This is a genomic window from Chryseobacterium hilariae (assembly GCF_051400735.1).
Lineage (GTDB): Bacteria > Bacteroidota > Bacteroidia > Flavobacteriales > Weeksellaceae > Chryseobacterium.
Genome location: NZ_JBLFFJ010000001.1, coordinates 1089474 through 1140135, shown reverse-complemented (window position 1 = coordinate 1140135; position 50662 = coordinate 1089474). Strand labels below are relative to the sequence as shown.

Genomic DNA, 50662 nt, shown 5'->3' with positions numbered 1-50662 from the left:
GTCACTGGTCAATTTTGCTGCGCAAGTCAATAGTGAATTATAATTTACCAAAAAGTTCACTGTGAAGCAGATTTACTATTGAAGATTCACTTTTACAATTGAAGTCACTGGTCAATTTTGCTGCGCAAGTCAATAGTGAATTATAATTTACCAAAAAGTTCACTGTGAAGCAGATTTACTATTGAAGATTCACTTTTACAATTGAAGTCACTGGTCAATTTTGCTGCGCAAGTCAAATGTCAATAGTAACCTTCACTAATAATTCACTGTGAAACAGATTCACCATTGACAATTCACTTTTACAATTGAAGTCACTGTCAATTTTGCTGCGCAAGTCAAATGTCAATGCTAATACTATAAAAAATTCACGGTGAAGCAGATTCACTATTAAAAATTCACGCTTAAGCTGCTAATAGTCAATGATAATCTCCGTTGACAAGCAAATTCCAAATTCATAATTGACAAATCACTAAAAATGCCTAAATTTGTACGCTTTTAGAAAAATAAGAAATGCAATTATCAGAACAAGAAATCATTAGAAGAGAAAAGCTGAATAAGCTTACTGAAATGGGAATTAATGCATTCCCTGCGGAGGAGTATACGATTACAGATACTACAGAATCTATAAAACAGGATTTTTCTGAGAATAAACAGGTGAAGATCGCTGGTAGATTGATGTCCCGCAGAATTCAGGGGAAGGCTTCTTTTGCTGAATTGCAGGACTCTAAAGGTAAGATCCAGGTTTATTTTAACAGAGACGAGATCTGTCCGGGTGAAGATAAAGAGCTTTACAATGAAGTGTATAAGCATCTTTTGGATATCGGTGATATTATCGGTATTGAAGGAACCTTATTCACAACTCAGGTAGGTGAAATGACAATTTTGGTAAAGAACTTTACGCTTCTTACCAAAGCTTTACGCCCGCTTCCTCAGGCTAAAACTGATGAAAACGGAGTAGTGCACGACGGATTTACAGATCCTGAACTGAGATACAGACAACGTTATGTAGATTTAACGGTTAATCCGCAGGTAAAAGAGATCTTCGTAAAAAGAACAAAGATGTTCAATGCGATGAGAACTTTTTTCAATGATGCCGGATATTTTGAAGTGGAAACACCTATTTTGCAGTCGATTCCCGGAGGAGCAGCAGCAAAACCGTTTATCACGCATCACAATGCTTTAGATATTCCATTATATTTAAGAATCGCGAACGAATTATATCTGAAAAGACTGATCGTAGGAGGTTTTGACGGGGTTTATGAGTTCTCCAAAAACTTCAGAAATGAAGGAATGGATAGAACACACAATCCTGAATTTACAGCCATGGAAATCTATGTGGCTTACAAAGACTACAACTGGATGATGGATTTCACGGAAAAGCTTCTGGAATTCTGTGCAGTTCAGGTGAATGGAGGTGCGGAATCTACTTTCGGAGAGCATACCATCAATTGGAAAGCGCCTTATCCAAGAGTTTCCATGACGGAAGCGATCCAAAAATATACAGGTTTTGATATCACAGGTAAAACTGAACAGGAACTGTTTGATTTTGCTAAATCTATCGGAATTGATGTGAATGAGACGATGGGGAAAGGAAAATTAATCGATGAGATCTTCGGTGAAAAGTGTGAAGGAAACTTCATTCAGCCGACTTTCATTACAGATTATCCGATTGAAATGTCTCCATTAACGAAGAAACACAGAAGCAAAGAAGGCCTAACAGAGCGTTTTGAATTAATGGTTTGCGGAAAAGAAATTGCCAATGCCTATTCCGAGTTGAATGATCCTATTGATCAGAGAGAGCGTTTTGAATCCCAAATGGCTTTATCAGAAAGAGGGGATGATGAAGCAATGTTCATCGACCAGGATTTCCTAAGAGCATTGGAATACGGTATGCCTCCAACTTCCGGATTAGGAATTGGTATGGACAGACTGATTATGTTCCTTACAAACAATGCTTCTATCCAGGAAGTGTTATTCTTCCCTCAGATGAGACCGGAAAAAACGGTTCCTCAGATTGAATTGGGTGAAGATGAAAAAGTAATCCTTGAGATCCTTAATTCCCACGAAGAGCCGTTTACTTTAGCTGAAGTGAAAGAAAGAAGCCAGTTATCCGGTAAAAAGTGGGATAAAGCTTCTAAAACTTTGACTAAGAATAATCTGGTGAAAGTGGAGAAAATTGATGACCAACTTTTGATGAAATTGGTTTAATCACCAAATAAAGAAAAAAGCGAACTTTAAAAAGTTCGCTTTTTTCTTTTCCTTAAATTTGGAAAAAATTTAATTATGAAAAAAATATTTCTATTTCTTTGTTTCTCTATTATGTCTGTTGATGCACAATATAGTGTATCGCAAGATCCTAGCGCTGCGGAGGTGTATGTGACTACAGGTAATGAGCTTCATTCATATGCTATGTCTGATAATGGTAGCATTTATTTTTATGGTGATAGTCAAGGTACGGGTATCACCAAATATCTGCCCAATGGTAATATTGATCTTCAATTTGGTAATAATGGAAGATTAATACCTGCTCAGAATAATGACATTAGATATCCTATTATTGTTAAAGGAAATAACTTTTATTTATTAGATATTTTTCCTAAACAATTTCCTAATTATACTATTAATTATTTGAGATTAGGTAAATATGACCTTAATGGGCAATTGATTACAAGTTTTGGTGAGAATGGATTTTTTACCGCACCTCCTATGGGACAGTTACAATACTTTTCCGTTAGTAATTATGATAATGCAATTTATATTTCTAAAAAGGATACTGGTGTCGCTCCAGAAAAGCTAATAAGAATAAATGCTGATGGGAATATTGATAATGTATTTGGTGAAAAAAATTTTTCTACAATCGATAGTTCTAACCTACTGTTTACAAATGATAACGGTATATTAGTAGTTCAGAAAGAAAGCACTTCAGCATCTACTTTGAAAGTAACTAAATTTTTTCAGAACGGAAATTTAGATTTTTCCTTTGGTAATCAAGGCGTGATTAATATACCAGGAAACAATGTTAAGAATGTTTATGTCAATGCTCTGAACGAGTTTTTTTATCTTGCAACTAATGATTTAACCAAGTATACTTCTTTGGGTATTATAGATACTACTTTCGGTAATAACGGTACTGTTTCTATTATAAACTTTAATCCTCCGCAAACCTATACCTATAGTATTTACCAGATGGGCTTTGATTCTTTAAATAAAATGCTGCTTTTTGGCAGTGCTAAGAAACCTAATTTTAATAATTATTTTTCTTATAACTTTTTCATATCCAGATTAAACATAGATGGGAGTTATGATAATAGCTCTAATGATGGTTTAAGTTTTTATATTGGAGGGTATCCTTCTAGTACTCAGTATCATTATTTATTATCAGTAAGTGGAAAAGTTTTAAATGATAATGAATATTATTTACAGAGAAAGATTTCCTTTCAATCATCAAGTAATACAAAAATGAATATGTTTAATAAATTTATAAGGAAAAACAGTGTATTAGCGGTTGAAGATTATGAAAAAAACAATTTCCAAATTTATCCCAACCCTGTTTCAGATATTTTAAATATAGAATTTGCTTCCAATGAAAAAATCCAAGAAATAAATATTTATTCTACAGATGGTAAACTGGCTCTCACGGGTAATGAATCGAAAATAAATCTACAAACATTGTTGCCGGGTAATTATATAGCAAAAATTAAAACCAGTAAAAATGAGTATACTAAAAAAATTATAAAGAATTAGAAGAGGAATATTCTTCTAACATGAGTATAGCTTTTATAAAAACAAATAAAACCGGTACAAAATCATTTTGTACCGGTTTCTTTTTTCCATTTCCGCAGCTGAGTCCTGAAATTATTGAAAGGAGCTGCAGTATTGATATGTATCCATTTCCAGACAGGCCATTTTGCAGGTGTTGTAGCCCATTTTCTCTGTTCAGGAACAAATAAGGTTTCTTGATCAAGGGTTTCAATCCATTCTACAATCTCGTTTACCTGATTTTTCAGAATCTCTCTTTGTTGGTGAAGACTTAAAGCTCCATATTCTTTATAAAAAGATTCATATAATCCGCCTAAATTATTCCACTTATATCCCGGTGCCGGAGTCTGTACTTCTATTCCGTTTTTCTCATCTGCTTCCCATCGTAATAAAAGGCTGGTCCAACCCAGCTGATACGATATATTCTGTGAAGGACTTTTATTAATTCCGGGCTTCAAAAGGTCTTTTTTGTTTTCAGGTATATCATTAAATTCCTGATCATAAAGGAGATAATTCTTTTTTAACGCTTCAATCAGTTCAGTTTTATCTTTATACTGTACCATATTATTTTCTCTGCCTGCTGAACGAAGCCATCAGATAAAACAAAAATGGAAGGATAAACAAAGATCCTAGCATTAGTGCCCAGCCCAAAGCCGATATTGTTTTTGCTGGTGCCATATGTTCCAGAAGCGAAAGATGTTGCCCATTCCCCAGCAAAATAATATCAGGATTATGTTGATAAGTAGCTGCAACTAGAATCATTACCATCTGGAATCCTGCCAGTGCGCGAACAGGAAGCAGTTTCCGCTGATGCAGGGCACGGAGAATCAATCCTAAGGCCACTGTAGCAAAGGAAACTGCCATGATCCCTAATGGTTTTGAAAATATCCACATCATAAGAGGAATGTCGGAAATATAAGCTGTTAAAAATACCAACATTCCTGTGATCACTACAAAAACCATGGTCTGCCTGGATTTTTTGATCATCAGGGTAAGATCAGCTTTATCCCGGGTTTCTCTTAATGAAAAGATAGAGGCCAGATAAGCGCAAAGAGCTACTGTAAAAAGACCTACGGAAACCCCAAACCAGTTCAGCCAGCTGAAAATATATAAATCTAAAAATCCGACTGCATCAGGGTTGATAGAATGTGAAACGGTAGCCGCTGCAATCAGACCTAAGAAAAATGGAGTTAACAGGCTTGCGTAGTAAAAGATTTGGGTATATAAAATCTGCCAGTTATCTTTCACAGCATCATAATGTCTGAACGTAAAGGCTGTACCCCTTGCAATAATTCCTAAAAGCATCAAAACCAAAGGAATATGGAGATAGGTAGACATGGTGGTGTAAATTTCAGGGAACCCGACAAAAAGAATAACGATCGCAATGATCAGCCACATGTGATTGGCTTCCCATACAGGAGCAATGGACTGATACATGATCTCCTCCGTTTTGTGACGGGCTTTTTTATGGGTGAAAAGCTCAACAATCCCGGCACCGAAATCAGCACCGCCCAAAATAATATAAAGGCAGATAGAAAGCCACAGAAATCCTATAACAACGTAGATCATGATTTTTTGTTTTTATCGTTAAACTGAGCGTCTGTAGGGTCATAAAGTTTAGGAACCATCTGGATCTGTCTCCTCAAAAGGAAGATAATAATCAGTGATAATGATACAAAAATGGCCGTAAAAAAATAAAATGAATACTGTATTCCGGGCATAGGCGTTACGGCATCTGCAGTTTTCATAATACCATAGATGATCCATGGCTGTCTGCCGACTTCAGTTACTGTCCACCCTGCTTCCAGGGCGATGTATCCGAAAGGTGTTGCGATCAGGAATGTTTTTAAAAGCCAGTTTTTGTTAAGCCATTCCTTCTTGAAAAAGAAAGCGTACAGATAAATACTTCCGATGATGATCATCACCACACCGAAGAAGATCATAATTTGGAAAGCGTAATGGACAACAGCTACCGGAGGCCATTCATCACGAGGAAAATCATTTAATCCTTTCACTTCATGATTGAAATCATTGCTCACCAGGAAACTTAAAACTTTTGGAATTTTAACTGCATATTTCACCTCTCCTTTTTCTTCATCAGGAATTCCACCAATAACGAAAGGTGCGCCTTTTTCAGTTTCAAAGTGAGCTTCCATCGCAGCAAGTTTAATAGGCTGTCTTTCTGCAACAGATTTTGCAGCAACGTCACCGCTTAAAGGTGCTCCAAATGCTCCTATCAATGCAAATCCAGCGGCTATCCTGAATGCTTTTGTATGGAACTCCACATTCTTTTTCTTCATAATTAAAAAAGCATGAACTCCTGCCACTGCAAATCCTGTGGCACAGAATGCAGCAACCGTCATATGGAGAGCCTGGGGAAACCATGCATCATTGAACATGGCTTTTATAGGATCTATATTGGTATATTGTCCGTTGATATAATCAAAACCTGTCGGCGAATTCATCCACGCATTGGCTGCCACAACCAGAATTCCGGAAGCGAGTCCACTTAACCCTACCAGAAATCCACAGAACCAGTGGAACCATTTGTTGAATTTTTCCCATCCATAGAGAAAGAATCCTATGGCAATTGCTTCAATAAAAAATGCGGTTCCCTCAAGAGAAAACGGCATTCCGAAGATTGGTCCTGCGTGTTTCATGAATCCCGGCCACAGGAGCCCGAGCTCAAAAGAAAGCATGGTCCCCGAAACGGCACCGGTAGCAAAAAGAATCGCAACTCCTTTGCTCCAGGCTTTTGTAAGGCCTTTATATACTTCGTTATTGGTCTTGAGGTATTTCCAGTGGGCAAAGGCCATCAGAAAAGGCATTACCATTCCCACACAGGCGAAAATGATATGAAAACCCAGCGAGAGGGCCATCTGCGCGCGGGCTGCAATAAAATCATCCATACGATCAACTTTTGAGTAAATAAATTTAAGGATAAATTACGGATGTATAATATGATTTAATACAGTTGGCTTTTAAGAAATAGATAATAACTTTAATCTTTTTTTTGATGAAATGATTTTCTGTTTTTTTTCTAAAAACTCTGTCCTTTTTTGACATATTTTAACTTTCATAAGTCGAAAAAAATCACGATATTTGTAGGTCTTTGCATTACGCAAAATTATTAATTTTTATATGAGTCAAAAACAATATACAGCTAGCAGTATCCAGGCCTTAGAAGGTATGGAACACGTACGATTAAGACCATCAATGTACATTGGAGATGTAGGAGTAAGAGGTCTTCATCATTTGGTTTATGAGGTAGTAGATAACTCTATTGATGAGGCTTTGGCAGGGCATTGTGATACTATTTTAGTAAGAATTCATAAAGGAGAAGCAATCTCTGTAAAAGATAATGGTAGAGGGATTCCCGTAGATTTCCACGAAAAAGAGCAGAAATCTGCCCTTGAGGTTGTAATGACCAAAATTGGAGCAGGAGGAAAATTTGACAAAGATTCTTACAAGGTATCCGGAGGTCTGCATGGAGTTGGGGTTTCTTGTGTGAACGCATTGTCAACTTTATTAGTGGCTACCGTAAGCCTTGATGGAAAATTATATCAGCAAAAATATTCGGAAGGTAAAGCGCTTACAGAGGTCGATGTAATTGGAACAACGACCGAAAGAGGAACAGAAGTCTTCTTCCAGCCGGACGGTACAATCTTCCAGGAGCTTGTATATAACTACGATACCCTTGCTACAAGGTTACGTGAACTGGCTTTTCTTAACAAAGGAATTACAATAACTCTTGTTGATGAAAGAACAGAGAATGAAGACGGATCTTTCACGATGGAAGTTTTTCATTCAGAAGGAGGTTTAAAGGAGTTTGTTGAATTTATCGACGGCAACAGGGAATCTATCATGGAGAATGTGATCTTCATGGAAGCAGAAAGAGATGACATTCCTGTAGAAGTTGCTATGCGTTATAATACGTCATTCAGCGAAAACCTTCACTCTTATGTTAATAACATCAATACGCATGAAGGGGGAACTCACCTTGCAGGTTTCAGACGTGCTTTGACAAGAACGTTAAAAAAATATGCCGATGATTTGGGAATTCCTGCTAAAGAAAAAGTAGAAATTACAGGAGACGATTTCCGTGAAGGGCTGACGGCTGTAATTTCTGTAAAAGTAATGGAACCTCAGTTTGAAGGACAAACCAAAACAAAGCTAGGAAACTCCGAAGTTTCAGGTGCTGTAGATAAAATAGTAGGTGAAATGCTTACTAACTTCTTAGAAGAAAACCCTAATGAAGCGAAAATTATCGTTCAGAAAGTGGTTTTAGCTGCAAAAGCAAGACAAGCTGCTAAGAAGGCCCGTGAAATGGTTCAGAGAAAATCTCCGATGGGAGGCTCAGGACTTCCGGGAAAATTATCTGACTGTTCATCCAAAGATCCGGCAGAATCTGAACTATTCTTAGTAGAGGGAGATTCCGCAGGTGGAACTGCTAAGCAGGGTAGAGACAGACATTTCCAGGCTATCTTACCTTTGAGAGGTAAGATCCTGAACGTTGAAAAATCTATGCTTCATAAAGTATATGATAACGAGGAAATTAAGAATATTTACACCGCTCTTGGGGTTTCTGTAGGAACGGAAGAAGACAGTAAAGCTCTAAACATGGCTAAACTGAGATATCATAAAGTAGTGATTATGACCGATGCCGATATTGATGGGTCTCACATTTCTACCCTGATTCTTACCTTCTTCTTCAGATTTATGAAGGAACTTATTGAGAATGGATATATCTATATTGCTCAACCTCCTTTATACCTATTAAAGAAAGGAAACAAAAAAGTATATGCCTATAACGAGAAAGAGCGTGAAGAGTTTACCTTAGAAATGGCTCCGGACGGAAAAGGCGTTGAGGTTCAGCGTTATAAAGGTCTTGGGGAAATGAATCCTGAGCAGCTTTGGGAAACAACTCTTAACCCTGAGCACAGAATTTTAAAGCAGGTGACGATTGATAATGCAGTAGAGGCTGACAGTATATTCTCCATGTTGATGGGAGATGAGGTTCCGCCAAGAAGAGAATTTATCGAGAAAAATGCAAAATATGCTAAGATTGATGCATAATTGTTATTAAAATATATAAAAAAAGGCTTCTACTTAGAAGCTTTTTTTATTTGGTGAAAACCAATAAAAATAATGGGATCGATGTAATGTCGGGTGCAGCAGTTACAGGCAATAATCAAAAAGGTATTGAGGACTTCAGAAATGGAGTCTTTTTTTATGACTTTAATCAAAGTGAAAAATTTAAAAATATAATGTTGAAAAAAGAACTTTCACGAAAAAATGATAAAATAATCCTCATTTAGAGATATAAAATGTAAAATTATAATATGGGAAGGCTTTGAAAATGAAGTCTTTTCTATAGTATCGTTATTTATATTAAAATAAAAATTTAACATTTATTAAGATTTTATTATTTTTGTGCCAACTTTAATACCCATGATGAAAATTATAATTATTGGGGCCTTATCTACAGCCTCTTTATATTTTGCACAAACCTATCCTGTTTCTGCTATTCCTGAAAACCTGAAGAAAAATGCCAATGTTGTGATCAGAAAGGATTTTACAACAGCTCAGATTAATAAAATTGATGAAATAAAGTATCAGCATCATACAGTGATCACAGTTTTAAATAAAGATGGTGATTCTAAAGCGCAGGTTTATATTCCTTATCAAAAAGGAGACAATATTTCTGATGTGAAAGTTACCGTGTATGATGAATCCGGAAAGAAAGTAAAAAGCTTTTCCAAATCTGACTTTGGTGACTTTGCCAACAATACACAAGGTGTATTTTATTCAGATAGCAGGATCTTAGCATTGCCATATACTTCCGCTTACTATCCGTATACTATTGATTTTTCCTACCAGATCACAGATGAAAATACTATTTTTATCCCCGATTTTGTACCGTTTTCGTCCCCGAATATGTCTTTGGAAGAAGCTCAGTTCAAAATAGTCAATACATCCGGGATTGATCTTAGAACAAAGACTTATCCGTCAAAATATAACTACACTTCCGTTTCCCTAGCCGATAATGGCAATGAAAAGACCTACTCTTATAAGAATGTTCCGGCAATAGATGATGCCCTGATGCTGCCCCAGCCTGAAAAAATTCTGCCTAAAGTAAGTTTTGCTTTGGCGAAATTTAATCTCGAAGGCAAACAGGGAACATTGAGCAGCTGGACAGATTTTGGAACCTGGTATTATGCTAATCTGGTAGAGCCTGTTTCTGTATCTACTCCGGCCATTAAAGCTGAGGTGGCTGCTTTGAAACTGGAGGGCACAACAGAGGAAAAAGTGAAAAAGATTTATCAGCATATGCAGTCGAAAACCAGATACATATTTGTTGGACTGGGAATCGGAGGATGGCTGCCTATGTTTCCGGATGAAGTTCAGAAGAAAGGATACGGAGACTGTAAAGGCCTTACCAATTACATGAAAACCTTATTGAACGAGGCTGGAATTCCTTCCCATTACTGCGTGATCAATTCCAGTTCGTCACAAGTGTCCTTTGATCCGGATTTTCCATCCATGCGTGGAAATCATGCGATCCTGATGGTACCTACGGAAAAAGGAAATATCTGGCTGGAAAATACTTCCCAGCAGATTGCTTTTAACCATTTGAATTACAGTACCGTAGACAGAAATGTTCTTGCTGTCACCAAAAAGGGAATCGAACTTATTAATACACCTGCATATACAGCCGAACAAAACAGAGAAAAACAGATTTTAAAAATTAATCTTACAGAAGACAACAGCATCAATGGAGAAATCCAGTTTGCTTATACCGGAAGTCAGTATGATAATAATTTGCCTTATGCTTATTTATCGCCGAAGGAAAGAATTGAGGCGATGAAAGCGAGATTTGATGTTTTGAGTTTTGAAAAAGTTGAAATGAAAGACTTTGTCAATGATAAAGACAATGCAGTGATAAAATTCAATGTAGATTTTAAGGCGAATAATTACTCCAAAAATACAGGAACGAACTTAATTTTCAGAGCGGTGCCTATTTTTGCCAACAATTATTATAAATCAGATGAGAACAGGGAACTTCCATTTGAGATAAGGCAGTCGTTTCAGGATGAATATGAAATTGATTTTATTATTCCGAAAAATTATAAAATTGATGAAGTTCCGGAAAATATGACCATCAATTCTGAATTTGGAACTTATAAGCTGAATATTGTAAAAAACGGCGAATCGTTGAAAGTTACACGATTCATTAAAATTAACAAAGGGATATTTCCGAAAGAAAAATACAACGATTACGTGAGCTTCAGAAAAAAAACTCTCAATATTGATAATTCCAAAATTTTACTGACTAAAATCTAACCATGAAAAAAATAATACTAACAGCGTTCTGCTTTGGAACTTTGATCTATGTAAACGGCCAGAAGCATGAATTTCTTAATCCTCCGAAATTCGATAATGCTGATCTGTCCAAAACAAAATCAACGCTGGATGAAAATGCACCGGCAGAAATTTTATATAAATCAGTACATTTTGATATTGATACTTCTACAGGAGATCTTCGGAAAAAGGTTTTTTACAGAGTGAAGATCTATGATAAAGATAAAGCAGAAGACTGGTTGAATCTTGAAATTCCACTATACAAAAGCGCCGGTGGTCATGAAGAGATTTTAAACAAAATGAAAGCTTTCGTATACAATCTTGAAAACGGAGCTGCCGTCGCTACAAAAGTAGATAAAAGCTCAAAATATAAGAGTAAGGAAAGTAAATATACAACCATCACCAAATTTGCTTTTCCCAATGTAAAGAACGGATCGGTTATAGAATACCAGTATGAAGTCTCATCACCCTTTTTATATTCAGTTCCCCAGATCGTAATAGAGTCTGATGCGCCTTCACTGTATACCGAATATATCCTGGACAGCCCTTCGCATGTAGCTTATAATGTGAATTATACAGGCTCACTAACTCCAAAGTACAGGATGGTGGAAGAAAAGACAATGTACGGAATGCCATTTAAAACCTATAGATTCGGGTATGAAAATCTGAAAGGATTCAAAACTGAAAAATTTGTTAAAAATGACAGGAATTACCGTACAAAAGTAAGTGCAGAGCTTCATTCCACTAATTTTAGGGAACTTAAAATGCATTCCTCTTCCTGGGAAGAAATTAAAGAGAAGCTGTATAAAGATGAAGACTTTGGAGAAGAGCTGAAAAAAACAAAACTGGTTAAAGAAAATGTATCATCAATTATCTCAGGTCTCAATTCTGATGCTGAAAAAGCTGATGCCATTTTTAATTATGTGAAAAATACATTCACCTGGAACAAAGACAGAGGAATTTATACAGAAGACGGAATAAAGAAACTGATAGAAACCAAAACCGGAAATGCTGCAGAAATAAACCTTTTGCTTGTCATGATGCTTAGAGAGGCAGGACTGAAAGCAGATCCTCTTGTGATTTCTACTGTAGACAACGGCTTGATCAACCTGACATCTCCAAGCATAGTCGGGATGAATTTTGTTATTGCAACTGTGAAGATTAAAGACAATCTTAATCTCTATGATGCCACTTCAAAGCAGTCATCAATGAATAATCTTCCCCCTAGAGACTGGAATCAGTATGGTGTACTCATAGCTAAAGATAAAGCACTACTTATGCAGATGGGAAATACTACAACCAGTTTCAATTATCTTACCACAGAAGCAAAGATCAATGAAGACGGCAGTATCTCTGGAACATATTCCGACAAAGATACCGGTTCGTATGCCATGTTTGCGAAGGAAAGCTATGACGAAAATGCTGAGAAATATAAAAAACAGTATAAAGATAACTTCTCTATAGATTTTACGGGAATTGAAACCAAAACTCTGGAAAACGGGGATTTCGAAAGCACAATGAAATTTTCATCCGATAACCTGATCGATAAGATCGGGAAGAAAATGATCATTAACCCAATGCTTTTTTTGAGCAAGAATTCCAATGAATTTGACCAGGCCGACGAAAGAAAATATCCGATAGATTTTATCTCTTCAATTACTAAAGTGAAAAAAGTTATCCTGGAAATACCGGAAGGCTACGTCATAGAAGCAATGCCTAAAAGTAAAAAGATCGTTACACAAGATAAAGAAATTGAATACAGCTATATTGCTGAACAGAAAGGTAATAAGCTTGAAATAATTTCTACTACAAAAATTGCCAGTCCGGATTATCCCAAAGAATATTATCCTGCATTCAAACAGATTTGGGGAACCGCCTCAAAAAGTGAGAACCAGGTGATAAGCCTGATTAAAAAATCGTAGAAGAGAATTTCCTCAGACCGATTATTAGATCAAATAAAAATAATTTTGCAAAACCATTCATTTTTGAATGGTTTTTGCATTCACACCCAAAAGATATAATTATGAAAAACACCATTGCCGTTCTGGCAGTTTCTTCGTTTCTCGCTTTTTCAGCCTGTAAAAAAGGAGAAAATACAAATCTACCTGATAAAACAGAAACTTCCCAACCGGAAAAATTCATAGTGGACTCCGTGAAAGTGAGCGACTCCTCAAAGATTGCAGATTCACTGACCATAGCTTTTACGTCCAAACTGCTTGTTTTTCCAACGCTGAAAGACAAACAGCTGTTGGACAGTATTTATTTTCAAAATAAGGGAATCAAAGACTTTTCTAAAAAAGGTTTGCAGGCTTTTCTGGATAATGAGAAAAACAAATATTTCAATTCTGTGAAAAATGATAGTAAAGACTGGCTTTCAGATATTTCCTACGCACAGAAATGGTATACAAATACCCATATGAATTTGGTTTCAACTGATAATGATTATATGCATATCGGGTATGTATGGAGTTCCTATGAGGGTGGTGCTCATGATAATTATGGATTCTCCGAAAGGGTTTTCGACCTTAAAAGCAATAAAAAACTGGAGCTTAAAAATATTACTTCCATGCCCAAAGCCAAACTTGAAGCTATATTAATGAAAAATATTAATAAAGTTAACAGCGGAACAACAGACAGTGAAGGAGAAGTGAAAAATTCAGACATGCTGCTGGTAGAAGTCATTCCCGCTACAGATAACTTCTATTTTGATCAGAAAAATCTCTATTTCCATTACAGTCCGTATGAAATTACTGCCTTTGCAGCCGGAGATATCGTCATTCCTATGTCTTGGGAAGAACTGAAAGGAACACTGAATGCAGAATTCAAAGAAAGAATGAAAATAAAGTAAATTAATGCTTCCGGATCTGGAAGCATTTTCTATTTTTGCGGTAATGGAAAAAGTAGCTTTTATCATTAATCCCTTTTCGGCCAAAAAAAATTATCAGCCGTTTCTTGACGAACTCAAAAGAAAGGTTGACAATCCTTTATATTATATCTCCGAATCGATTCCGGCGACAGATGATTTTATCAGGGCAAATTTTGATCATATTGATATTTTTGTAGCCATCGGAGGGGACGGAACGATCTCAACCGTGGCAAGAAATCTTATTAATACGGATAAGATTCTGGCTATTTTTCCTGCCGGATCAGGTAATGGCTTTTCCAATGAGACTAAATTCAGCAAAAACTTGGATGAACTTTTAGAAAAAATTAAAACCAGAGCATCCAGAAAGATTGATACCTTTACTGTTAATGAAAGGCTGTCCATCAATGTTTCAGGAACCGGATTTGATGGTAAAGTAGTTAAAGAATTCGAAAAAACCAACCGTGGGTTCAAAAACTATATCAAAGTATCCCTGAAGACATTCTTCAATTATAAGCCTATCAAAGTTAAATTTTTTGATGAAGCCTATCAGCAGTACAATGGAAAATACCTGATGCTGAATATAGCCAATACACGGCAGTTTGGAAACAACGCGTATATTGCTCCAAATGCAAGTAAAAGTGACGGATTGGTAGATATGGTGCTGGTAAAAAAATTCCCGCTGACCTATTCTGCTCTTTTTGCCTTTAGAATGTTTACTAAAAAGTTAAAAGACGATGAGTATGTAACTTATCTGCCCGTTTCGGAGATTTCATTTAAAGTAACCACTAAAAACTGGCATCTTGACGGTGAGTTTAATAAGATAAAATCACCGATACATGTGAAGGTTTTACCAGCCAGCCTGAATATTTTGATTTAATTGTACAGGGATAAAGAATCTGAAAAGAATAAAAAAGATATTGCTTAAAATTAAACCTCAAGCTTCTTCTCAATTTCATTCGGATGATCCAGGCAATACTGCAGCTGGGTTTTATCCAGTTGCTTCTCCCAATTGGCTACAACTACCGTAGCCACCGAGTTTCCAATCACATTCGTTAAAGCCCTGCATTCACTCATGAATTTATCGATTCCCAGAATAAGAGTCATTCCCGCTATTGGAATTTCAGGAACGACGGCCAGCGTTGCGGCTAACGTTACAAAGCCCGCTCCCGTAACACCCGCAGCGCCTTTTGAGCTTAGCATGGCTACCAAAAGCAGCATCAGCTGTTTTTCCAGCGGAAGATCAATATTCAGAGCCTGAGCAATAAAAAGAGAAGCCAGTGTCATATAAATGTTTGTCCCATCCAGATTGAAAGAATACCCTGTGGGAACTACAAGACCTACAATAGCTCTTGAGCATCCTGCCTTTTCCAGTTTTTCCATAATTCCCGGAAGCGCTGATTCAGAAGAGCTGGTTCCTAAAACCAATAGAAGTTCCTCTTTAAGGTAAAACATCAGCTTGAAAATGCTGAATCCATTATACCAGGCCACTGCTCCTAAAATAATAACAACGAAAAGAATGGATGTGATATAGAAGGTTCCTACTAAATATATAAGATTCAACACGGAATGAAGACCATATTTCCCAATTGTAAATGCCATAGCACCGAAAGCTCCGATTGGCGCCAGCTTCATCAGCATATGGACAATTTTAAAAATTGGGGTAGAAAGATCCTGTAGAAAATCGGTTACTTTCTGGCTTTTTTCTTTGGTCAGAACCAGGGCGACACCCATGAGAATAGCTACCAGAAGCACCTGAAGTATATTTTCTCCTACCAGCGGACTGAAAAGCGTTTCAGGAATGATATTCATGATAAAGCCTGTCAGGGTAGTGTCGTGAGCCTTCTGCTGATACTGCGAAACATCGCCTGATAGAGTAGCAGGATCAATATTTAAACCGTGTCCCGGCTGTAAAATATTTCCTACAATCAATCCGATAATCAAGGCTAAAGTTGAAAATGTAAAAAAATAGATCATTGCTTTCACGGCAATGCGGCCAACTTTTTTAAGGTCAGTCATATGGGCAATTCCCAGTGTTAGAGTAATAAAGATCACCGGAGCGATGATCATTTTCACCAATTTGATGAATCCATCACCCAGCGGTTTCATTTTTTCACCCAGCTCAGGATAAAATCTTCCTAAAAGTATACCTGCTATTATGGCAATAATGACTTGAAAATAGAGCTGATGATAAAATTGTTTTGCTTTCAAAGGATTCTTTTTAGATTTTGAACGCAGAAAATTAAGAATTTTTATCTTAAAACATGACGAAAGTCAGTAAATTAATGATTTTAAGAAAAAACATGAATGAGATAGGAAAGATGAGGATTGGTTTTCAACTTCTAAAAGTCATTTTTATAAAAATGCTTCGACTCCGCTCAGCATGATACAATTTACATCAACGTTGTCATGCTGAGCGGAGTCGAAGCATCTATAGAATCACTACAAAATTATTCCACTGCAACAGAATCATCCCCGCGGCCGTCTGCCACAGCATGAATGTTTCCGTTATCGTCCATCAGGATCAGTTCTGTTTTTCCGATGTATTTTATTTTTTCGATCACATATTTTTTGGTTTTAAGAGCCATGATCGTACTTTCAGGGAAATTATTTTCTACCGTAATTTTTTCAGGGAGCCACTGATGATGGAATTTCGGTGCATTCACAGAAATATTGGCATTCAGTTTAAAATCTACCACATTCACGATAGACTGATAAACCGATGTAGGAATCGTTGTTCCGCCCGGTGTTCCCACCACCATGTATGGCTTTCCATTTTTAAGCAGGATGGTAGGAGTCATAGAAGAAAGCATTCTTTTATTTGGTTGTATAGAATTAGCTTCTCCACCTACGGCTCCAAACATATTCGGAACTCCCGGCTTGATAGAGAAATCATCCATTTCGTTATTTAGGAAGAAACCAGCACCCGAAACCACAACCTTACTTCCGTAATACCCGTTAAGTGTCGTTGTTACAGAAGCTGCATTGCCCTCTTTATCTATAACAGAAATATGGGTAGTTTGGGTGGATTCTTTTGGCTGACTGATGATTTTTCCAACTTCTGAACTTGGTGTCGCTTTACTGAAGCTGAAGCTTTTCCATCTATTCTTTAAATACGAATCAGAAATCAGATAAGTGGTTTTATCTTCAATAAAATCCGGGTCGCCCATGTATTCTGCCCTGTCTGCAAAAGCTCTTCTTTCAGCTTCCGTCATGATCTGTACAGCTTCCGTTGAATTTTGCTGGTATTTTTCCAGATTTTCATATCCGGCCATCGTCAGCATCTGGGCTAGCAATACGCCACCACTGGAAGGCAGAGGCATAGTAACTACACGACTTCCTTTATAATCGAATTCCAAAGGTTTTCTTTCTGCCGTTTTATAGTTTTTAAGATCCTCCAAAGTAATAATTCCGTTACCTTTCTTCATTTCGGAAACCATAAGTTCAGCAGTTTTTCCTTCATAGAATCCTTTTGCTCCCAGTTTCTGGATCAATCTCAATGTTGCAGCCAGTTCTTTCTGAACTAAAAGATCACCGGCCTTCCAGGGAGCATCTTTTACAAAAGCAATAGAGGATTTGTTATGTTTTAAGAAATTTTCTTTGTGTGTATTCAGCATATTGGCTTCCATTTCTGTAATGGTAAATCCTTTTTCCGCAAGATCAATAGCAGGCTGAATGATTTTATCCATCGGAAGCTTACAGTACTTTAAGGTCGCGAAAAATCCGGAGATACTTCCCGGTACACCTACCGCCAGTCTTCCGTATTGGGAAAGATCTGTATCCGCCTTTCCGTTTTTATCAACGTACATATCCTTAGACGCTTTTTTCGGGGCTGTTTCTCTGTAATCCAGGGTGAATTTCTCACCATTATTTTTAACACCTACTAAAAAGCCGCCGCCACCAATGTTTCCGGCCTGGGGATAAACTACAGCAAGAGCATATTGTGTTGCTACAACAGCATCGTAGGCATTTCCGCCCATCTTCATTACTTCGGCTCCTGCTTCGCTGGCAAGAGGATGCGCAGAAACCACTACACCTTTATTTTTTACTTTTACCTCCTTTATAATATTGAAATCAGTAAACTGAGCAGATGAAAAATTAAATGCCATAAATAGGGCAGCCAGAAATATTCGCTTCATAAGATTATGTTTAAGACAAAAGTAGATAATTTTAAAGAAACTGACCGGTCTTTAATAGTGTTTATCACTATATCATTCAATAGAAAATAAATTATTCCCTGAATTATTTATTTCACATGTAAAAAATCAATTGTATTAATGAATATTATGTTAATCTTCATTTTTATTGTTATATTAATCCTTGTTTTGTTGTTTTTAATGTATTTTTATAAATCAATTACTACTTTAAAAAATATATATGAAGAAAAATTATCAAAAAATTGCTTTGCTTGGAGTATTGTTTTTTATTTCAGCCCATGCCAATGCCCAAACTAAGGATTCTATAAAGACCAATCAGGTGGATGAAGTAAAAATTACTATTGGTTCACGAAATAAAGCAAGGGTTGCTACCGATACTCCGGTGCCGGTAGATGTTATCAATATTGGTTCTCAGTCAGTTTTAAGTCCCCAGATGGATCTTAATCAGATTTTGAATTATGCAGCACCTTCTTTTACCTCTAATTCTACCACTGTAGCAGATGGAACAGACCACGTGGATCCTGCCCAGTTAAGAGGACTTGGTCCCGATCAGGTGTTAGTTCTGCTTAACGGAAAAAGGAGACATACCTCTTCTTTGGTTAATATCAACGGTTCACCGGGCAGAGGTTCGGTAGGTACCGATCTTAATGCCATTCCTGCATTTGCTATTGAAAGGCTGGAAGTGCTGAGAGACGGAGCTTCTGCACAATACGGTTCTGATGCTATTGCAGGGGTTATTAATGTCATCATGAAGAAAAACACCAATGCTTTTACAGCCGCCATCACAGCGGGAGCTTTTAATTCAAAAGGAGCCAATGACCATCATGGAGGATGGGACGGTGGGAAATACCAGATAGATCTTAATTACGGGACTAAAATCGGGACCAATGGATTTATCAATTTCACGGCAAGTTTATTAAGCAGAGATGATACCAGAAGGGCTATGGCGGCAAGCGGAGATATTTTTAATGCCTATAATGCAATTGAACAGAGAGCGTTGGAAAACGGGGTAAATATTTCTTCACTTTTTGGTAATATTAATAATACTCCAAATACACAGCAAATCATAAACTATATCCATCAGTATGCCCCGCAGGTCGGTTATTTTACGGCACAGCAGCAGGCTGATATTCAATCTGCGAGCACTATTACGCAATTGCAGAACCTGTTGAAAGTTAATGTAACTGAAAATGAACTGGCTTACAGGAAATTAACAAGGGATGATTTTAATATGCGGGTAGGGCAGTCGAAACTGACATCCGGTCAGTTTTTTATGAATTCTGAATTTGATCTTTCATCATCTGTGAAAGGATACGCTTTTGGGGGAATTTCTTACAGAGATGGTAATGCAGCAGGCTTTTTCAGAAGACCTAACCAAAACAGAACTTCTACTTCAATATATCCTAATGGCTTTTTGCCTGAAATAGCCTCAGATGTTATTGATCTTTCTTTTGCGGGCGGATTTAAAGGAAAACTAGGAAATGTCAACTATGATATCAGTAATACCTTTGGGCAGAATACTTTTGATTATACCATAAAAAATACCGCCAATGCATCTATGTCTTATCCTGGCAAAACGGAATTTGATGCAGGTGGACTGAGTTTTATGCAAAATACCATCAATGCAGATTTCGATACAAAATTTGACTGGCTGAAAGGCTTTAATGTAGCCTTCGGAGGGGAAGCAAGATTTGAACGGTATAAAATAGAAAATGGAGAAGAGGCGTCATGGGCGCTTTATGATATCAATGGAAGGATCCAGACTCCATCAACTGTTGCTTCTTTGAAACCCACTGATTTTTTAGGAGCTACCAGACCGGGCGGATCGCAGGTGTTTCCCGGTTTTAGACCTGAAAACGCTTTAAATAAAGGGAGACGTTCCGTGGCGGCTTATGTGGACACAGAACTGGATGTTACAGATAAATGGCTTTTAAGTGCTGCTTTGCGCTATGAAAACTATTCAGATTTTGGATCTACATTCAATTATAAAATAGCAACACGGTATAAACTGACCGATCAGATTAATTTAAGAGCGGCTCATTCTACGGGATTCCGAGCTCCTTCCTTACAGCAGATTTATTTCAATGCCACGGCAACTCAGTTTGTAGGAGGTACAGCATTTGAGGTAGGGACATTTTCAAATGATTCAGAAGCTGCCAGACTCCTGGGCATTCCACAGCTGAAACAGGAAGAGTCAACGAGTTATTCTGCCGGTTTTACGGCAAAAATTCCACAGGCTAACCTTACTTTTACTGTTGACGGTTATTATATTAAGATCAAAAACAGGGTGGTTCTTACCGATCAGTTCTCAAGACCGGCCGGAACCTATGCAGAGGGAAGTCCTGAAAAAAATCTACAGAATCTTTTTGATAAGGCTAATGCCAATGCGGCTACATTTTTTGCCAATGCTATTGATACCCAGACTAAAGGAGTGGAAGGGGTGATTTCTCACAGAGGAAAATTTTCTGAAAAAGTTTCATTAAATTCTGATCTGGCAGTGACGGTGTCCAAGACCAACAGAGTAGGAGATATTCATGGTTCTGATGCCTTGATTAAAGCAGGGCAGGTCAATCGTTATTACTCGGAATCCAGCAGGATTTATCTTGAAGAGGCTGTACCAAGATTTAAAGCTTCTCTGAATAATGCCTTGGAAATTAGCAGATTTAATGTGCTTTTGAGAAATGTGTATTTTGGAAAAGTTACAGATCCGAATACGATGGATGCTAATGGAGATGGTATTGTAAATGGCGAGATCATTAATGGACAGGCTGTGGCTACAGAGCATCCTGTTTGGGGTGGAAAGGTGATTACAGATCTATCGGTAGGTTACAAATTCAGTAACAGTTTCAGACTGACTATTGGAGCTAATAACTTATTTGATATTTATCCGGATAAAAATTACGGACCAACTGCGGTGAAAGTGCCTGCTCTGGATACTTCCGGTAATTTGACTTATGTTAATGCCGCTCCTATAGACCTTACCAATCAGAATCAGTTCGTTTACTCCAGAAATACATCCCAGTTCGGGATGAATGGAAGATTTCTTTTTGCAAGGGTTAATCTGAGCTTTTAGGAATTTCTATTTGGTTATTATGAAAAAGGTATGTTTATGCATACCTTTTTTATTTTGGTTGATATGATTTTTTTACTTTTGTAGAATTCTAAAAAAAATATGTAAAATGGAATCCTATACGGAAAGAATACTAATTACGGGTGCTTTGGGACAGATCGGCACCGAACTGACAAACAGGCTTGTTGAAATTCACGGAGCTGATAATGTAGTAGCATCAGGACTGGACAGATGGCAAAAGGGAATTACTGCTGCCGGACATTATGAAAGAATGGATGTTACCAATACGCAGCTGGTAAGACAGGTCGTTAAAGACTACGAAATCACAACAGTGTATCATTTAGCATCGCTTTTGTCAGGAACTTCAGAAAAGCAGCCAATTTTTGCATGGAAGCTGAATCTTGAGCCTCTCCTTCATTTTTGTGAAATGGCAAAGGAAGGCCTTATTAAAAAGATCTTCTGGCCAAGCTCAATTGCGGTGTTTGGGAAAGGAATCCCAAAACAGAACGTAGGACAGGATGTGGTTCTGAATCCTACAACAGTATATGGGATCTCCAAAATGGCAGGAGAGAAGTGGTGTGAATATTATTTCGATAAGTATGGTGTAGATGTAAGAAGCATAAGATATCCGGGACTTATTTCGTGGAAGACTCCGGCTGGAGGTGGTACAACAGACTATGCTGTTGAGATTTTTTACGAAGCAATAGAAGAGGCAAAATACACAAGCTTCATTTCCGAAGATACCGGAATGCCGATGTTATACATGGATGATGCAATCAACGCAACATTGAAATTAATGGAAGCTCCGAAGGAAAGTCTTACCGTTCGTTCCTCCTATAATTTAGGCGGAATGTCATTTACCCCAAAAGAATTGGCAGAAGAAATCAAGAAAGAAATTCCTGATTTTTCTATCAATTATCAACCGGATTTCAGACAGGCCATTGCAGATTCTTGGCCGGCTTCCATTGATGATTCGGTAGCGAAAAAAGACTGGGGACTTACTTATGATTTCGGAATTTCTGAAATGACGAAGGACATGATTAAGAATCTTAAGGTGAAATTGAATAAGAATTAATTACTTAAAGTTTACATTTAAATAATTAACGTTTTAACATCTGATTTTTAATTAATTATAATATTTATCTAAAATTTAATTTAAATGATTTTATTGACTTTTAACATTTTGAATATAGAAGCTGAAGCGAAAAATGTTGCAGAAATTTCTGATGTGGAAAGACTGAAAATCACAGAAGACAACACAAAAGCTATTCTTCGGATTTTAGATATTCATGATATAAAAGCAAGTTTTTTTGTAGAGATTTCTATCGCAGAAAAACTGCAGAATTTAATAAAAGCAATTTCATCCAAAGGGCATGAAATTGCTTTTTATAATTTGAATTCCAATCTTCAGGAAATTGAAAATGTTAAAAAGAATATTCAGGATTTTCTGGAAAAACAGGTTAGAGGAATAAGGCAGAAAGATTTCAAGCTTCCTCAGCAGGATTTAAAATCTCTGGAGTTTAATTATGTTTCCAATATTGATAATGCAGATATCCTTTTTCCGTTCAAAAGACTGAAAAGAGATACGGAAATTAATGAAGAGGACGGACTGAGTATTGTCCCTGAAAGTATCTCACCGTACAGCCAGCTGCCCTATAATGATTTTGTATTTCAGATTCTGCCGATGAATTATTATCAGAATATGGTTTTTGAAACTCTGAAAAATGATGACTTTGTACTGATCTATCTCAATTCCTGGCAATTCACCGATTTTAAGAAATACAGATTTGATATTCCGTTTTACAGAAGTCTGTTTTCAGGCAAAAAAATGGAGGACAAACTGGATGCCCTCCTTACCTGGATCAACGAGAAGGAACTTGCCACTTCCCGTATGAAGGATTATATTTTTTAAATTTCTTTCTCGGAAGATTTTTATGCTCTCGCAGATTTAGGGATGTTTATGGATATGATGATCTATAGCCAGATAAGCAGGTTCAATAATACCTTTATCTCTCAACACTGTACAATCCAATTACAACGCAAACATCTGCATAATCTGCAAAATCTGTGAGAGACTATTTAAGACAACTCAAAAAGAGTTATTTCCGGTAAGACCCCAACTCTTCCGGGGTAACCAAGAACCCCAAATCCTCTGTTTACATACAACATTTTTCCTTCACTTTCATAAAGATCAGCCCATTTTGGGTAACGATACTGTACAGGAGACCATTTTACATTTTTCAGATCCAAACCAAACTGCATCCCGTGGGTGTGCCCTGAAAGTGTCAGGTGAATATTTCCAGGGTGCTTTTTTACGACATAATCGAAATGGGTAGGGTCATGGCTCATTAATATTTTCGGAGCGGATTCCGGGATGTTTTTTAAAGCGTCATCAATCTTTCCAAATTGAGGGAATGGTTTTAATCCCCAGTTTTCGACACCAAGGATGTACAGCTTTTCTCCATCTCTTTCAATGGCTCTGTTTTCATTTCTCAGCATATCAAAACCAGCCTGTTTTTCATATTCAATAAGAGCTTCAAGATTCCTCTTTTTAGCATCGTTAGACGTCCATGATACATAATCGCCGTAATCATGGTTTCCCAGCACCGCAAATTTTCCGTCTTTCGCTTTGATCTTAGAAAATAACGGGATGAAAGGTTTGAATTCATCTGCAACGTTATTGACCATATCGCCTGTAAAAAGAACAAGGTCAGGGTCTTGCTCATTAATTAAGTCAATGGCATGCTGTAATTTGTCCGGATCAGAAAAGCTGCCACTGTGAACGTCAGAGATCTGAATTATTTTATAGCCTTCGAAATTTTTAGAAAGCCCGGGTATTTTTACTTTTATTCTTCTTACGGTATGTCTGTACTTCCCAAATGTAATTCCATCGATAAAAAGAGCAGAAAGGACGCCTCCAAGGCCTAATCCTACCATACTCAGAAACTTTCTTCTTTCAGGGAAAAAATTCTCCTTCGGTTGCGTCAACCCTATCAGATATCCTCCTGTTCTGAAAATGTCATCAATTAATAAAAACAGAACTATAAAAATTTTAGGCAATATAAAGATCAGGAACAGCGAAAATGTGATCTGAACCCTCATCGAGCTTCTGTCCGATCTTTGGAAATGAGTAATTTCATAAGCGAAGATTCCGTAAACGACTAAAGATATCACCCAATAACCGATTCTTATCCATGAATTGTCGGTTAATGTTCTGATAGCCTGATAGATATAAGCTTCTAGGAACAGGAAGATGGCAGTGATGATCAAAAAATTTCTTTGCATGATAAATCTAAAAAAGCACAAAGAATACGTTTCCCTGTGCTTTATATTTTTTTGTTAATTAAATATTTTAAGGAAATCTGTAAACGATAGCATTGATGTTCATTCCGGCACCTACCGAAGTCATCACAATGTTACCTTTATCTTTAAACGTTTGACCCTCCATTTTTCCTTTAATTATTAAATCATACATCGTAGGAATGGTTGCTACGGACGTATTTCCGAGGTTCTGGATTGTCATAGGAGAAATTGAATGGTCGTAATCCTTCACGTCATACAGCTTGTGAAGTCTTTCAATCATGGCATAATCCATTTTTGCATTCGCCTGGTGAATCAGGATCTTGTCGATATCCTCAATGGAAAGTTCTGCAGCTTCAATAGTTTCCTTAATGGCTGAAGGAACATTTTTAAGGGCATATTCATAGATCTTTCTTCCCTGCATTCTTACATAAAGGCGTCTCTGGTCTACATTGGCGTTAATGGAAGGTGCATTTTCAAGATAACACAGCTCCGGACCGTTGTCACAGATAGTATTGTGGGCAATAATGCCTACATTTTCCTGATCTGTCGCCTGTACTACCACTGCTCCGGCTCCGTCGGCAAAAATCATTCTGTTTCTGTCATGCGGGTCAGTAACACGGCTCAATGTTTCTGCGCCTACCACAAGAATGGTTTTTGCAGCGCCTGCTTTGATAAGGTTGTCCGCAAGAATCATAGCTTCCACCCATCCCGGACATCCGAATATCATATCATACGTGATGCATTTTCTGTTTTTAATGCCCAGCCTGTTTTTTACTCTTGCTGCCATATTGGGCATAAAATTCACATATCCGTCTACAGTAACCTCTCCAAAGTTGCTCGCGTAAATAATGTAATCCAGCTGTTCACCATCTACTTTAGCATCCTCAAGAGCAGCTTTGGCTGCCTCGGAGCCGATCTGCGAGTTGGAAAGATCGTCTTCAATAAATCTTCTGTTTTCTATTTCTGTGATTTCTACAAACTTTGCGATGGTTTCTTCTGCAGGTTTTTCAATCTTAACTCCGTCTTCAGTGTAGAACTCAGAATCCATGAAATAATCTCTACCAATAACTCTGTTAGGAATATAGGATCCGGAACCAATAATGATCGTATTCGGCATTCGTTTATATGATTTTTTAAAGATGCAAAGTTAATAATTAATATTAATAACGGAGAATTAAAAATATTATTAAATTTGCAAAAATTGTACTTTACAATCGTATGAAAAACAACTCGTCCTTAAAAGGCTTACTTATTGCAGCTCTGGTGTTTATCGTTGCCTTTGGGGTCTACTTCTTTTTTTTAGCCAAGAAAAATTATTTTGTAGTAGACAACCCTACGCCCAATACGTATTATTTTAAGATCAATAACGGTTCTGAAGGAGTTATTTCTGCGGGCCAGTACGTTCATGTAGATATTAAAAAAGGAAAAAACTCTATCAAAGTTTTCGACCAAAACAAGAAAATGCTGTATGATTCTGCATTTGAAGTAAATAAGATTCGTGGACTGATTAATATTGCCCATCAGGATTATTATATTAATGATCAATATTATGGGTACAATCTTAAAAAAGATTCATTACTTTTGGCCCTGGACAAAATCACAATTGACGGAAAAGATTATTTCGGAGGAGCAAGACGCTTCAATAAGCTTTATACTGAAGATTTTTATTACAATGTAGATGAAGATTACGATAAGGTAATCAAAAACATCCAAAAGGTAGAATCAAGATCAAAGATTTTCAGAAAGCAGGATTTCCTAAATTATTACAAAGAATATTACAAGTTTTAAAGTTTTGACAAAAGATATTACCAAAGTTACTCCCTACAATTCTGAGGCAACCAAGAAAAGCCAGGTAGAGGATATGTTCGACAATATTGCACCGAAGTATGACCTTCTGAATCATGTTTTATCTATGAAAATTGATGTTTTATGGAGAAATACATTGGTGAAAATGATGAAAAAAGACAACCCGCACGAAGTGCTGGATGTGGCTACAGGAACGGGAGATTTAGCAATCACGATTGAAAAAGGAACCGGCGCGAAAGTAATTGGTTTGGATTTATCACAACAAATGCTGAATGTTGGCGTTATTAAAATAAAAAAACTTAAATTAGACGGCAAAATTTCCATGCAAAAGGGGGATGCAGAAAATTTACCTTTCGAGGACAATAGATTTGATGCTGTTTCCGTTGCATTTGGAGTGAGGAATTTTGAAAACCTTACCAAAGGTTTGGCAGAATTAAGAAGAGTAGTTAAAGATAACAAGAGTGTTTATATACTGGAGTTTTCAAAGGTTGAGGGGTTCTTAGGACCATTTTATATGTTTTATTTTAAAAATATATTACCTGCCATTGGCAGACTGGTTTCCAAAGATAATAGGGCATATACATACCTTCCGGATTCTGTAAATGCTTTTCCTTTCGGGGAAAAGATGAAACAAATTCTTTTAGATACAGGATTTAAGAAAGTAGAATATAAAAAATTAAGTTTAGGTATAGCCACAATTTATAAAGCAACAAAGTAACCTATGAATAAATTTCTATTAAGAGCACTGGTTTTAGCCTCAGTCAATATTGCAGTTTTTGCAGATGCACAGTTCAGAACCCGAAACAGAATGGATAAGTTGGAAGACTTTGACGAGCAGAAATTCAGTTGGGGTTTTTATTTGAATGGCAACAGGCTGGACTACCGTATCGTCCTACATCCAAGATATGGTTCGGAAGGTAATCAGAATCTTGTTAAATCCAGAGAAAGCTACAGTTTTGGTGCCGGCTTGATCGCCAAATGGAGACTGAATGACTATCTGGACTTAAGATTGGAACCAGGCTTGCAATTTGCTCAAAGGCAGTTGATTTTCAATACCCAGTCCAATGACCAGTATGCTGCTGGAACATTAACGAATCCGCCCTTTATTCCAATTCCTTTAACTGAGAAAGACAGAATAAGAGAGATAAAATCTACATTGGTAGATGTTCCTGTTTTGCTGGAGCTTCACGGGCAGAGATGGTACAATTCCAGACCCTATATTGCAGCAGGGGTGAACTATGTAGTGAATCTTCAATCTAATTCAGATTCTGAAGACGACAACATGCAGCAGGTTTTCAGATCCACGACGCATAACTTTGCTTGGTCTGCTGAAATGGGAATTCAATTTTATTTCAACAAATTTAAACTTACTCCGGCTATCAGAGGAACATTCTTCATGAACAACGAGAAAGTGGCAGATAATGCAACGACACCTCCATACTGGGCAACTGCAATGTCTACGCTTCAGACAAGAGCTGTAATGTTTGTTCTGAAATTTGAATAAGAAAATATACATTAAAAATATAAAAGGAGGTGCTTGTGCATCTCCTTTTTTTCGTGCTTAATCAAAATATAGAGACTTTTATTTTTGTTACTGTTATTATTTTTTTACTTTTGCTATTAGTTAGAATATAGAAAACCTGAAATGCTTCAAGATTTAGAAAACAATTTTTCAGAATTAGAGAAAAAGATTTTGCTTTTACAAAAGAACTATAAAAATCTTACTGAAAGACTATCTGAATTAACTGTTGAGCATGAAGAACTGAAAACGAAATATGATGAGGAAAGAAGAAGAAATCAGGTATTAGCAGAAGAACAAAAAAATATAAAACTTTATTCAGCAATATCAGGGAATCCTGAACACAACAGATTAATGAAAAACCATATCAACAGATTGGTAAAAGAAATTGATTTCTGTATTGCGCAGCTTCAAAACAGTGGACTATAATGGATGTAAGAAGAATAACCATCAACATTGCAGGAAGGGTATATCCGCTGAACGTACCAGCCGCAGAGGAAGAAACTCTGCGTAAAGTAGGAAAGCAGATTGAAAGTATGATTAAAGATTTTGAACAGAACTTCGATGTAAGAGACAAACAGGATGCTTTAGCTATGTGTGCCCTGAAACTGGGAACCAATGCTGAAGTAGTTTCTCTTAACTACGAAAAAAATATAAATTCTACCAACGAAAGATTAGTGCAGATTAATCAGTCGTTGAATGAAATTGGGAAATAGATTTTTTCCTATCAGACTGCCTACAATAATTCTAACACATTTAAGGTAAACTCAACGCTAAACAATTACCGAGCAAATGTCCGCTGAATGGCGTGCCGGGTCTCCCGGATTACAGACAGAGGAAATCAGTTCAAATCGTGTTGATTAGGAGTTTACTCTCAATCCCTGAATTGTTGTAGGTTTTTTTTTATTTAGATAAGTGTAAGACAATTAAAACTCAATATATATTATGACAACAGCCATTATAGTCGGCGTTATTTGCTTAGTTGTAGGAGCGGTGTTAGGGATTCTTTTCTCTAAGAGCTCGCTAAATACCAAAGCAAAATTTATTGTAGATGATGCAAAGAAAAATGCCGAAAACCTTATAGAAAAAGCAAACGTTCAAGCTGAATCCATAAAGAAAGAAAAGAATCTACAGGCCAAAGAAAAATTTTTGGAACTGAAATCCCAGCATGATGCAGACATCCAGTCCCGTGAGAAAAAAATGCAGGAAATTGAAAAGAGAATTAAAGATAAGGAACATAAGCTTAACGATGAGCTTAGCAAGACCGGAAAACTTGAAAAAGATCTAGACAAGCAGATTGCAGATTATGCTAAGAAAAACGAGATCTTAGACAGAAAGCAGCAGGAACTGGATGTGGCTACCACTAAGAAGGTAGAGATTCTTGAAAAAATAGCCAATTATACGGCAGAAGAAGCTAAAGCAGAATTGGTAGAAACCATGAAGGCAGAAGCTAAAACAAGAGCTCAGGCGCACGTTCAGGGCATTATGGAAGAAGCACAGCTAAATGCTAAGAACGAAGCAAGAAAGATTGTTATCCAGACGATCCAGAGAATCGGAACCGAGCAGGCAATCGAAAATTCAGTATCGGTTTTCAATATTGAATCAGATGAGGTAAAAGGTAGAATCATTGGTAGAGAAGGTAGAAACATCCGTGCTTTAGAAGCGGTAACAGGTGTTGAAATTATCGTAGATGATACTCCGGAAGCTATTCTTCTTTCATGCTTTGACCCGGTGAGAAGAGAAATTGCAAGACTGTCCCTCCACAGATTGGTAACGGATGGAAGAATTCACCCGGCAAGAATTGAAGAAGTAGTAGAAAAAACAAGAAAACAGATCGAAGAAGAGATTATTGAAGTAGGAAAAAGAACAATCATTGATCTGGGAATCCACGGATTACACCCTGAACTGATCAAAATTGTAGGTAGAATGAAATACCGTTCTTCTTACGGACAAAATTTGTTACAGCACTCAAGAGAAGTCGCGAATATTGCTGCAACAATGGCTGCAGAGTTAGGATTGAATGTAAAATTAGCCAAAAGAGCAGGTCTTTTACACGATATCGGTAAAGTGCCTGAGCAGGAGTCTGAACTTCCTCACGCTCTATTAGGAATGCAGTGGGCTGAAAAATATGGTGAAAACGCAGAAGTTGTTAACGCAATCGGAGCTCACCACGACGAAATTGAAATGAAGTCATTGTTATCACCGATCATCCAGGTGGCCGATGCCATCTCTGGAGCAAGGCCGGGAGCAAGAAGACAGGTTCTGGAATCTTACATCCAGAGACTGAAAGATCTTGAATCTGCAGCATTAAGCTTCGATGGAGTTTCCAGTGCATATGCGATCCAGGCAGGTAGAGAACTGAGAGTAATGGTAGAAAGCGGAAAAGTAAGTGATGAAACAGCCAATCAACTGTCTTATGACATCTCTGAAAAGATCCAGAATGAACTGACGTATCCGGGACAGGTAAAAGTAACTGTAATCCGTGAAACAAGAGCAGTGAATATCGCAAGATAATAACGCAATCAAGATATTTTATAAAAACCTTTCAAGAGATTGAAAGGTTTTTTATTTTTATCAAAACTTAAAAATGCAAGAACTGTCTTTGTCTTCAAAACTGAAGTACATCTTTTCAATTCCCGTTATTATTTCCGCTCTGGGCTATTTTGTAGATATCTACGACCTGCTTTTATTCGGTATCGTACGAATTCCGAGTTTGAAAGCTTTAGGTCTGAATCCCGATGCTGACGGAACCTTTATCCTGAACTGCCAGATGGTAGGTCTTCTTATCGGTGGAGTTTTCTGGGGTGTTTTTGGAGATAAAAAGGGGCGGCTTTCCGTACTTTTCGGGTCCATCTTAGTGTATTCTCTTGCCAATATAGCCTGTGGATTTTTACCCTATTTTCCCAAAGAGCATCTGGTGTACCAATATGCGGGCTTAAGGTTTATTGCAGGAATAGGCCTGGCCGGAGAGCTTGGAGCCGGAATTACCCTGGTTTCTGAAAGCCTGCCGAAGAGCCTGCGGGCAATCGGAACTTCTGTAGTAGCCGGTTTCGGATTGATGGGCGCAGTAGTAGCCCAGCTTACTGTAGAACTGGCAGGAGGGTGGAATATTTCATACATTATCGGCGGAATTATGGGAATCATGCTGTTAATTTTAAGGGTAAGCGTATCAGAATCAGGAATTTATAAAAATATAGAGCATAGAAGTGTTTCCAAAGGAAATTTTCTTTCTTTTTTTACCCACAAAGAACGTTTGACCAGGTATCTCAAATGCATAGCAGTAGGCTTGCCTACATGGTATTGTATAGGTATTCTGGCGGTTTTAGCAAATCAGTTTGCCCCTGAATTAGGAATTAAAGATCTGAATCCCGGAAAGGCCATTATGTGGGCTTATATAGGTATTTCTGTTGGTGATCTCATGAGCGGCTTTATTTCCCATGCACTGAAATCCCGAAAAATGGCTATTTTTTATATGCTGCTGTTCACGGTAATCGGCGTGGCGATCATGTTGTTTGGAAATACCAATACGGAAACAAAATACTATATGTTCTGTGTCTGGCTGGGCTTGGGTACTGGATATTGGGCAATGTTTGTGACCCTTGCGGCAGAACAGTTCGGGACCAATATCAGAAATACGGCAACCACTACCGTACCCAATATGGTAAGAGGTCTGGTTCCTGTAATGATCCTGGCATTTGATCTGCTGAAAAATAATTTCACTGTCATTATAAGTGCAGCAATTGTAGGAATTGTGGTATTCGGACTGGCTTTTTATTCCTCGCTCACCATTTCAGAAACGCATGATAAAGACCTGGAATTTATTGAATAATATAACAGTTTTAACAAAGACTGTCTCTTTTTAAGTGCAACAAAATAAATAAATTAACATTTTATTGGGTTTTATATAATTATTAATTGTTTAATTTTGAAAGTAAAGGAAATTAATTCTATTGTTTAATTAAAATCAAAACATCATGTCACAGGAAATTTTTAAAAAAGCAAAAAAGTTAAAAAAGGATGACCTTAAAAACATTATAGGAGGAGTTGGTGGAGTAATCACTCCGGATCTTTCACAATGTGGCTGTAGCTGTACAGGTGCAGTGACAGGTCCATCTTATTGTGTAAAGTATAAGAAGTGTCTGCAGGTAATCACCTGTTAATACAAACATTTCAGTAAAACCTTTCGAGCAATTGAAAGGTTTTATTTATTAAAGTCTAAGAAAATTCCAAAAACAAAAAAATTCTGTTGACATTCTCTTCAACGGTTTTATGACTGTTAAAAGAAACAACATAATAATATTGTTTAATAAATGTTAACCGGTATTATTTCTTTTGTAACGTAATAAAAGTAATGAAATCAACCTATTATTAAAAATTTAATTAAATTATGTTGCGAATAATTAATATTTGTTTAACTTTGGAAGGTAACTAAGCTATATTGTTTAATCTCAAATCAAATCATTTAACATTATGAAAAATGCTAAGAAATTAAAAAAAACAGATCTAAAGAACATTATTGGAGGAATCAGCGGAACCCCTGATTTATCACTTTGCGGATGCAGCTGCTCAGGTTCTGTAACCGGACCTTGGTACTGTGTACAGCATATTGCTTGTACACAAGGATATAACTGTGGTTCAGAAATCTAAGAACTAAACATTTCCACATTTAATACTCAAAAGCCTTTTGGATTTTCAAAAGGCTTTTGTATTTAAGAATTTTTGTGCTTTCAGATTATCAATTTGTTTAAATCGATTGTCTGAAAATCTGTCGGCCGAATAAAACAAGTTGAAGCAGTAGTACGTTTATACTTTAAATTGAACTATATCCATATTAATCTCCAATTCTAAAAATCAGTAAGTGGGTTGATTGCGCTATCAGAGTCATTCCGTTTCCTGTACAGTTTCCAGACTGCCCTCTCCCCAAAGTCACCTGCCAGGTCCTGTTTCCCGTAAACGTTGTTGTATAGATAATATTACCACCATGATTAGATTTTGTTCCTCCAAGGTGGCTGGCTGTACTGTGTACCCTTGTAAAGCCATCAGAGCTTTCCGGAAAGTCAACAACATATGAACTTATAGTACAGCCTGTTGCATCGTGCGTTGCTTCATATACAAATGTCATCTGATAGGTACCCGCCGGAAATGTAATGCTAGAAGTAGATGCATTATAGGTAAGGCCGGGTATGGCATTTTTAATTTGTGAAAGATTAAATACCCTTGTTTTAAAGCCTGCAGCCTGTGAACTTAAAAAGTTTGGAATATCAGCAGTAAGTCTAAAATAGGCAGGCAGAGGGGTTGAAATGTCAGGACTCATTTTATGCCAGACGCTGCCATCAAAGTAATAATAACCTACTGCGTTGATATTAATTCTCTGTGAAGCATTATCTCCCCCACTGATGTCTGTGATATAGATCATAGTGCCTCTTTCATTTGTGGTATATAATGTATTTCCTTTATTGGTAAGCTCTTGCCGGGTAAGTCTCGGTACGGTAACACCATCTTTTTTAGATAGATCAGTGGGACTTGCAGTGACATCAAGCGTTGTTCTTGGAGAAGTTGTATTGATACCGACTTGTGAAAAGAAAAGAATCGGCACAAAACAAATTGTTAAAACAATAGTCTTTTTCATATGGTTTTTGTTAATGTTTATATTTTTTTTCAATATTTTAGTGTTGTAAAATTTATGGGAAGTACTATATTAAGTATACTTTGCTTGCATATAAGGTGCATAAACTGATCGCAGGACATCCTGTTATCCTCCTAAGGCAATCACTGAAACCTGGGCACTGGTAACAGAATGAGTTCTTGTGAAATAGCTAGTAAATTTGAAAGTATCACCAGGATTTAAATAAGTAACATAGGTAAAATTCTGATTAATTGTGTGAGTTCCGTCAAGATATCCGCCAGCTGTGGAATTTTTTACACTATTGTTAACTAATAAATTAACTACTGATGTTCCGCCAGTTGGATTATTCATGCTGACATCCTTGTTTACGGTTATTGTAATTTGATGATATCCTGATTTTAAAGCTGTATATTCTCCGGTAGCTGAATTATAAGTAAAATTATTTAGAAGAGCATTCGTATTAAAAGTAACTGTTGCATCGAAATTCGCTGCAATATTAGAGGTGGCAGTTGTTTTATTTCCCACTACTGAAGTGCTGGGGATGAAAAGACTATTATTTACTTTTAATACTCCATTAGGATCAGTAACAACCAGTTTATCACTGGAATCATTGCTGGTGTTTGTATTGATGTCTCTGATTCTGACATTTCCGGTTGCTACATCTACAGATTCTGTAGGCTGTGGCGTGTGTATACCTATTTGTGAAAAAAAAAATCCGGACGAAAATATAAATAGCAGGCTTAAAATTGGTTTTCTCATTTTAAGAATTAATTCTATATTCTAAATTCTAAAACAAACTTATACAATATTTAAATTGAATGAATTAATAGGACATACATCAAATGTACATCGTTATATTAAGTTATTGATTATCAATTTTTTTTTTTAATCTGTGCCATAGAAGAAAGCAGTCTTTGAATAAATGTAAATACTGTTATATAAAGTTTGTGAGTGGTTTTTATCGGGACGACTAACCTATAATAATGTAAACTAAACTTCCTATACTGATGACAGCCCATAAAATAACAGCTGCAGCCAATGGTTTGAAACCTATTGTTTTTAAAGTTTGAATCGATAGGGTAGAACCTATAAAAAATAAGGTCAGATTCAACCCGGATTTTGCCACAGCTGTGACAGAAGTATTTAAGTGCTCCGGAAAAGGAAAGTAGGTATTGAGCAGGATAGCCATAATAAAATAACCGATAAACCATGGGATTTTTATCTTGGATTCTTTATTTTTAAAGATAAACATGGTAATGATTGAAACCGGAATAATCCATAAAGCACGGGCCAGTTTCACTGTAGTAGCAATCTTTAAAGCTTCATTTCCATACTTTCCGGCTGCACCTACAACAGAGCTTGTGTCATGAATTCCAACGGCACACCATAGCCCGAACTGCTCCTGCGAGAGATGCAGCAGATGTCCAATCGCAGGATACATAAATAAAGCCACCGAATTCAATGTAAAAACAATGGCAAGTCCCAAAGAAATTTCTTTTGTGCTGGGTTTTATGATAGGAGAAACGGCTGCAATAGCACTTCCGCCGCAGATCGCTGTTCCTGCAGAGATCAGATAGGAAAGTTTTTTCTCAAGTTTGAATACTTTTCCCAAGACATATCCAAGAATCATCACTGTCAGAATACTCACCACCGTTAAAAAGAATCCTGTTTTTCCAGCCTGGAGCGCTTCATCCAGCTTAAGTCCGAAACCCAGTCCAACAATGGAAATCTGAAGAAGCAGATGAATGTATTTGTGCAGATGCTGCTCAAACGGATTCCCTATAAAAACAGCAAGGCCAAAGCCTAAGGCCAGAGCTATGGGAGAAGAAATTAGTGGAGTAAGGCATATAACGGCAAGCAGAATAAAAACAGCTTTTCGTATTTTTTCATTTTGGATGAAGTCTTTCATAAAATAAGTTTTGAAATCAGACTCCAAAGTTCCGGAATGTAGTATTACAAAATAAATCGTATTTTATTATAGTGAATAACTTTTGGTTATGTGTTAAGTGGGAGAGTTTGGGATTGATAGGGGTTGTGAGTCTTAGAGTTTTTAAAGTAAACGAGTTAAGAAGTGTTGTCAGTTGCTGGTTATTAGTTCGTATTAGTTAAGTTAACGAGTTATCATCTGATGTATCTGATAGCTAGCATCTTGATTCTTGGCTCTTGATTCTTTTCTACAAACATAAAATCACCATTCACTTGCGAAGCAAAATTCATCTTTGACATCCATAGTTTAAACTGTAATCTCTAATCCCTAAAACCTGCCATCTGCTCCCTAACTCCTTACAAATCTCAGAAAAAGCTTAATCATTTCAGACTGATCACCTTTCGGAAGAATGAAATGAAAGTTCCTCTCAATGCTGAAGTTTTTAATATCAACAATAGTCAGGCTATTATTCTTCAGTTCATTCAAAATGGTGCTGATGGACAGGAATGCCATACAATCGGAGTGTAAAAGGTAATTCTTGATACTTTCACTGCTTCCCAGCTGCATGACGGTATTCAGCTCTTCAATATTAATTCCTTTTTCCTTTAAGCGGTTCTGGATGAATTCCTGAGTGCCGGAACCCTGTTCCCGGAAGATCAGATTCAGATCATAAAGATCTTTTAAACTTAAGGTTTTATGGGCCCATGGATGTTCTGTTTTTGCCGTAAGGACAATTTCATCAGCTTTGAAAATTTTATAATCAAAAAAGGATGACTGGGATTCCCCTTCGATAATTCCCAGGTCGATCTTTCCTTCCTTCAGAAGTTCGGAAATAATCTCAGTATTATGAGCGATCAGTTCAATCTTAATATCCTTATAATAAGAGTTGAATTTGGCCAATATTTCAGGCAATACATACTGCGCAACGCTGGTGCTGGCTCCAATAATCAGTTTTCCCTTATGCTGTTCATTAATTTGACTGATTTCAAATTCCAGATCACGATACATATTCCGGATCTTTTCTGCATATTCATATAAAATTTTGCCACTTTGAGTAAGCTGTACCGAAGTTCCTTTTCTGTCAAACAGTTTGGTGCCCATCTGATTTTCAATTTCTTTGATGTGCTTGGTCACGGCCGGCTGTGAAATATGAAGTTCCTCAGAAGCTTTAGTAAAACTCAGTCTGGATGCGGCTGTATGAAAAACTTTTAATCTGTAGTCAAACATTTTTATTGTGAACTTGTAATAACAAACTTAGTGAAATTATGCGGGGTCTTAAGGCTGAGAGTTTGAGTGTTGCAGAGTTTGAGTGCCATATAATGCTGATTTTTTTGTTAGAGACAAACCCCTCACACGCTAAACTCTTACACTTTTCATAAATCTGAAATAGACCTGTCCCGTTCGCTTTCATACCGTCTGTTCTTTGCCTGCCCAATTTTCTGCTTTGTATAAATGCTGTTGTGCCCGGAAAACAGATAAGAAACCACACAGGCAATAGCTATATAAACTCCGCTTTCTGCTCCGAATAGCTCGATTCCCATAAGCATACAGGCCAGTGGAGTATTGGTTGCTCCAGCGAACACAGCGACAAAACCCATTCCGGCCAAAAGGCCAAACGGTAAAGGAATAAACAGGGAGAGAGCACTTCCGAGAGTGGCACCGATAAAAAATAAAGGAGTTACTTCACCGCCTTTAAATCCCGCTGAAAGAGTGACAATGGTAAAGACCATTTTTAAAGCAAAATCATAGAACGGAAGCTGTTTTTCGAATGACTCCACAATGACAGGAATTCCCAATCCGATATATCTCGTGGTTCCCATCGCAAGAACAGCCAAAGCAACAATAATTCCTCCAACTACAGGACGGAATGGCGGATATTTGATCTTAAATTTAAAAATTGAACCCGACCAATGGAGGATTCTGCTAAAGCCTGCAGAGCAGATCCCGAAGGCAATTCCGGCTAAAATACTGTACAAAACAGGTAAGAATTCCAGCTTCGGAATGAAATCTATATGATAATGAGTATGTTTTACATTCCAAAGATTGGTAACCAGATCTGCAAGAATTGCTGATGCAAAAGCCGGGAAAATAGCGTTATACCGCATTCTTCCGATCAGGAAAACTTCAAGCCCGAAAACTGCACCGGCCAAAGGGGTTCCGAAAATAGACCCGAAACCTGCTGCAATTGCGGCAATGAGAAGAATTTTTCGTTCACTTTTATCAAGCTTAAAAGGTTTACTGAGCTGGTCTGCTATAGCTCCCGCCATCTGAAGGGCAGTTCCTTCCCGGCCGGCAGAACCCCCGAAGAAATGCGTAACCATGGTTCCCAGATATACAAAAGGAGCCATTTTAAACGGAATAATTCCCTTCGGATCATGAATATTGTCAATCAGCAAATTGTTTCCTGCTTCTACATCCTTTCCATAGTAATAATAGAGGAGGCCAATAAGAAAACCGGCAACTGGAAGCAGGGCAATCAGCCAGATGTGATTTTCCCTGAAGTTCGTAGCCCATTCTAAGGATACCAGGAATCCTGCAGACGCCGTTCCTACCAAAGCACCAATAATCATGCTTATGCAAAGCCATTTTAAAATATAGGGCAGGGCAGGATATTTTCTGAAAAAGTATTGAGTATGAAAAATTGCTTTTCTCTGTAGTGTTCTTTGTAGTTTTGACATAATTATCCTGACAAGTTATTGGTTAATAATCTCTTAATCAGGCGTCATCAGCTTCTGTAAAGCGGTTGGGTAAGGAAGAGCACCATTTCCTTTATCCCTGCAAATATAAGTATTATTTCAAAAAAATAGGTTTTCAAGAATATACTTTTTGCTTATCCGGATGCTTTCGAAAATATCTTTGTCGCTGGAGTCCTGCTCAAGGAACCAATATTGCAGGCCTGCCTTTTCTTTTGCACTGAAAATCTTTTTGAAATTGATCGTTCCGTTTCCGATTTCTGTAAAATCTTTTGTGCCGGCTTTCATATCTTTCACATGCCATAGAGGAAAACGACCCGGATATTTTTCAAAATAAGCCAGCGGATCAAGTCCAGCCTTTGAAATCCAATATAAATCCAGTTCCATTTTAACCAGGTCCGAAGATGTATTTTCTAAAATAAAATCATAAACACTTTTATCATTTTCCAGCTTTTCAAATTCAAAATCATGGTTATGATAAGCAAACTGAATGCCTGCTTTTTGACTTATTTCACCGGACTTTTCAAATAATTCAGGAAGCTTTTTATAGTTTTCAACAGTTCTCTCTTCAGGAAAAAGATAAGAGCATACCATGTATTTGGAGCCGATAAAATGCAGGTCTTCCACACATTTTTCCCAACCGTACCGTAAAGTTCCCTCGTCTTTATGGATAAATCCTGTAGTATGGTGCGAGCTGATGACTTTTAAACCAGTTTGTTTAAGAACAGTCTGAAACTCAGTTCTGTTTTTTCCAAAGAATGTACCATTGTATCCATAAATTTCCAGTTCTGTAAAGCCCAAAGCAGCCAGTTTCTCCAATGCTTTTTCAAGATTATCCGAAACAGCGTCCCGTATGGTATAAAGCTGGATGGCTAAAGGTTTTTTACGGCTAATTTTGGAAATTCCACAGGAATATAAGCCCAGAAGCCCTAATGATGAAAGTGTAATGAAATCTTTTCTTTGCATGGAGTTATAAAAATGGTTTCATTTCATCCTCAATCTGAGTTCTCAGGTTCATCAGGCGTTTTGCGTATTCTTCCTGCTGTTTTTCCTCTTCGGTTTCTGGAACCCATGCCGGTACAGGGAGCTTTTTGCCGTTTTCATCTACTGCCACAAAAACAATAATACAGTGCGTCTTCTTATCAAATGTAGGCTGTTTTAAGTTCCTTGAAAAAACATTGATTGAAATATGCATGCTCGATTTTCCGGTATAAATAACCTGAGCGTCCACTTTAACCACTTCCCCGATCTTGATAGGCTCATAGAAACGGATCCCGCCCACATAAACGGTTACGGAGTAATTTCCGCTCCATGTAGTGGCGCAGGCATAACCTGCCTGATCAATCCATTTCATAACGCTTCCTCCATGTACATTTCCTCCATAATTTACATCCGAAGGTTCTGAAATAAACTGAAAAGTAATAGGCTTGTTCTGCATCTTTATAAAATTTGAATAAAGTTATTTAATAATTTCCAGAATTTTAGATTAAATCCTACTTTTGGAAGGTAAAACTTCAATGAAGAAGGAAATTTAACCCATAACAGATTTAAAAGTAACAATGAAGAAAGTATTTTATCTCAATACATGTGATACATGCAGAAAAATTTTAGCACAGTTTGACCTTAATGACTGGGAACTCCGTGAAATCAAAAAAGAACCGGTGACTAAAGAAGAATTAGCCGAAATGTATAAAAAGACGAAGTCTTATGAAGCTTTATTCAGTAAAAAATCAACACAGATCAAACTAAGAGGCCTGGATACAAAATCTCTCGAAGAGAAAGATTTTAAGGAGTTGCTGCTTGACCATTATACATTTTTGAAGCGTCCCGTTTTTCTTACCGACAATGAAATTTTTGTAGGGAACGACAAGAAAAATGTTGAGGCTTTAAGAGAATTCTTTGGTGTTGTGGAATAATTTTCTTGATTAAAATACGGTTTTTAAGATCAAAAATGCTTCGACTCCGCTCAGCATGACAATGTGAAAAAAACAGATAGTATTCGAAATGTCATGCTGAGCGGAGTCGAAGCATTTATTTTAAATTCTTTTATCTATATTTTATGATTTATTTACAATGGTTTAATTATTAAATACTTATATTTATAATAACCAAAAAAATAGTAACATGAAAAACTTTTTACGAACAAAGAATCTTAACAGATCAGCATTAAAAAAAATTAACGGAGGAATCAGACCTGTTGTCAACTGTTATACGTTGTGCGGACCGGCAGGCGGCGTTATCTCTAATACACCGGGAGTAGGTGATGCCTGTACTCCGGACAGAATACTCTGCTGTATCTGCTACTAAGTACAAAAAAGAGGCTGTAATTCACTTACAGCCTCTTTTTATATGTTTTTTCGAACAATTATACGAAAGGAGCTTTCACTACTTTTGCAGGAATGTTCTTATTTCTTACCTGAATGAAAATTTCTGATCCGAGTTTAAAATGAGGCTTATCAACATAAGCTAATCCTAAACCGATTTTCTTCATTGGAGACTGAGTTCCTGAAGTTACCTTTCCAATCACGTTTCCTTCTGCATCTACTACAGGGTAATCATGTCTTGGCACCCCTTTATCCTGAAGCTCAAAACCTACTAATTTTCTTGTAACACCTTCTTCCTTTTGTTTTGCAAATGTATCTTTAGAAACAAAATCCTTGTCAAATTTTGTGATCCATCCTAATCCTGCTTCAATAGGAGAAGTAGTATCATCGATATCGTTTCCGTAAAGGCAGAAACCTTTTTCCAGTCTTAAAGTGTCCCTTGCAGCAAGTCCGGCAGGAATAATCCCTTCCGCTTCACCTGCATTAATGATTGCATCCCAAAGCTGTTCAGCATTTTCATTGTTAAAATAGATCTCAAAACCACCGCTTCCTGTATATCCTGTATTCGAAATAATTACATTGTTTACTCCGGCAACACTTCCTACTGTAAAGCTGTAATAAGGAATCTCAGAAAGATTGGTTTCTGTAAGCTTCTGTAAGATTTCCGTAGCTCTAGGCCCCTGAACAGCTAATAATGACATCTCATCAGATGCATTAGTCATTTTAGCTCCGAAAGTATTATATTTTGATATATGATTCCAGTCCTTTTCGATATTTGACGCGTTTACCACCACAAAATATTTGTCGTCTTCCATTTTGTAAACAATAAGATCGTCCACGATTCCTCCATTTTCATTAGGAAGGCAAGAATATTGAGCTTTTCCGTTTTCCAAGGCATCTACATTGTTTGTCGTAACAAACTGTAAAAGGTCTTTAGATCCCGGTCCCTCAATAAAAAACTGTCCCATGTGTGAAACATCAAACAATCCTGCTTTTTCTCTTACGGCAAAATGTTCTTCCGTTACACCAGAATATTGTACAGGCATTTCAAAACCTGCAAAAGGTACGATTTTAGCGCCCAAAGAAACGTGTTTATCGTATAAGGCTGTTTTCTTCATATTTAATTTTTATTTCTTTATTTTAAAGCTGTTGAAAGTTTCGTTAAAAAGGTTCATATAATTTCCGTTCCAGAACTTCTGGCCACAGTTGATGGACACCAGATACAGGTTTTTATCCTTCTGGAAGGCCCTGGTGATCCAGAAAAGCTTATCTTTTTCATCAAAGTATTCATAAGAATATTCTGTATATCCTTTTCTGCCTTTGCTTTCCTTTATTTTGCTTTCCGGGTCTTCAGATTTATAAAGAGCCAGGATAAATTTTTTCATTTCTGCTTTCGGAAGATTCAGATCGTGGTATTCTGAAATGGTAATGGCTCCGATCTCATTGCCAGGGAAAATGTTGACAATATTGTTGTCATTGGTAGATTTCCAGCCTTCAGGAACATTAATCGTGTATCCGGGACTGTCATAAACTTTTGCTTTTTGGGCAAAAAACAGGCTTGCCGATAAAAAAGCGGAAACGAGTGCTATTTTTTTCATCAGTTAAAAATGGTGTTTATATTCTTCAAGGATGATTTTGAACCACTCTGTGAAATTTTCAGGAGCTTCCATCATTTCTTTATCAAGGTCTTCCATGGAAATGAATCGTACTTCTTCCACTTCATCCTGATTTAGATTGAAATCTGCTTCGTAATTTCCTACAAAAACGTGGTCGAGTTCATGTTCCCAAAGTCCGCCTCCTACATCTGCTTTATAGATAAAATTGAATTTTTCCGAAAGCTCCGTTTCGATTCCGAGTTCTTCTTTTAATCTGCGTTTAGCAGCATCAAGATAGGTTTCATTTCCTCTTGGGTGAGAGCATACTGCATTAGTCCACTGTTGGGGAGAATGGTATTTTCCCGGTGCTCTCTTTTGAAGAAGCATTTCGCCTTTGCTGTTGAACAAAAACACAGAAAATGCACGGTGCAGAAGACCGTTGATGTGAGCCTGCTGCTTTTCCATAAGGCCCAGAACTTCATCTTCGGGATTTACTAAAACTACAAATTCTTCCATTTCTACAAATGTAAGCCTAATAAATGTATTTTGAAAATTTTTGGAGAAACATCATATGATATACGGCGAGGAGCAAAGGTGAAAATATCCACAACCTGATTTCGGTCTAAAAATAATGAAGAATTGCTCTGAAAGAGAGAGCGGGAGGAAGTTGTTTTCTCAGATTTCAATAATTGTCGCTGGCTTTCTTATCTTATTAAAATTTTTTCTTTTCTTAAAACAGATGAAGTAACCCCAAAATGTTTTTTCAGAGATTTGTTTAAATGACTGCTGTCCGTAAACCCAAGGCTCCATGCAATTTCCTGGAAAGGTGCCTCCGTATATTGTATTCTGTTGACCGCTATCTGAAGCTTTGTTTTCTGAATATATTCCTTTAATGGTTCATGGGCATTTCTTTTAAAATATTCGCTGAAATACTTTTTAGAAATGTTAAACTTCTCTGAAAGATAGACAACCGATAATTTTTTTTCATCAATAATATTCTGATTGATATGCTGAATGATGTCTGCAAATTTATCATCACTTTTTTTGTATACATGATGGGATGCCGTTAATTTTGAACTTATTATGGTTAATATGGATACTAATGTATTGGCAATTAAGGTTTCCGAATACTCCGATCTCTGTTCTTTTTCGAGCTGTATGATTTCAAATAACCTCTTTACCTGGCGTTTGTCTTTTTCGTCATTGAAATAGAGACCCGTATTGAAATCATAAAATCCAATAATATAATTAAGCTTACTGTACCATTGTAAATAATCTATAGAGGTGTTTTTAAGGTTTTTGAAATAATGTTCCGTAAACCGGATAAAGAAAAAAGTAGTAGGCTCCGAAATTTTGTAAGCATGGCATTTAGAGTGGGGCAAAAGGAAAAAATCATTTTTTTCATAGGCTTTAGTTTGGTATTCTATACTTTGAGTTCCTTTCCCCTCCAGGATAAATACCAGTTCGAAAAAACTGTTTTTGCGGAATCTGTCTTTCCATTCAGTAAGTTCGGCTGTTTCGATTTCAATAAGTTCTTGAATATGGTCCATGCTTCTGCCAGGCTTGATACGGCAAAATTAGATCTTTTATTTTTACTTATTTATCCAATTTTTATACTCTTTCAGAAGCAGCTGTACTTCTAACTTTGTCAAAAAAAGAAATGGATTATAAAGAGATTTCAAAAAAAACGGTAGGCTATCTGTATCAGGCTCACTCAAGCATTAGAACTTCAGAAATGGACAATACACTCATTGCCTTGGCTGAATTAAGAATATCCCAGTTGAACGGATGTTCCTATTGCTGCAGTTTTCATGCTAATGAATTAAGAGAAATGGGAATGGAATTATCTTTAATAGATAAAATACCGGGGTACAAACACTCTGTTTCATTTAGTCCGAAGCAGGTTTTGGTACTAAGATGGGCGGATGCTGTGACAGGCCTGACCGAAGACATAGAGGTCTTACTTGAAGAATTAAAAAAAGAGTTCTCAGAAAAAGAGATTGTAGAACTCACTTCCAGCATTTCCTTAATGAACGCTTTGAACCGTTTGCGGATTAGTCTGGGAGATAAGTTTTAAGCATGTCATTTTTTATTTCAGGTTATCTTAACATTAAAAACAGAATAAAATTAACTACAGCTAGATTAATGACAAAGTATTGTTAATTTTATTCATTAAATAGCATTTTTTACAGTGTATTTTCAATATATACCAAATTTGATATTGAGCTTCGAGGTAAAAGCCGTAACTTTGCATTTCAAATTTTAATGATGGAGTTAGAATATAAAGAGCATATAAGTCCTATTTTGAAGGACGGGGTAAAAAATTACTTAATAGATATCGACGGTACCATTACAGATGATGTCCCGAATGAAGAACCTGAAAGAATGGTTACCTGCGAACCTTATCCTGATGCACTTGAAACCATCAACAAATGGTATGACGAGGGACATCAGATTTGTTTTTTCACTTCAAGAACGGAAAACCTGAAACAGATCACCATCGACTGGCTGGATAAGAATGGCTTCAAGTACCACAGTGTACTCTGCGGAAAACCAAGAGGAGGAAACTATCACTGGATAGACAACCACCTGGTAAGAGCTACAAGATACAAAGGCAGATTCACAGACCTTGTAGAAAAGCAGGTTACCATTGAAGTTTTCAAAGAAGATTAGAAAACATATACAGAGATTTAAAAATTGAATGACAAAAAGTGTACCCACTGAAATTCTTTAATTTTTAAATCTCTTCACTTTTAATATCAATTGTATTTATGAAAGTTTTAGCAAACGACGGTCTGGACCAATCTGGAATTGATGCTCTGGCTGAGAAAGGTTTTGAAGTGATCACTGCAAAAGTCCCGCAGGAGTTTTTGGTAGATTACATTAATGAGCATAAGATCCGTGCCCTGCTGGTAAGAAGTGCCACACAGGTAAGAAAAGATATTATTGACGGATGCCCGTCTATTGAAATTATCGGTAGAGGCGGTGTAGGAATGGATAATATTGATGTGGATTATGCAAGAGAAAAAGGAATTCATGTGATCAATACTCCTTCTGCTTCCTCAGAATCGGTTGCTGAGCTTGTTTTTGCCCATTTATTTTCCGGAGCGAGATTCCTTCAGGATTCAAACAGAAAAATGCCCTTAGTAGGAGATACGGAATTTGCGAGTCTTAAAAAAGCATATACTGCCGGTATCGAATTAAGAGGAAAAACTATCGGTATCGTTGGAATGGGAAGAATAGGACAGGAGGTTGCCAGAATTGCCCTGGGATTAGGCATGAGGGTGATTGCGGCAGATAATAATGTAGGAAAAGCAAGCATAAAAGTGAAATTCTACAACAACCAGTTCATCAATGTAGATATAGAAACTGAACCGCTTCAGGATGTCCTGAAACATTCAGATTTCATTACCTTGCACGTTCCGGCTCAGAAAGATGGATATATGATCGGGAAAAATGAGTTTGATATTATGAAAGACGGTGTTGCTATTGTAAACTGCTCAAGAGGCGGTGTTATTGACGAATCAGCCTTAATTACTGCATTAGATTCAGGGAAAGTGAAATTTGCAGGGCTGGATGTTTTCATCAATGAGCCTACACCTTCCAAGGAAATATTGAATCATTCAAAGATCTCTCTGACTCCACATACCGGTGCTTCTACCTTAGAAGCTCAGGACAGGATCGGGCTTTCCTTAGCGGAACAGATTTCAAGTATTTTACAGATTCAGTAATCAACAATAACTGAACTAACCAGATAAAAAAAGCACCTCAATTTGAGGTGCTTTTTATTTATATATTGTTTTTGCTTTTCAGAAGATCCCTGATCTCTGTCAACAGTTGTTGATCAGCAGTAGGTCCTGCCGGAGCAGCCTCTTCTCTTTTAACAACCTTGTTGGCGCCTTTGATGATCCAGAACAGTACCATAGCGATACATAGAAAGCTGATTACGGCAGAAATAAAATTACCGTAAGTAACCCCATTCCATGAAAGCTTTGAGATATTTTCTGCTCCTGCGGCTTTCAGTGCCGGATTCAGTAAAAGCGGAGTAATGACATCTTCTACCAGAGAGGAAACAATTTTCCCGAATGCTCCACCAATGATCACACCGACAGCCAAATCAAGTACATTGCCCTTAAAAGCAAAATCTCTAAATTCTTTAACAAATCCCATAATTTATATTTTTTTAATTAGTATACACACAAAAATAGAATTAAAAAACGTAAAAAACAGTACTTTTTTAGAGTTTTTTGCACCATAATCATTGAATTAAGACTAGAATTAATTGGCTTTTAGTGAATTCGTTATTTTGATTAATATTTTATTTTTGCAGTAATTACTGTAAGCTGTAAAAGAAATCTTTTGTAATTTGGTTAAAATTTGCACCATCTTATGAAAATTTTCACTGCAGAACAAATACGCCAATGGGATCGGTTCACGATTTCGAATGAACCTGTTTCGTCCATACAGCTTATGGAAAGAGCTGCAGAAGCATTAGCCGGCTGGATCTCCGAAAACTGTAAAAATCACAAAAAAATGGCCATATTCTGTGGCAATGGCAATAATGGTGGCGACGGATTGGCTCTGGCAAGAATACTTTATATGAAAGGTTTTGATGCGGATATTTTCGTACAAAATCCTAAGGGAAAATTTTCTGATGATGCTTCGGTGAATCTAAAAAGGTTGCGGGATTTTTCCGGGATCTCAGTCAGAGAATTTAAAGAAGCCGCTCAGTATAATTTCGACGACAGAACTGTTATTATTGATGCTCTGTTTGGTACAGGATTATCGCGGCCTCTGGAAGGCGTTGGCAAGCAGGTAGTCGAAATATTAAACGAAAAAAACTGTATTAAGATTTCCATTGATATTCCCTCCGGGCTGCCTGCTGATGGTATATTTGAAAAAGATCCGGTTATATTTAAAGCTGATTATACGTTAAGCTTCCAATGTTGGAAAAAAAGCTTTCTTCATCCTGAAACAGGTAAGTATGCAGGACAAGTAATCATTCTGGATATAGGATTGCACCCGGAATATTTAGAATCAGAAGTTGCTGAAAATTTTGTTATTGATGAAAAGCTTACCCATAGAATTTTTAAACCCAGAGAAGATTTTTCCCATAAAGGAACTTACGGGAAAGTGGCAGTTGTGGGAGGAAGTTACGGGAAGTTAGGTGCTGCAGTATTAGCTACCAGATCTGCTCTGAAAACTGGTGCCGGGCTTACCTTTACCCTTGCTCCGAAATGCGGTTATGAAATTCTGCAGATCTCATGTCCTGAAGCCATGTTTATAGAAGGAGGAAATGAGCAGATAGAAGATTTCAAACCGGAAAGTGATGTCGTTTATGCAATCGGGCCTGGCTTGGGAACTCATGAAAAAACCGCAAAAGGCTTGCTGGAATTTTTAAAAGGATATAATGACCCTTTGATTTTGGATGCAGATGCACTGAATATTATTTCAAAAGATCATAAAAATCTAAAGCTAATTCCTCAAAAATCTCTTATAACACCACATCCGAAAGAATTTGAAAGGTTGTTCGGAAGCACACAAAACTCTTTTGAGAGGTTGAAGCTTGCCAGCGAAAAAGCAAAAGAATTCAATTTTTATATTGTCTTGAAAGACCATCATACCCAGGTTGTTACCCCGGAAGGAAACGTTTTCTATAATATCAACGGGAATGCAGGACTTGCAAAAGGTGGCAGTGGGGATATTCTTACAGGTATTCTGGCTTCACTGCTTGCTCAGGGATATTCCGAGAAAAATGCATGCATTTTAGGAGTCTGGCTTCATGGAAGAGCCGCCGACCTGGCTGCCGGAAAATATTCCAAAGAATCTATGCTGCCTACGGATGTGATCAATACATTCGGAGATGTTTTCCAGGAGTTAAATAAAATAACCCGGATCAGGCTGTGATAGACAGGCGGTTTGCTATTGTTGTCAGATTAATTATAGATTAAAAAAGGCAAATTCGCTTATCTGCAAATTTGCCCTTTCATATTTTATTATTACTCCGGTTTCTCGTTTTCTGCCTGAGTGATCTTGAATTTTTTTGAAATAATCATGATAACAACCCCGGCAATCATAAACGGAATGGAAAGTACCTGTCCCGTATTCAGTCCTCCAATTTGGATGAATTCGTCTCCCTGAGGCTCCTTCAGGAATTCTACAAAGAATCTTACAGCCCAAAGGATAATAAAGAACAGTCCGAATAGCCATCCCTGCTGATATTTTTTGTTTGTTTTTCTGTATAATATCCATAACAATAGGAACAGTAGAAAATATCCGACTGCTTCAAGAAGCTGACCGGGATAACGGGGAACCGTAGGACCATATTCACTGCTTTGCTGTGGGAAAAGAATAGCAAGAGGAGAATTGGGATCAACTGCTTTTCCTACAATCTCCGAATTGAAAAAATTTCCTATTCTTACAAATGCACCTCCCAAAGCAACCACAATTCCAATTCGGTCATATACCCAGAATGGATTCTTCTTGATTATTTTAAATGAATAATATAAAGTAGTGAAAATCAAAGCTATTGTTGCTCCATGGCTTGCGAGTCCGGAGAATCCTGTAAACTTAAACCCGTTTTTAGTGCTTATCGGTAAAAATACGCTCCAGAAATCCTCTTTGAACAGCTCCGGCTGATAGAAAATAACATGGCCTAATCTGGCTCCCAAAATAGTTCCGATCAGGGTCCATGTGAAAAGCGGTTCCAGGTATTTCTGGTTAACATTATCGATTTTGAATATTCTTAACATTAAAATATACCCAAAACCAAAGGCAAAAACGAACATTAAGCTGTAAAAATGAAGGGTAACCGGACCAAGCTGGATGCCTTTTGAAGGGTCCCATATTTTGAAAGCCGTTTCCAAAGCTACACTGTCGGTTCCGTTAATTGGTTTTGCTGTTTTTACAGCATATTTGAATTTGGTGATATTATCCTGGGTGGCAGGGCTGTCAATAAGTTTAAAATCTTTATCAAAAAGCTGGTAGTGCAAACTTTTATACTTTTCTAAAGTTGTAGCACTGTAATTAAAGTATGCAGGTTCAAAATTGGACTCGTTCAGAATGACCAGGATATTGCTGTCTGTAGCTTTTTCCGGGAAAGCATTAAGATCATCTACTTCGGTAGTGGAATAAATCTTTACCGGGACATTGCCTCCGTTTACTTTCAGAGTTCCGTCAGATAATCCTCCGGGATATTGCTGGGCAAACGCAGATTGTGTGATGAATGCAAATACGATGAGGTAAATTCTGAAAAATAGATTACTCATTTCTATTAATTTAATAGTTTGTTATTGATTTAATTTTTTCGGAGGAACAGGGTCGTAGCCGCTGCCTCCCCACGGATGGCATTTTGAAATTCTTTTAACACCCAGCCAAAGCCCTTTAAAAATACCGTGTACCTGAAGGGATTCTACCATATAATGAGAACAGGTAGGTTCGTAGCGGCAGTTTTTGGGAAGCAGGGGCGAAATAAACCATTGGTAAAATTTTATCAAAATTACCAAAGGAAAACTGATGATTTTATTGAATGTAAGTTTCAAAACAATGCAAAAATAGGGTAAAAAAATTAAAATTAGTTTAATTTTGTTATAAGTTTCAGAGACTAAAAACCTGAATCTGTTATCCTAAAAATAAATTATCTTGAGCCAAAATATTCCATTAGCCGAAAAGTTAAGACCCAAAAACCTGGACGAAGTTCTAGGGCAGGAGCATCTTACCGGTGAAAAAGGTACGATCAGAAAGATGATCGAAAATAATGCACTGAATTCCCTGATTCTCTGGGGGCCTCCGGGCACCGGAAAAACAACCCTGGCTGAAATTATTTCTGAAAAATCAGGCAGGAAATTCTATAAGCTCTCCGCAGTTTCTTCGGGAGTAAAAGATGTACGGGATGTGATAGAAGATGCTAAAAAACAAAACCTGTTTTCAGGAAAATCTCCCATTTTATTCATAGATGAGATCCACAGGTTCAATAAATCCCAGCAGGATTCATTATTGCATGCTGTTGAGAAAGGATGGATCGTATTGATTGGTGCCACTACAGAAAATCCAAGCTTTGAGGTGGTATCCGCACTTTTATCAAGAAGCCAGGTGTATATTCTGAAGGCCTTAAGCTATGAAAAGCTTGAAGAATTAGCAGATACTGCTACCCAGCGATTCAATAAGGATGAAGGAACTTCTTTTAAGATTGCTGAAAAAGGAGCATTTATTCAGTATTCAGGCGGTGATGCCAGAAAACTGATCAATTCTGTTGAACTTGTTCTGAATCAATATGTGAATTCAGATAAAGAAGAGATCAATAATTCAGATGTTCTGGACATTCTGCAGGAAACGATGGCACTCTATGACAAAAACGGTGAGCAGCATTATGATATCATCTCTGCTTTTATAAAATCTATGCGGGGAGGTGACCCGAATGGCGCTGTCTATTGGCTGGCAAGGATGATTGCAGGAGGTGAGGATATCAAATTTATTGCCCGCAGAATGCTTATTCTTGCGGCAGAAGATATTGGACTGGCCAATCCAAACGCTCTAGTGATTGCCAACAATTGCTTTCAGGCTGTTAATGTTATTGGAAATCCTGAATCAAGGATCATTTTAAGCGAAACGGCAGTTTATTTGGCTGTTTCTCCTAAAAGCAATTCAACATATATGGCC

47 protein-coding genes and 1 riboswitch (1 of these 48 running past the window's edge) are annotated in these 50662 nt (G+C 37.2%); of the genes, 26 read left to right on the top strand and 21 right to left on the bottom strand.

Features of this window, described 5'->3' with window-relative positions; genetic code table 11:
* Positions 1-510: 510 nt before the first annotated feature.
* Positions 511-2208, top strand: a complete 1698-nt coding sequence (gene lysS / locus ACMGDK_RS05275; RefSeq protein ID WP_436806965.1) for a lysine--tRNA ligase — start codon at positions 511-513, stop codon at positions 2206-2208.
* 75 nt (positions 2209-2283) lie between these two features.
* Positions 2284-3744, top strand: coding sequence for a T9SS type A sorting domain-containing protein (locus ACMGDK_RS05270; protein WP_436806964.1), 1461 nt, complete (start codon positions 2284-2286; stop codon positions 3742-3744).
* A 62-nt stretch (positions 3745-3806) separates the two neighbouring features.
* Here ACMGDK_RS05270 and ACMGDK_RS05265 read toward each other — a convergent pair whose 3' ends face one another.
* From ACMGDK_RS05265 to ACMGDK_RS05255, 3 genes are read right to left on the bottom strand one after another with little or no spacing between them, the layout of a single operon-like run.
* Positions 3807-4322, bottom strand: coding sequence for a ClbS/DfsB family four-helix bundle protein (locus ACMGDK_RS05265; RefSeq protein ID WP_436806963.1), 516 nt, complete (start codon positions 4320-4322; stop codon positions 3807-3809).
* A gap of 1 nt (position 4323) precedes the next feature.
* Positions 4324-5328 carry a cytochrome d ubiquinol oxidase subunit II gene (locus ACMGDK_RS05260; RefSeq protein ID WP_436806962.1) on the bottom strand — a complete coding sequence of 335 codons (1005 nt, stop codon included), beginning with the start codon at positions 5326-5328 and terminating at the stop codon, positions 4324-4326.
* On the bottom strand, positions 5325-6668 hold the full coding sequence (locus ACMGDK_RS05255) for a cytochrome ubiquinol oxidase subunit I (protein ID WP_436806961.1): 1344 nt from the start codon (positions 6666-6668) through the stop codon (positions 5325-5327). Before ACMGDK_RS05255 ends, ACMGDK_RS05260 begins: the two co-directional genes overlap by 4 nt.
* Positions 6669-6900: 232 nt before the next feature.
* On the opposite strand from ACMGDK_RS05255, the gene gyrB reads away from it, so the two are divergent.
* The 5 genes from gyrB to ACMGDK_RS05230 all read left to right on the top strand — a co-directional run bounded on the left by gyrB (position 6901) and on the right by ACMGDK_RS05230 (position 14864).
* On the top strand, positions 6901-8835 hold the full coding sequence (gyrB, locus tag ACMGDK_RS05250; RefSeq protein ID WP_436806960.1) for a DNA topoisomerase (ATP-hydrolyzing) subunit B: 1935 nt from the start codon (positions 6901-6903) through the stop codon (positions 8833-8835).
* A gap of 375 nt (positions 8836-9210) precedes the next feature.
* Positions 9211-11103, top strand: a complete 1893-nt coding sequence (locus ACMGDK_RS05245) for a DUF3858 domain-containing protein (RefSeq protein ID WP_436806959.1) — start codon at positions 9211-9213, stop codon at positions 11101-11103.
* Between the two features lie 2 nt (positions 11104-11105).
* Positions 11106-13043 (top strand): transglutaminase-like domain-containing protein, encoded by a 1938-nt coding sequence (locus ACMGDK_RS05240; RefSeq protein ID WP_436806958.1) that lies wholly within the window; start codon positions 11106-11108, stop codon positions 13041-13043.
* Between the two features lie 101 nt (positions 13044-13144).
* Entirely contained in the window at positions 13145-13969 is an 825-nt protein-coding gene (locus tag ACMGDK_RS05235; protein ID WP_436806957.1) for an RsiV family protein, read from the top strand.
* Positions 13970-13973: 4 nt separating this feature from the next.
* Positions 13974-14864: a diacylglycerol/lipid kinase family protein gene (locus ACMGDK_RS05230; RefSeq protein WP_436806956.1), complete on the top strand. Its 891-nt coding sequence runs from the start codon at positions 13974-13976 to the stop codon at positions 14862-14864.
* A gap of 50 nt (positions 14865-14914) precedes the next feature.
* Here the strand turns inward: ACMGDK_RS05230 and ACMGDK_RS05225 are convergent, their stop codons facing one another.
* On the bottom strand, positions 14915-16195 hold the full coding sequence (locus tag ACMGDK_RS05225) for a dicarboxylate/amino acid:cation symporter (protein ID WP_436806955.1): 1281 nt from the start codon (positions 16193-16195) through the stop codon (positions 14915-14917).
* A gap of 239 nt (positions 16196-16434) precedes the next feature.
* Positions 16435-18123: a gamma-glutamyltransferase gene (gene ggt / locus ACMGDK_RS05220; protein ID WP_436806954.1), complete on the bottom strand. Its 1689-nt coding sequence runs from the start codon at positions 18121-18123 to the stop codon at positions 16435-16437.
* Between the two features lie 238 nt (positions 18124-18361).
* Between ggt and ACMGDK_RS05215 the strand changes: the two genes are divergently transcribed.
* The 3 genes from ACMGDK_RS05215 (at position 18362) to ACMGDK_RS05205 (ending at position 23123) form a co-directional block, all read left to right on the top strand.
* Positions 18362-21214, top strand: coding sequence for a TonB-dependent receptor plug domain-containing protein (locus tag ACMGDK_RS05215; protein WP_436806953.1), 2853 nt, complete (start codon positions 18362-18364; stop codon positions 21212-21214).
* Positions 21215-21320: 106 nt separating this feature from the next.
* Complete coding sequence (locus tag ACMGDK_RS05210; RefSeq protein ID WP_436806952.1) at positions 21321-22286, top strand: NAD-dependent epimerase/dehydratase family protein; 966 nt, start codon at positions 21321-21323, stop codon at positions 22284-22286.
* 84 nt (positions 22287-22370) lie between these two features.
* The gene (locus tag ACMGDK_RS05205; protein WP_436806951.1) at positions 22371-23123 is read left to right on the top strand and encodes a polysaccharide deacetylase family protein; all 753 of its coding nucleotides are present in this window, start codon (positions 22371-22373) and stop codon (positions 23121-23123) included.
* A gap of 167 nt (positions 23124-23290) precedes the next feature.
* Here the strand turns inward: ACMGDK_RS05205 and ACMGDK_RS05200 are convergent, their stop codons facing one another.
* Positions 23291-24496, bottom strand: coding sequence for a metallophosphoesterase (locus ACMGDK_RS05200; RefSeq protein WP_436806950.1), 1206 nt, complete (start codon positions 24494-24496; stop codon positions 23291-23293).
* A gap of 67 nt (positions 24497-24563) precedes the next feature.
* On the bottom strand, positions 24564-25631 hold the full coding sequence (locus ACMGDK_RS05195) for a 3-oxoacyl-ACP synthase III family protein (RefSeq protein WP_436806949.1): 1068 nt from the start codon (positions 25629-25631) through the stop codon (positions 24564-24566).
* 101 nt (positions 25632-25732) lie between these two features.
* Here ACMGDK_RS05195 and ACMGDK_RS05190 point away from each other — a divergent pair, with 101 nt between their 5' ends.
* The 9 genes from ACMGDK_RS05190 (at position 25733) to ACMGDK_RS05150 (ending at position 32486) form a co-directional block, all read left to right on the top strand.
* Positions 25733-26302: a hypothetical protein gene (locus ACMGDK_RS05190; protein ID WP_436806948.1), complete on the top strand. Its 570-nt coding sequence runs from the start codon at positions 25733-25735 to the stop codon at positions 26300-26302.
* 4 nt (positions 26303-26306) lie between these two features.
* Positions 26307-27038 (top strand): bifunctional demethylmenaquinone methyltransferase/2-methoxy-6-polyprenyl-1,4-benzoquinol methylase UbiE, encoded by a 732-nt coding sequence (ubiE, locus tag ACMGDK_RS05185; RefSeq protein ID WP_436806947.1) that lies wholly within the window; start codon positions 26307-26309, stop codon positions 27036-27038.
* Positions 27039-27041: 3 nt separating this feature from the next.
* Complete coding sequence (porT, locus tag ACMGDK_RS05180) at positions 27042-27824, top strand: type IX secretion/gliding motility protein PorT/SprT (RefSeq protein WP_436806946.1); 783 nt, start codon at positions 27042-27044, stop codon at positions 27822-27824.
* A 141-nt stretch (positions 27825-27965) separates the two neighbouring features.
* Positions 27966-28268, top strand: coding sequence for a hypothetical protein (locus ACMGDK_RS05175; protein WP_111957771.1), 303 nt, complete (start codon positions 27966-27968; stop codon positions 28266-28268).
* Positions 28268-28555, top strand: a complete 288-nt coding sequence (locus tag ACMGDK_RS05170) for a cell division protein ZapA (protein WP_111957769.1) — start codon at positions 28268-28270, stop codon at positions 28553-28555. Before ACMGDK_RS05175 ends, ACMGDK_RS05170 begins: the two co-directional genes overlap by 1 nt.
* Positions 28556-28784: 229 nt before the next feature.
* Positions 28785-30353 carry a ribonuclease Y gene (gene rny / locus ACMGDK_RS05165; RefSeq protein ID WP_436806945.1) on the top strand — a complete coding sequence of 523 codons (1569 nt, stop codon included), beginning with the start codon at positions 28785-28787 and terminating at the stop codon, positions 30351-30353.
* A 73-nt stretch (positions 30354-30426) separates the two neighbouring features.
* Positions 30427-31668, top strand: a complete 1242-nt coding sequence (locus ACMGDK_RS05160; protein WP_436806944.1) for an MFS transporter — start codon at positions 30427-30429, stop codon at positions 31666-31668.
* Positions 31669-31813: 145 nt separating this feature from the next.
* Complete coding sequence (locus ACMGDK_RS05155; protein WP_436806943.1) at positions 31814-31999, top strand: hypothetical protein; 186 nt, start codon at positions 31814-31816, stop codon at positions 31997-31999.
* A 310-nt stretch (positions 32000-32309) separates the two neighbouring features.
* Entirely contained in the window at positions 32310-32486 is a 177-nt protein-coding gene (locus ACMGDK_RS05150) for a hypothetical protein (protein ID WP_436806942.1), read from the top strand.
* Between the two features lie 184 nt (positions 32487-32670).
* Here the strand turns inward: ACMGDK_RS05150 and ACMGDK_RS05145 are convergent, their stop codons facing one another.
* The 7 genes from ACMGDK_RS05145 to ACMGDK_RS05115 form a co-directional block, all read right to left on the bottom strand.
* Positions 32671-33468, bottom strand: a complete 798-nt coding sequence (locus tag ACMGDK_RS05145; protein ID WP_436806941.1) for a phage tail-like protein — start codon at positions 33466-33468, stop codon at positions 32671-32673.
* Between the two features lie 123 nt (positions 33469-33591).
* Complete coding sequence (locus ACMGDK_RS05140) at positions 33592-34224, bottom strand: hypothetical protein (protein WP_436806940.1); 633 nt, start codon at positions 34222-34224, stop codon at positions 33592-33594.
* Between the two features lie 211 nt (positions 34225-34435).
* On the bottom strand, positions 34436-35374 hold the full coding sequence (locus tag ACMGDK_RS05135) for a YeiH family protein (protein WP_436806939.1): 939 nt from the start codon (positions 35372-35374) through the stop codon (positions 34436-34438).
* Positions 35375-35740: 366 nt separating this feature from the next.
* Positions 35741-36619 carry a LysR substrate-binding domain-containing protein gene (locus ACMGDK_RS05130; RefSeq protein ID WP_436806938.1) on the bottom strand — a complete coding sequence of 293 codons (879 nt, stop codon included), beginning with the start codon at positions 36617-36619 and terminating at the stop codon, positions 35741-35743.
* A gap of 146 nt (positions 36620-36765) precedes the next feature.
* Positions 36766-38070 (bottom strand): voltage-gated chloride channel family protein, encoded by a 1305-nt coding sequence (locus ACMGDK_RS05125; protein ID WP_436806937.1) that lies wholly within the window; start codon positions 38068-38070, stop codon positions 36766-36768.
* A 31-nt stretch (positions 38071-38101) separates the two neighbouring features.
* Positions 38102-38169, bottom strand: a riboswitch (Fluoride riboswitch).
* A gap of 18 nt (positions 38170-38187) precedes the next feature.
* Positions 38188-39051: a sugar phosphate isomerase/epimerase family protein gene (locus ACMGDK_RS05120; RefSeq protein ID WP_436806936.1), complete on the bottom strand. Its 864-nt coding sequence runs from the start codon at positions 39049-39051 to the stop codon at positions 38188-38190.
* 4 nt (positions 39052-39055) lie between these two features.
* The gene (locus ACMGDK_RS05115; RefSeq protein WP_111957755.1) at positions 39056-39523 is read right to left on the bottom strand and encodes an acyl-CoA thioesterase; all 468 of its coding nucleotides are present in this window, start codon (positions 39521-39523) and stop codon (positions 39056-39058) included.
* A 121-nt stretch (positions 39524-39644) separates the two neighbouring features.
* Here ACMGDK_RS05115 and ACMGDK_RS05110 point away from each other — a divergent pair, with 121 nt between their 5' ends.
* Positions 39645-40001: an arsenate reductase family protein gene (locus tag ACMGDK_RS05110; protein ID WP_436806935.1), complete on the top strand. Its 357-nt coding sequence runs from the start codon at positions 39645-39647 to the stop codon at positions 39999-40001.
* A gap of 208 nt (positions 40002-40209) precedes the next feature.
* Positions 40210-40392, top strand: coding sequence for a hypothetical protein (locus ACMGDK_RS05105; RefSeq protein ID WP_306845688.1), 183 nt, complete (start codon positions 40210-40212; stop codon positions 40390-40392).
* Positions 40393-40450: 58 nt separating this feature from the next.
* Here the strand turns inward: ACMGDK_RS05105 and gcvT are convergent, their stop codons facing one another.
* The 4 genes from gcvT to ACMGDK_RS05085 all read right to left on the bottom strand — a co-directional run bounded on the left by gcvT (position 40451) and on the right by ACMGDK_RS05085 (position 43554).
* A complete protein-coding gene (gene gcvT / locus ACMGDK_RS05100) occupies positions 40451-41527 on the bottom strand; it encodes a glycine cleavage system aminomethyltransferase GcvT (protein ID WP_436806934.1) in 1077 nt (358 codons plus the stop codon).
* Positions 41528-41536: 9 nt separating this feature from the next.
* The gene (locus ACMGDK_RS05095; RefSeq protein ID WP_436806933.1) at positions 41537-42007 is read right to left on the bottom strand and encodes a hypothetical protein; all 471 of its coding nucleotides are present in this window, start codon (positions 42005-42007) and stop codon (positions 41537-41539) included.
* 3 nt (positions 42008-42010) lie between these two features.
* Positions 42011-42520 (bottom strand): isopentenyl-diphosphate Delta-isomerase, encoded by a 510-nt coding sequence (gene idi / locus ACMGDK_RS05090; protein ID WP_436806932.1) that lies wholly within the window; start codon positions 42518-42520, stop codon positions 42011-42013.
* A 188-nt stretch (positions 42521-42708) separates the two neighbouring features.
* Positions 42709-43554: an AraC family transcriptional regulator gene (locus ACMGDK_RS05085; RefSeq protein ID WP_436806931.1), complete on the bottom strand. Its 846-nt coding sequence runs from the start codon at positions 43552-43554 to the stop codon at positions 42709-42711.
* A 110-nt stretch (positions 43555-43664) separates the two neighbouring features.
* Here ACMGDK_RS05085 and ACMGDK_RS05080 point away from each other — a divergent pair, with 110 nt between their 5' ends.
* The 3 genes from ACMGDK_RS05080 to ACMGDK_RS05070 all read left to right on the top strand — a co-directional run bounded on the left by ACMGDK_RS05080 (position 43665) and on the right by ACMGDK_RS05070 (position 45735).
* A complete protein-coding gene (locus ACMGDK_RS05080) occupies positions 43665-44081 on the top strand; it encodes a carboxymuconolactone decarboxylase family protein (protein ID WP_436806930.1) in 417 nt (138 codons plus the stop codon).
* A 191-nt stretch (positions 44082-44272) separates the two neighbouring features.
* Positions 44273-44677, top strand: a complete 405-nt coding sequence (locus ACMGDK_RS05075) for an LNS2 domain-containing protein (RefSeq protein ID WP_111957741.1) — start codon at positions 44273-44275, stop codon at positions 44675-44677.
* A gap of 98 nt (positions 44678-44775) precedes the next feature.
* Positions 44776-45735, top strand: a complete 960-nt coding sequence (locus tag ACMGDK_RS05070; protein WP_436806929.1) for a D-2-hydroxyacid dehydrogenase — start codon at positions 44776-44778, stop codon at positions 45733-45735.
* Positions 45736-45793: 58 nt separating this feature from the next.
* Here ACMGDK_RS05070 and mscL read toward each other — a convergent pair whose 3' ends face one another.
* Positions 45794-46174, bottom strand: a complete 381-nt coding sequence (gene mscL, locus ACMGDK_RS05065) for a large conductance mechanosensitive channel protein MscL (RefSeq protein ID WP_436806928.1) — start codon at positions 46172-46174, stop codon at positions 45794-45796.
* A 219-nt stretch (positions 46175-46393) separates the two neighbouring features.
* Between mscL and ACMGDK_RS05060 the strand changes: the two genes are divergently transcribed.
* The gene (locus ACMGDK_RS05060) at positions 46394-47911 is read left to right on the top strand and encodes an NAD(P)H-hydrate dehydratase (RefSeq protein WP_436806927.1); all 1518 of its coding nucleotides are present in this window, start codon (positions 46394-46396) and stop codon (positions 47909-47911) included.
* 92 nt (positions 47912-48003) lie between these two features.
* On the opposite strand, the gene lgt is transcribed toward ACMGDK_RS05060, so the two are convergent.
* Both lgt and yidD read right to left on the bottom strand, forming a co-directional pair.
* A complete protein-coding gene (gene lgt / locus ACMGDK_RS05055) occupies positions 48004-48870 on the bottom strand; it encodes a prolipoprotein diacylglyceryl transferase (RefSeq protein ID WP_436807253.1) in 867 nt (288 codons plus the stop codon).
* A 423-nt stretch (positions 48871-49293) separates the two neighbouring features.
* A complete protein-coding gene (gene yidD / locus ACMGDK_RS05050; protein ID WP_426047219.1) occupies positions 49294-49545 on the bottom strand; it encodes a membrane protein insertion efficiency factor YidD in 252 nt (83 codons plus the stop codon).
* A gap of 100 nt (positions 49546-49645) precedes the next feature.
* On the opposite strand from yidD, the gene ACMGDK_RS05045 reads away from it, so the two are divergent.
* Positions 49646-50662 carry the 5' portion of a replication-associated recombination protein A gene (locus ACMGDK_RS05045; RefSeq protein WP_436806926.1) on the top strand. Its footprint extends 261 nt past the window's final position, so 1017 of the gene's 1278 nt are visible here — the first part of the coding sequence; it begins with the start codon at positions 49646-49648; its stop codon lies off the right edge, out of view.

What these genes read in the sequence shown, in the direction of transcription:
- lysS (WP_436806965.1), top strand. Translation starts at nt 511, where the DNA reads ATGCAATTATCAGAACAAGAAATCATTAGAAGAGAAAAGCTGAATAAG.
- ACMGDK_RS05270 (WP_436806964.1), top strand. Translation starts at nt 2,284, where the DNA reads ATGAAAAAAATATTTCTATTTCTTTGTTTCTCTATTATGTCTGTTGAT.
- ACMGDK_RS05265 (WP_436806963.1), bottom strand. Translation starts at nt 4,322, where the DNA reads ATGGTACAGTATAAAGATAAAACTGAACTGATTGAAGCGTTAAAAAAG.
- ACMGDK_RS05260 (WP_436806962.1), bottom strand. Translation starts at nt 5,328, where the DNA reads ATGATCTACGTTGTTATAGGATTTCTGTGGCTTTCTATCTGCCTTTAT.
- ACMGDK_RS05255 (WP_436806961.1), bottom strand. Translation starts at nt 6,668, where the DNA reads ATGGATGATTTTATTGCAGCCCGCGCGCAGATGGCCCTCTCGCTGGGT.
- gyrB (WP_436806960.1), top strand. Translation starts at nt 6,901, where the DNA reads ATGAGTCAAAAACAATATACAGCTAGCAGTATCCAGGCCTTAGAAGGT.
- ACMGDK_RS05245 (WP_436806959.1), top strand. Translation starts at nt 9,211, where the DNA reads ATGATGAAAATTATAATTATTGGGGCCTTATCTACAGCCTCTTTATAT.
- ACMGDK_RS05240 (WP_436806958.1), top strand. Translation starts at nt 11,106, where the DNA reads ATGAAAAAAATAATACTAACAGCGTTCTGCTTTGGAACTTTGATCTAT.
- ACMGDK_RS05235 (WP_436806957.1), top strand. Translation starts at nt 13,145, where the DNA reads ATGAAAAACACCATTGCCGTTCTGGCAGTTTCTTCGTTTCTCGCTTTT.
- ACMGDK_RS05230 (WP_436806956.1), top strand. Translation starts at nt 13,974, where the DNA reads ATGCTTCCGGATCTGGAAGCATTTTCTATTTTTGCGGTAATGGAAAAA.
- ggt (WP_436806954.1), bottom strand. Translation starts at nt 18,123, where the DNA reads ATGAAGCGAATATTTCTGGCTGCCCTATTTATGGCATTTAATTTTTCA.
- ACMGDK_RS05215 (WP_436806953.1), top strand. Translation starts at nt 18,362, where the DNA reads ATGAAGAAAAATTATCAAAAAATTGCTTTGCTTGGAGTATTGTTTTTT.
- ACMGDK_RS05210 (WP_436806952.1), top strand. Translation starts at nt 21,321, where the DNA reads ATGGAATCCTATACGGAAAGAATACTAATTACGGGTGCTTTGGGACAG.
- ACMGDK_RS05205 (WP_436806951.1), top strand. Translation starts at nt 22,371, where the DNA reads ATGATTTTATTGACTTTTAACATTTTGAATATAGAAGCTGAAGCGAAA.
- ACMGDK_RS05200 (WP_436806950.1), bottom strand. Translation starts at nt 24,496, where the DNA reads ATGCAAAGAAATTTTTTGATCATCACTGCCATCTTCCTGTTCCTAGAA.
- ACMGDK_RS05195 (WP_436806949.1), bottom strand. Translation starts at nt 25,631, where the DNA reads ATGCCGAATACGATCATTATTGGTTCCGGATCCTATATTCCTAACAGA.
- ACMGDK_RS05190 (WP_436806948.1), top strand. Translation starts at nt 25,733, where the DNA reads ATGAAAAACAACTCGTCCTTAAAAGGCTTACTTATTGCAGCTCTGGTG.
- porT (WP_436806946.1), top strand. Translation starts at nt 27,042, where the DNA reads ATGAATAAATTTCTATTAAGAGCACTGGTTTTAGCCTCAGTCAATATT.
- ACMGDK_RS05175 (WP_111957771.1), top strand. Translation starts at nt 27,966, where the DNA reads ATGCTTCAAGATTTAGAAAACAATTTTTCAGAATTAGAGAAAAAGATT.
- ACMGDK_RS05170 (WP_111957769.1), top strand. Translation starts at nt 28,268, where the DNA reads ATGGATGTAAGAAGAATAACCATCAACATTGCAGGAAGGGTATATCCG.
- rny (WP_436806945.1), top strand. Translation starts at nt 28,785, where the DNA reads ATGACAACAGCCATTATAGTCGGCGTTATTTGCTTAGTTGTAGGAGCG.
- ACMGDK_RS05160 (WP_436806944.1), top strand. Translation starts at nt 30,427, where the DNA reads ATGCAAGAACTGTCTTTGTCTTCAAAACTGAAGTACATCTTTTCAATT.
- ACMGDK_RS05155 (WP_436806943.1), top strand. Translation starts at nt 31,814, where the DNA reads ATGTCACAGGAAATTTTTAAAAAAGCAAAAAAGTTAAAAAAGGATGAC.
- ACMGDK_RS05150 (WP_436806942.1), top strand. Translation starts at nt 32,310, where the DNA reads ATGAAAAATGCTAAGAAATTAAAAAAAACAGATCTAAAGAACATTATT.
- ACMGDK_RS05145 (WP_436806941.1), bottom strand. Translation starts at nt 33,468, where the DNA reads ATGAAAAAGACTATTGTTTTAACAATTTGTTTTGTGCCGATTCTTTTC.
- ACMGDK_RS05140 (WP_436806940.1), bottom strand. Translation starts at nt 34,224, where the DNA reads ATGAGAAAACCAATTTTAAGCCTGCTATTTATATTTTCGTCCGGATTT.
- ACMGDK_RS05135 (WP_436806939.1), bottom strand. Translation starts at nt 35,374, where the DNA reads ATGAAAGACTTCATCCAAAATGAAAAAATACGAAAAGCTGTTTTTATT.
- ACMGDK_RS05130 (WP_436806938.1), bottom strand. Translation starts at nt 36,619, where the DNA reads ATGTTTGACTACAGATTAAAAGTTTTTCATACAGCCGCATCCAGACTG.
- ACMGDK_RS05125 (WP_436806937.1), bottom strand. Translation starts at nt 38,070, where the DNA reads ATGTCAAAACTACAAAGAACACTACAGAGAAAAGCAATTTTTCATACT.
- ACMGDK_RS05120 (WP_436806936.1), bottom strand. Translation starts at nt 39,051, where the DNA reads ATGCAAAGAAAAGATTTCATTACACTTTCATCATTAGGGCTTCTGGGC.
- ACMGDK_RS05115 (WP_111957755.1), bottom strand. Translation starts at nt 39,523, where the DNA reads ATGCAGAACAAGCCTATTACTTTTCAGTTTATTTCAGAACCTTCGGAT.
- ACMGDK_RS05110 (WP_436806935.1), top strand. Translation starts at nt 39,645, where the DNA reads ATGAAGAAAGTATTTTATCTCAATACATGTGATACATGCAGAAAAATT.
- ACMGDK_RS05105 (WP_306845688.1), top strand. Translation starts at nt 40,210, where the DNA reads ATGAAAAACTTTTTACGAACAAAGAATCTTAACAGATCAGCATTAAAA.
- gcvT (WP_436806934.1), bottom strand. Translation starts at nt 41,527, where the DNA reads ATGAAGAAAACAGCCTTATACGATAAACACGTTTCTTTGGGCGCTAAA.
- ACMGDK_RS05095 (WP_436806933.1), bottom strand. Translation starts at nt 42,007, where the DNA reads ATGAAAAAAATAGCACTCGTTTCCGCTTTTTTATCGGCAAGCCTGTTT.
- idi (WP_436806932.1), bottom strand. Translation starts at nt 42,520, where the DNA reads ATGGAAGAATTTGTAGTTTTAGTAAATCCCGAAGATGAAGTTCTGGGC.
- ACMGDK_RS05085 (WP_436806931.1), bottom strand. Translation starts at nt 43,554, where the DNA reads ATGGACCATATTCAAGAACTTATTGAAATCGAAACAGCCGAACTTACT.
- ACMGDK_RS05080 (WP_436806930.1), top strand. Translation starts at nt 43,665, where the DNA reads ATGGATTATAAAGAGATTTCAAAAAAAACGGTAGGCTATCTGTATCAG.
- ACMGDK_RS05075 (WP_111957741.1), top strand. Translation starts at nt 44,273, where the DNA reads ATGGAGTTAGAATATAAAGAGCATATAAGTCCTATTTTGAAGGACGGG.
- ACMGDK_RS05070 (WP_436806929.1), top strand. Translation starts at nt 44,776, where the DNA reads ATGAAAGTTTTAGCAAACGACGGTCTGGACCAATCTGGAATTGATGCT.
- mscL (WP_436806928.1), bottom strand. Translation starts at nt 46,174, where the DNA reads ATGGGATTTGTTAAAGAATTTAGAGATTTTGCTTTTAAGGGCAATGTA.
- ACMGDK_RS05060 (WP_436806927.1), top strand. Translation starts at nt 46,394, where the DNA reads ATGAAAATTTTCACTGCAGAACAAATACGCCAATGGGATCGGTTCACG.